We start from the raw sequence: 54985 nt of genomic DNA, 5'->3' as shown, positions 1-54985 counted from the left end.
GGACCACGTGGTGGCCGCGGTGGGAGAAGTAGTAGAGGAGGTCCTGCGCGAGCAGCATCAGCGGGACGGTCCACCACAGCACGGGCACGCGCGCGGGGGTCAGTTCGTACAGCGCCGTGTAGAGGGCAACGACCGGGATCTTCCACAGGAAGTCGAAGAAGAGGCTGCCGAGCCCCATGCCGAGGCTGGTCGCGGCGTCCTTGGCCTCGTAGCCCTCGGCGTCCTCGTCGGGGCGGAGCCGGCAGCTCACGGCCTCGACCGCGGTGAGCAGCAGGAAGGCCGGGATCGACCACAGCACGACGTCGGGCAGGTTCGGCATGCAAGCACCGTAGGGGTGCCGTACGTCCGGGACCAGACGTCGTCACCGACAAGTATCGCGGGCGGTACGCGCTTGCTTCTTGGTGATCTCCACCAAGATTCTTCCGGACAAAGCACCCATATACTCCCGGAGGGTTGTGGGTGTGCGACCGGGCGGGGCGCGGCTGACCGTCGATCAGACGTACGCCCCGCGAACGGACGGTTGGCGTCCGCCGCCTGAGGGGGCGTCGGAACGGCCGGGCCGGCGCACCTGGCGGACGGCGGTGTCAGTCGCGGCCCGTATCCTCGTGAACCATGCTCGAAGACCTGACGACCGCCATGTTCTCCGCCACGGCGTGGCCGGCCGCGTATCCCCGTGGATACGCGGTCGTTGACGTGGAGACCACGGGCCTGGCCCGGGACGACCGCATCATCTCCGCGGCCGTCTACCGGCTGGACGCCCGCGGCGAGGTCGAGGACCACTGGTACACGACGGTCAACCCCGAGCGCGATCCCGGTCCTGTCTGGATCCACGGCCTCACGAGCGAGGCACTGGAGGGCGCTCCCCTCTTCGCGGACATCGCCGAGGAGTTCACGGCCCGCCTGACGGGGCGGGTGCTCGTCGCGCACAACGCCGTCTTCGACTGGCAGATGATCGCCCGGGAGTACGCGCGCGCCGAGCGCGAGGCCCCGGTGAGCAAGCGGCTGTGCACCATCGCCCTGTCCAAAGAACTGGGCCTGCCGCTGCCCAACCACAAGCTGGAGTCGCTCGCCGCGCACTTCGGCGTCGTCCAGCAGCGGGCGCACCACGCGCTGGACGACGCGCGGGTGCTGGCGGAGGCGTTCCGCCCCAGTCTGCTCGCCGCCGCAGCGCGGAACGTCCGGCTGCCGCTGCACGAGTGCAGGCCGCTCACCGAGTGGACGGACCGGCCCGTCACGCCCCGCATCGGGCAGCAAGCCGGCTACGGCGGCCGGCGGCAGGGCGGCTGGCGCCCCTCCCGCAAGCGCCCCGCCTGCCCCTACCCCAACCCCGGGCGCTACGAGCCGGGCGGCCGGCTCAAGCAGGGCATGCGGATCGCCTTCTCCGGCGACACCTCCACCGAGCGGGAGCTGCTGGAGGACCGCGCGACCGAGGCGGGGCTGCACGTGGCGACGAGCCTGTCCCGGCTCACCAGCCTGCTCGTCACCAACGACCCGGACTCGGGCACGTCCAAGGTGGTCAAGGCGCGGCAGTTCGGTACGCCGGTCGTGGACGAGGCGGCCTTCGGGCAGCTCCTCGCCGACGTCGAGCCGGCGGCGCGGGAGTGAGCGCGCCCGCCTGCCGGGCCGACCGTACGGACGGGTGATTGCCGGGCGACTCGCCCGCCCGCCGCTCGCCCGCACGGGGGTGACGGCTCACCCTGTGGCGCATGGCGACCTGTGAGGTTTGTGGCAATCACTACGGAATGACCTTCGAGGTGCACGCGCAGGGCGCGGTGCACGTCTTCGACTGCTTCGCCTGTGCGATCCACCGCATGGCCCCCATCTGCGAGCACTGCCGGGTGCAGATCATCGGCCAGGGCGTCGACGTCGACGGCACCTGGTACTGCGGTGCCCACTGCGCCCGGGCGGAGGGAAAGGTGGGAATTGTCGACAAGGTGTGAACCGGTACCCGCCTGATTGCACCCCACGACCGAGTTGTACGGTCGTGGGGTGTACCGCTTCCTGATGTCCCGGCAGTGGGTGATCCTCGTGCTGGTCGCCCTGCTCCTCATCCCCACGATGATCCGGCTGGGCATATGGCAGATGCACCGCTACGAGGAGCGGACCGCACGCAACCAGCTGGTCTCCGACGCGCTGGCGGCGAAGCCGGTGCCCGTGGAGTCCCTCACCGGGCCGGGCCACACCGTCACCAGCGCCGAGCGCTACCGCACGGTGACCGCCACGGGCCGTTTCGACGCCGAGGACGAGGTCGTGGTGCGCCGCCGCACCAACGCCGACGACGAGGTCGGCTACCACGTGCTCACCCCGTTCGTCCTCGACGACGGGAAGGTGCTGCTGGTCAACCGGGGCTGGATCCCGGGCGACCGCAAGAGCCAGACCACGTACCCGAAGGTGCCGGCACCGCCGGGCGGTGAGCTGACCGTGCGGGGGCGGCTGATGCCGAGCGAGACGACCGAGGCGAGCGGGATCAAGAACCTCGAGGGCCTGCCGGACCGGCAGATCATGCTGATCAACAGCGAGCAGCAGGCCCGGCGCCTGAAGGCCGAGGTGCTCGGCGGGTACATCGCGCAGACGGCGCCCGAGCCCCGGGGCGACACCCCCGAGCTGCTGGGCAATCCGGGCAAGGAGGACGCCGCGCTGAACTACGCGTACGCCGTCCAGTGGTGGCTGTTCGCCGCCGCCGTCCCGGTCGGCCTGGTCGTCCTGGCCCGCCGCGAGGCCCGCGACCGGCAGCAGGCGGGTTCGCAGCGGACGGCGTCCGGCGAGAAGGAACCGGCGGCGGTCTGACCTTCCCCGGCCCCTCCCGGCGACTTGCCCCCGGCCGCCGGGGACATGTCACCCTCGCGGGCCTCGGCCCTGATTGCGGCGCCGACTTGCCGGGAACCCGCACTGCGTGCACCCCCGAATCGAGGACTACGCGCTCATCGGCGACGAGCAGACGGCGGCCCTGGTCTCCACGGACGGATCCGTGGACTGGTTGTGCCTGCCCCGCTTCGACTCCGCCGCCTGCTTCGCCAAGCTGCTCGGCGACGAGGACAACGGCCACTGGCGCATCGCCCCCGTCGGGGCCGGCCGCTGCACCCGGCGCGCCTACCGCCACGACACCCTCGTCCTGGACACCGAGTGGGAGGTCGAGCAGGGCGCGGTGCGGGTCACCGACCTGATGCCGCAGCGCGACCAGGCGCCCGACCTCGTCCGGATCGTCGAGGGCCTCGACGGCGAGGTGACTCTGCACAGCGTCCTGAAGCTGCGCTTCGACTACGGCTCGATCGTCCCGTGGGTGCGCCGGTCCGACGGCCACCGCGTGGCCGTCGCCGGGCCCGACTCGGCCTGGCTGCGCAGCGAGCCGGAGGTCCCCAGCTGGGGCGAGGACTTCGCCACGCACGCCGAGTTCACGGTCAAGAAGGGCGAGAAGGTGGCGTTCGTCCTGACCTGGCACCCCTCCCACGAGCCGCGCCCGGCGCTGGTCGACCCCTTCGAGTCCCTGCGCCACAGCGTCGAGGACTGGCGCGCCTGGGTGGCGCACTGCCGCTACGACGGGCCGTACCGCGACGAGGTGGTGCGCTCCCTGATCACCCTCAAGGCGCTCACGTACGCCCCGACCGGCGGTATCGTCGCCGCGGCCACGACCTCCCTGCCCGAGGAGCCGGGCGGGGTGCGCAACTGGGACTACCGCTACTGCTGGCTGCGTGACGCCACCCTCACCCTCAACGCCCTGCTCGCCGCGGGCTACCAGGAGGAGGCCGAGGCCTGGCGGAACTGGCTGCTGCGCGCGGTCGCGGGCGACCCGGCCGACCTGCAGATCATGTACGGCGTGGCGGGCGAGCGGCGGCTGCCCGAGTTCGAGCTGCCCTGGCTGTCCGGCTTCGAAGGGTCCGCGCCGGTGCGCATCGGCAACGACGCCGTGAACCAGCTCCAGCTGGACGTCTACGGCGAGGTCATGGACTCCCTGTCGCTGGCCCGCGAGTCGGGCCTGTCGCCGCAGCCCGACGTGTGGGCGCTGCAGCGGGCCCTGATGGACTTCCTGAGCACCCACTGGCGGCAGCCGGACGAAGGGCTGTGGGAGGTGCGCGGCGGCAGGCGCCAGTTCGTGCACTCGAAGGTCATGGTGTGGGTGGCCGCCGACCGGGCCGTGCGCACCCTCCAGGCGCATCCGGAGCTGGACGGCGACCTGGACGGCTGGCGGGCGCTGCGCGAGGAGGTGCACCGCGAGGTCTGCGAGAAGGGCTACGACCCCGAGCGCAACACGTTCACGCAGTCCTACGGCTCGCGGGAGCTGGACGCCGCCCTGCTGCTCATCCCGCGCGTCGGCTTCCTGCCGCCGGACGACCCGCGGGTGATCGGCACCATCGACGCGGTCCGCGAGGAGCTGGAGCACGGCGGCCTGCTGCGCCGCTACAGCACCACGTCGTCGCAGCTCACGGAGGTCGACGGGCTTCCGGGCAGCGAGGGCACCTTCCTGGTGTGCTCCTTCTGGCTCGCCGACGCCCTGCACATGACGGGCCGCACGAAGGAGGCCCGGGAGCTGTTCGAGCGGCTGGCGGCACTGGCCAACGACGTCGGCCTGCTGTCCGAGGAGTACGACCCGGTGGCCGGCCGGCAGCTCGGCAACGTCCCGCAGGCGTTCAGCCACATCGGCCTGGTGCACACCGCCCTCGCCCTGTTCGGGGAGAACGGGGCAGGATAGGGGCCATGGATCTTGGACTGAAGGACCGGGTGTTCGTCGTCACCGGGGCCACGCGCGGCCTGGGTCACGCCTGCGCGCGCGAGCTGGTCGCGGACGGGGCGAAGGTGGTCGTCTCGGGACGCGAGGAGGAGAACGTCGCCGCGGCGGCGGCCGCGCTGGGACCCGACGCGGTGGGGGTGGCCGTCGACAACGCCGACCCGCAGGCGGCGGAGCGGCTGATCCGGGCGGCACGCGAGCGCTTCGGCCGTTTCGACGGCGTACTGGTCAGCGTCGGCGGGCCGCCGGCCGGTTTCGTCGCGGACAACACCGACGAGCAGTGGCAGGCGGCGTTCGAGTCGGTGTTCCTCGGCGCGGTGCGGCTGGCCCGCGCCGCGGCGGCGGAGCTGGACGCCGGGGGTGTCATCGGGTTCGTGCTGTCGGGGTCGGTGTACGAGCCGATCCCGGGCCTGACCATCTCCAACGGGCTGCGCCCCGGGCTGGCCGGGTTCGCCAAGGCGCTGTCCGACGAGCTCGGGCCCCGCGGCATCCGGGTGGTGGGGGTGCTGCCCGGGCGGATCGACACGGACCGGGTGCGTGAGCTGGACGCCCTGTCGGCCGACCCGGAGGCCACCCGGGCCGCCTCGGAGTCGCGGATCCCGCTGCGGCGGTACGGAAGGCCCGAGGAGTTCGGCCGGGTGGCCGCGTTCCTGCTGTCCCCGGCGGCGTCCTACCTGACGGGGATCATGGTTCCCGTCGACGGCGGCGCGCGGCACGGGTTCTGAGCGCACCGCCGGCCGGGCCCGGCCTCAGCTGACCCGCTCCGCCCCGTGCTTGACGCCCTTCAGGCGGACCTCGGCGGGCAGCGACTCCAGGCCGGCCGAGGCCCTGGCGTGGGTCAGAGGTCCGGCGGTGAAGTCGTGCAGCGCCGTCCCGGGGTCCACGTGCGGCTCCAGAGCGAGACGCACCCGGGCCTCGGGGGCGCTGCGACGGCCCGTCAGACGGGCCTTGGCCCGGCCCACTCCGTCGATGTGGGCGGACTCCTGGGTGAGGGCGTCCTCCACGGCCCGGCCGCGCACCAGGGCGCCCTCGCCGTCGCCGGTGTCGACGAGGACCTCGGCGAGGCGCCGCCTGCGCAGCACCGCGACCAGCCACCACAGGGCGAGCAGCAGCAGCACGGCCAGGGCGGCGATGACGACGGGCCACCACCAGCTCTCGTCCTGCCAGCGGGTGCGCTCGGCGTCGCTCAGCAGCACGTCGTGCTCGTCGTCGTGGATCCACCACGAGGGCACGGGCGCGCCGAGGCCGACGGCCAGGACGGAGCCGCCCAGCACCAGGAGCACCAGGCCCACCAGTGCGAGGAACACGCGGTCGACGATCCTGAGCACCGCTCTCACCCCTTCCGGCCGGGCCGCCGCACGCGCACCTTCAGCGCGGGCGGGTGGGCCAGTCCCAGTCCGCCGACGGCGTCGGTGAGCACGTCGTCCAGGTCGGTTCGTACGTCGTCCAGTTCACGGAAGTGCGACTCGGCGCGCACGCCCGCCCGGCGCCGGCGCACCTTGACCCGGGCCGACTGCACGCCGGGCACCTCCATGGCGCGGTCGCGCAGGGCGGTCGCCGCGGCGTCCCGGTCCAGCCCCGCGCGTACGTCGGGGTGGGTGCGCCGCATCGGGAGCACGGAACGCAGGCCGGGGGTGCAGGCGAGGAACAGCAGCCACAGCCCGAGGGCGGCGGCCACCCCGGCCCCGACCAGCACCCAGGTGTCGTCCAGGGGCCGTTCGGCGAGCTGGTCGGCCAGTTCGCGGCGCCAGTACATGCCCGGCCGCCCGGCGCGCACGGAGACGATGTCGTAGAGGAACAGTCCGGCCAGGCCCAGCAGGAGCAGGGCGACGATGCCGGCGGGGACGCGGCGCGCCGACCAGAAGCGGCCCGCGCGGCCGGCCGTCCCCGCGGGGGCGGGCTGCTGCGGCTCGTCGCCGGGCTGCGCCTCGTCCGGTCCGGTGCCGGGCTCCGGCTGCTCGACGACGGGCAGGCGTTGCGTGCCGTCCTGCGGCGGTTCGGTGCCGCGGGGTTCGCTCATCGCGTCCTCCCCTGTGCGGCGCCGAGGGCGGGGGCCGGGTGCAGTTTCTCGACGTGGACGACGACCTCGGGTACCTCCATGCCCACCAGAGTGCCCACCCGGTCGACGACCTGCCCGCGTACACGGCGGCAGCGGTCGCCGATGTCGCACGGGTAGTCGAGTTCGACGTGCACCCGGACGTGGGCGACGTCGTGGTGCACCTCCACGGTGGCGGAGGGCGCCCCGGCGGACGGCGGCAGCGTCCCGACGGCCTCGCGGGCCGCCTGGGAGGCGACCTTGGCGACGACCCGGTCGGCGATGCGGGTCGCGCCGCGCTCCGCCGCCGGGACGACGGCCGGGGACAGTCCGAGTTCACCGGCCCCCGCGCTCACCTGTGTCACCGCCGCCGTTCACGGGTGCGGAAGAAGTCGCCGATCTCCATGTCCCCCTCCAGGAACCGGCCGACGACGAAGCCGACGGCGCCCAGTGCCGCCACCAGCAGGAAGGCCCCGAATCCACCGAAATATCCGGCGAACGCCAGCGCCATGCCGGCGATCATGCCGGCCACGGCCATGCTCATGCGCTCCTCAGCTCCTCAGCCTCTGTGGGTTCTCCGCGGACCGGTGCCTACTGGATCCGGCGTTCCGGCTCTTCTTCCTCCTCGTCGGGCAGCTTCACGTCGCTCACCGCGATGTTGACCTCGACGACCTCCAGGCCCGTCATCCGCTCGACGGCGGTGATGACGTTCTCCCGCACGTCGCGGGCGACATCGGCGATGGACACGCCGTAGTCCACGACGATCTCCAGGTCGAGGGCCGCCTGCACCTCGCCGACCTCGGCCTTGACGCCGCGCGTCACGCCCGCCTTCTGCCCTCCGGGCACGCGGTCGCGCACGGCGCCGAAGGTGCGCGACAGGCCGCTGCCCATGGCGTGCACGCCGTCCACGTCCCGGGCGGCGAGACCCGCGATCTTCTCCACGACGCCGTCGGCGATGGTGGTCCGGCCCCGGGAACCCGGGTCGCCACCGCCGCGCTTGGTCAGCGGGCTCCTGCGCGCCGCCGCCGTCTCGCTCTCCCCGCCCCGGTTGTCCGTCATGTCAGTCATCGCCGTACGTCCTTTTCGGTCGTCGTCCTGGGACCCACGGTAAGCACGGTTGCGCGGAAGCGCGCCTCTGATGCGGCAGGCTGGAGGAATGACGGCGGATCGCTGGACGCAGGCAGTGAGACATCAGCTGGGCATCGGCAGGCTGCTGCCCCTGGGTGACGCGCGGGACGGTGCGTGGATCGCCCAACGGGCGGCCGAGGCGGTGCTGGCGGGCGCGGCACGGGAGGTCCCGGAGGTGCGCCTGGGCACACTTCGGATCGCACTGGCCCACCCCGAGGACACCGAGGAGCCGGCGGTACCGGCTCCGCCGAGCGCACTGCCCTATGGACCCTTGCGGGTGACGGCGGAGTTCGCGGCCACGGCGTCGCGGCCGCTGCCGGCGACGGCGGCGCTGCTGCGCGAGGCGCTGGCCACCGCGGCGGCGCAGCGGCTCGGCCTCGTCGTGTCGGACGTGGACCTGCGGGTGACGGGACTGCTGGAGGAGGACGCCGGGGAGCCGGCCGGCGAGGAGCCCGGACTGCCGCCCGAGGCGCGGGCCGAGGACGGCGACGCGGGCGTCGCGGCCGACGCCGCGCGGGCGGTCGCGGGGGTGCTGCGGCTGACCGGCACGCTGGGCCGGCCGGTGCACGTGGACGAGGTGCCGGGCGAGGCCGCGATGGCGCACCGCCACGTCCGGCTGGAGGTGGCGGTAGCCGCGGACCACCGCAGCCGGGACGTGGCGCGCGCGGTCCGCGAGGCGGTCGGCGCGGCCCTGCCGGACCGGCCGACGGTCGCGGTCGTGGTGAGCGCGGTCGGCTGAACGCCCTTCAGGCCGCGCCGCGCTTCAGGCCGGACCGCCCTTCAGGCCGGACCGCGCTCCCGGCCGGCCGAGGTCTCAGTCGCCGACGCCCGCGAGGTCCCGCAGCCGGCGCGCCTGGGCCTGGCGCTCGGCGCCGCGCTGCTCCTCGTAGGTGCGCTCCTGGGCGCCGCGCAGCAGGGCCTTGGTCTCGATGACGGCGTCGCGGGGCGCGGCGAGGAGGGCCGCGGTCAGGTCACGCACGGTGTCGTCGAGCTGGCCCGCGGGCACGGCGACATTGGCCAGCCCGGTGCTGACGGCCTCGTCGGCCGTGACGAAGCGCCCGGTCACGCAGATCTCCAGCGCGCGGGCGTATCCGACGAGGCTCACCAGCGGGTGGGTGCCCGTCAGGTCGGGCACGAGTCCGAGGCTGGTCTCGCGCATGGCGAACTGCACGTCGTCGGCGACGACGCGCAGGTCACAGGCGAGGGCGAGTTGGAAGCCCGCCCCGATGGCGTGCCCCTGGACCGCGGCGACGGAGACGATGTCGCTGCGCCGCCACCAGGTGAACGCCTCCTGGTACTCGGCGATGGTCGCGTCCAGCTCGGCGTCGGAGCCGCGCGCGAGGTCGATGAACGACGGCTCGCCGTCGAAGCCCTCGGGCGTGAACGCCTGCCGGTCGAGCCCGGCCGAGAAGGACTTGCCCTCGGCCCGCAGCAGCACGACGCGGACGGAGCCCGGCAGCTGCCGGCCGGCCTCGGTCAGCGCCCGCCACAGAGCGGGGCTCTGCGCGTTGCGCTTGTCCGGGTTGGTCAGCGTCACCGTGGCGATCGCGTCGTCCACGGTGAGCCGTACGCCGTCCTTGTCGAGTACGGGAACGAGGTCCTGGTCGGGCGAAGCCATGGGACGCCTCCGATGTGTGCGGTCGCCTTCCGTGCCGCCCGACGGTTGTCCGCCGAGGTGCGGCACGCTCAAGTGACTGCACAGTAACCACCCGGTCGGTCAGTGGGACGACCGGGTGGCCACCATCGAAGCCGTGGGGCCACCCGGGGTCAGGCCGTGGCCTTCTTGCCCCGGGTCGCCCCGCCGCGCCCACGCAGCGTGACGCCCGACTCACTGAGCATGCGGTGCACAAAGCCATACGAGCGGCCGGTCTCCTCGGCCAACGCCCGGATGCTCGCACCGGCGTCGTACTTCTTCTTCAGGTCTGCCGCGAGCTTGTCGCGCGCGGCGCCGGTCACCCGGCTGCCCTTCTTCAGAGTCTCGGCCACCCGTGCCTCCTCAAGGAAGTGCGCTCTGGTCTCCTCATGATCACCCCTCCGGGCCCCGATGGCCACCCATTCGGCAAGGTCCGTGAGACAAGGTTGTGACGACGGGAGCGTGTCCCCACATCCGGAATTGACCGTTCCGAAGGGTGCCGTCCGGGCGGCCGCCCCCATCGCGGCGGGAAAGGCCAGGTCAGAAAGGCGGCGCGGCCGAGCCCCGCAGGATCCGGGACTCGGCCGCGAAATCGATGTAGGACACACCTCGGTACGAGGAGATCTCACACAGATGATGGATCACGGTTGGGCCGAATGATCCCTACGCCGTTGATCACGCCTTCGGCGGGGCGGCCCGGCAGGTCAGGCCAGGGCGACGAGATCCGCGTAGTCGGCACCCCAGAGGTCCTCGACACCGTCCGGCAGCAGGATGATGCGCTCCGGCTGGAGCGCCTCGACGGCGCCCTCGTCGTGCGTGACCAGGACGACGGCGCCCTTGTAGGTGCGCAGCGCCCCGAGGATCTCCTCGCGGCTGGCGGGGTCGAGGTTGTTGGTCGGCTCGTCGAGCAGCAGCACGTTCGCCGAGGACACCACCAGGGTGGCGAGGGCGAGGCGGGTCTTCTCCCCGCCGGAGAGGACCCCGGCCGGCTTGTCGACGTCGTCGCCGGAGAACAGGAACGAGCCGAGCACCTTGCGGACCTCGACCAGGTCCATGTCGGGCGCGGCGGAGCGCATGTTCTCCAGGACCGTGCGCTCCGGGTCGAGGGTCTCGTGCTCCTGGGCGTAGTACCCGAGCTTCAGGCCGTGGCCGGGGACGACCATGCCCGTGTCGGGCTGCTCGACACCGCCGAGCAGCCGCAGCAGGGTGGTCTTGCCGGCGCCGTTGAGGCCGAGGATGACCACGCGGCTGCCCTTGTCGATGGCCAGGTCGACGTCGGTGAAGATCTCCAGCGAGCCGTACGACTTCGACAGGCCCTCGGCCATCAGCGGGGTCTTGCCGCAGGGCGCGGGCTCGGGGAAGCGGAGCTTGGCGACCTTGTCGGACTGGCGCACCGCCTCCAGGCCGGAGAGCAGCTTGTCGGCGCGGCGGGCCATGTTCTGCGCGGCGACCGTCTTGGTGGCCTTGGCGCGCATCTTGTCGGCCTGCGAGTGCAGGGCGGCGGCCTTCTTCTCGGCGTTGGCGCGCTCGCGCTTGCGGCGCTTCTCGTCGGCCTCGCGCTGCTGCTGGTAGAGCTTCCAGCCCATGTTGTAGACGTCGATCTGGGCGCGGTTGGCGTCCAGGTAGAACACCTTGTTGACGACCGTCTCGACCAGGTCGACGTCGTGGGAGATCACGATGAAGCCGCCGCGGTAGGTCTTGAGGTAGTCGCGCAGCCAGACGATCGAGTCGGCGTCGAGGTGGTTGGTCGGCTCGTCGAGCAGCAGGGTGTCGGCGTCGGAGAACAGGATGCGGGCCAGCTCGATGCGGCGGCGCTGACCGCCGGAGAGCGTGTGCAGGGGCTGGCCGAGCACGCGGTCGGGCAGGTTCAGCGCGGCGGCGATGGTGGCGGCCTCGGCCTCGGCGGCGTACCCGCCCTTGGTGAGGAACTCCGTCTCCTGGCGCTCGTACTGCTTCATCGCCTTCTCGCGGGTGGCGCCCTTGCCGTTGGCGATGCGCTCTTCGTTGTCGCGCATCTTGCGGATCAGGACGTCGAGGCCGCGGGCCGACAGGATGCGGTCGCGGGCCAGGATGTCGAGGTCGCCGGTGCGCGGGTCCTGCGGCAGGTAGCCGACCTCGCCGGAGCGGGTGATGGTGCCCCCGGCGGGCATACCCTCGCCCGCGAGGCACTTGGTGAGGGTGGTCTTGCCCGCGCCGTTGCGGCCGACGAGGCCGATGCGGTCGCCCTTGGCGACACGGAACGTGGCGTTCTCGATGAGGACACGGGCACCGGCGCGCAGCTCGATACCGGAGGCGGAGATCACGGACAGACTCCAGGGCGGATACGGGGGCGGGATGGGCGGCTGAGGACGTTCCCGCCGTCTAATGCGCGAGGAGAAAGGCCATGACGACAGTCTAACGGGGCGGTGCAACCACTTTTTCTGCGTGCGGGTGTTCGGTTCGTCTCGCCGCGTCGGCGCCGGCCGGCGGTGCCAGACTGGGCAGCGGGTCCGGATCAGCGGGGGTCGCGGCGCCCGCGCACGAGGGAGTGATCGGTATGGCAGGCACGTCCGCAGGGCGCCCGAGCATCTTCCCGACGCTGCTGTACGGGGACGCGAAGGCGGCGATCCGCCAGCTCACGGAGGCCCTCGGCTTCACCGAGCTGTCCGTCTACGAGGGCGAGGACGGCTCGGTCCTGCACGCCGAGCTGGTGCAGGGCAACGGCGCGGTGATGATCGGCACCCGCGGCACCGGCAGCGTCTTCGACCGGGCCATGAAGGGCGCCGGCACCACGGGCGTCTACGTGGTGGTGGACGACGTGGACGCGCACCACCGCCGCGCCCTGGAGCACGGCGTGGAGATCCTCATGCCCCCGACGGACCAGGACTACGGCTCCCGGGACTACATGGCCCGGGACGTCGAGGGCAACGTGTGGAGCTTCGGCACCTACGCGCCGGAGACGGGGGGCTAGGGCCTGTCGTTTGGATCTTGCCGCAGGGCATCGGCAGCACCTGTGAACGCCGGTGAGCGGGGCCTGGTGCGTGCAGCTGCAAGGCGGAGGAGGGAGTCGATGCGGAGCATCGGCGAGTGACGACGACGCGGCAGATGCGCGTGCCGGGCCCCGCGTCTGCGTCATGATCCAAACGACAGGCCCTAGCGCAGTCTGCGCCGTCCTCCGAACGACGGGCCCTAGCTGCCGCCGGTGTGCACCTGGAACGCGGCCCGGCGCACGGCCTTGGCCAGGGCCGGGTCGGGGTGGGCCGCGGCCAGGGCGACGAGCACCTGCACGGTGCGCGGGTGCCCCACGGCGCGGACCTCGTCCAGCAGCATCGGGACGGTCGGCTGCACGGCGGACTCCAGGTGGCGCACCAGCAGCGGGGCCTCCCCGTGGTCGGCGACGGCGGCGGCGGTGTCCACCCACAGCCAGGTCGCCTCCTCCCGGGTCAGGACCTCGTGGGCGTCCTCCGGGTCGGCGCCGTCGTGCTCGGCCAGCCACAGCAGCGCGTACGGCCGGAGCGTGGGCTCGTCCAGCACGGCGCGGACGTCCGGCTCGGCGGGGGCGCCGACGACGCGCAGCGCCTCGAAGGCCAGGCCGCGCAGCAGGGCGTCCTCGCCCCGGGCGGCGGCCAGCAGCTCGGTGACGGCGCCGCCGACGGTCCGGGCCGCGAGCCAGGCGCGGTACTCGGCGCGGGCCGCGTTGGGGCGCAGCTGGGCGCAGCCGCGGAGCATGTCCTCGGCGGACTGCTCGATGTTCCCGGCGGGGCTCTGCGCGGCGACGCAGATCTGCTCCAGCTTGACCCAGACCGCCCAGCTGCCGAGGGGGGTGAGCGTGGCCTGGCCGTCGCCGTACGTGAGGGCGCCGACGGAGGCGAGGGCGCGCAGGGCCCAGTCGAGCAGGGGGGCGAGCGGGGCGTCGGTGGGCGCGGGCTCGGCCGGCGGCTCGGGACGGGGGCCGTAGGGGATCTCGCAGCGGGCGGTGCGCAGCTCGGTGACGCGCTGCTCCAGCAGGTCGAGGAGCTGCTCCACGGGGACCGGGCCGGCGGACAGCTGGAGGAAGGTCAGCGTCTGCGGGATGGCGGAGACGACCTCGGCGACGGCGGCGGGCTCGTGGCCCTCGGGCTCCGGGTAGGCGAGCGACCAGGCGTCGAAGAGGGCGACCCAGCCGCGCAGCACGGCGCTGTCGTCGCGGTCCCAGGCGCGCAGCCGCCAGCCGGGGCGGGCGCTGTCGCCGTGGACCTCGACGAGTCCGGCGAGGCGGGCGGTGTCCCAGTCGGCCCGGACCTGATCGGGGGTCAGGCCGAGGTCGCGGGCGGCGCGTTCGGCGGTCGCGTCGGAGAGGGTGGCCTTGCCGTCGGCGGTGGCGCCGTCGCGGCCGGGGCCGAGCGCGGCGTCGGCCCAGCGGGCGACGCGGGCCGCGTCGGCCAGGCCGAGGCGTGCCATTCCGGCCAGCTCCGCCGGGGCCGGGGTGCCCTCCGGGGGGCGCGGTGCGGGTCGGCGCGAGCGCCGCTGGTTCATCGCTCGGGGGGCGGCGGCCAGGGGTCGCGGGCGGACGAGTCGAAGCCTGGAGTCGCGCGGGATACGGGACGTCACGGGTGCAGTCTTCCGGTTGACGGTCCGAAAACCCAAACGGAATGTCACCGCGGGCGACGAGGACGGCCAGGGCACCGGCTCCCCGGGGTGCTCGCGGGCCGGGAACCGGCCAGTGGTACGGCGCTAAACGGAATCCTTACGACCGGTCGGCGGGCAGGGGAACGGGAGCCGGTTGCGGCCGGGTGAGGGGACGGTGCACGCGAGGGGCCCGGGCACCCGCCGCGGGCAGCGGGCGGGGCGGCTCACATGAGCGGGGTCAGGAAGCGCCGCAGGGCCTCCTCGTAGCCCTTGGGGTCGGCGTTCCACATGGCTCCGTGGGGCGCGCGGGCGACCGTGTGGAGGGCGACGGTGTCGGGGCGGGACTCCGCGAGCCGGCGGGAGAGTCGCCAGGGGGCCACGGTGTCGTCCGGCCCGTGCAGCAGGAGCGTCGGGACGCGCAGCGCGTCGGACGGGGGCGCGTCCGCGACGCGGTCGCCGTAGAGGCCGGTGCGGCCCTGTGCGGCGCGGACCGCCAGGGGCAGCAGCACGCTCGGGGTGCGGCGGGCCGAGGCCAGGGCGCGCAGGGTGGCCTCCCAGTCGAGCACCGGGGAGTCCAGGACGAGCCCGGAGATGTAGTCGCGCAGCCCCGAGCGCTCGGAGGCGCGCAGGGCCATGGTGGCGCCGGTGGACCAGCCGTGCAGGACGACCTGCCGGGCCCCCTCGCGCACGGCGTGCCGGACGACCGCGTCCAGGTCGCGCCACTCGGTCTCGCCCAGGTGGCTCAGGCCGTCGGGCGAGCGGGGCGCGCCGACGTCGCCGCGGTAGGCCGGGGCGAGCACCGGGAAGTGGTGGCGGTTGAGGAACTCCATGACGTTCAGGGCGAGTTCCCGGGTGGTGCCCAGTCCGTGCACGGTGATCACCCAGGTGTCCCGCGCGCCGGGCACGAACCAGGCGGGCAGGGGGCCGAGTTCGCCGATGATGTCGACGTCCTCGTGGGCCAGGCCCAGGGCGGTGCGGGGGTCGCCGACGTACACGTTGGGGGTCAGCCAGGCCTTGTCGCCGCGCTGGAAGGTGCCGTGGGTGACGGCCTCCAGGCGGCGCACGACGGTGTCGGCGGTGGGCGAGGCGCCCTCCAGCACGGGGCCGACGACCGCGTGGGAGCCGTCTCCGGCCAGGCCGTAGCGGCCGGGCCGCAGGGCGGCGAGGTCCCGGGTGAGGCTGATCTGCCCGGCCGCCGTGCCGTGCACGGTGAGCCGGGGCTCGGTGGGCAGGGGCCGGCCCGGTGGTGCCTTCAGTGCGGCGTCGCTGGCGAACCGGCCGGCGGCCACCGCGGCGGCACCGGCACCCAGGACGGCGGTGACGGCAGCGGCCGTAGCTTTGACAGTGCGCACCGCTCCAGTGTCCTGGCCCGGCCGCCGCGCGACCAGTGGGAGGGGGCCGGGGGGTGACGCGCGCGGTGCGGGTCAGCGCTGGCCGTACCCGCGCAGGCGCTCTTCCACCTCGGTGACCTGCTGCCGGGACAGCAGGCTCGGGCTCAGGCCGGGCACGGAGGCGGCGGTGAGCCAGACGCGGCACATCCACTCCAGCTGGGCCGTGCGGTCGTAGGCCTGGGTGAGGGTGGTGCCGTAGGTGAGGGTGCCGTGGTTCTGCAGGAGGCAGCCGGAGCGGCCGTCGAGGGCGCGGAGCACGTGCGCGGCGAGCTCGTCGGTGCCGTAGGCGGCGTAGGGGGCGACCCGGACGGGTCCGCCGAGTGCGGCGGCCATGTAGTGGACCAGCGGGAGCTCGGGGACGAGCGTGGAGACGGCTGTGGCGTGGACGGCGTGGGTGTGGACGACGGCCCGGGCTCCGGTGGAGCGGTACACCGCGAGGTGCATGGGCAGTTCGCTGGTCGGGACGAGCGTGCCGAGGACCTGCCGCCCGTCGAGGGTGACACCGGTCACATCCTCGGGGGCGAGCCGGTCGTAGGGGACGCCGGAGGGGGTGACCAGGACGGTGTCGTCGACGCGCACCGAGACGTTCCCCGAGGTGCCCACGACGAGCCCTTCGGTCACCGTCCGGCGGGCCGTGGCGACGAGCTCCTCCCAGGCGCGCGCCTCCTCGGAGGTCGCACTCCTGCGCCGCTCCTCCCCCTCCCCCGCGCGCCGCCCGCCGCCCGGCGTGACGTCCCGTCCGCCGTCCCGTCCGCCGTCCCGTGTGCCGTCCCGCTGCTCAGCCATGCGGCGATCCTGCCAGGCGGGGGCGCGGCACGCGGGGGTGCGGGGGCGGGTTCCGGCCCGGTCGCGCGGCGGTGCGGGGACGGGTTCCGGCCGGGTGCGGGCGGCGCACTTCGCCCGTATACGGCCCCTGCCGCCCGGAGGTCGGGCGGCAGGGGTCCCCGTCCCGTGCCGCCGGTGCCGGTCACCCCTCGTGGATCGCCCGTCACCCCACGTCGGACGCGGTGCCCGTGGGCTGCCCGCGGTCACTCGATCGGCTGAAGCGGAGGGTGCGAGGGATCCGGGCACCGGGGGGCGGGGACCCTGACAGAGGGCGGAACGGCAACCCTCGTGCGTGGACACTCCCACGCCCCTCCCAGTTCATCTTCCGTTCACTCGGGTTACCTACGTTCGTCCAGCCAATGACCTCGAACGATTGCCTGGGTAAATGGAAAGCTTCTCGCTGATCCTCGCGATTGTGGTGGTAACCGCACTCGCGTTCGATTTCACGAACGGTTTCCACGACACCGCGAACGCCATGGCCACGACCATTTCCACGGGCGCCATGAAGCCCAAGGTCGCCGTGGCCATGTCCGCTGTCCTCAACCTGGTCGGCGCCTTCCTGTCCGTGGAAGTCGCCAACACGATCTCCAAAGGCCTCGTCGACGAGGCCGGCATCCGGCCCGAGGTCATCTTCGCCGCCCTGGTCGGCGCGATCCTCTGGAACCTGCTGACGTGGCTGGTCGGTCTGCCCTCCAGCTCCTCGCACGCCCTCATGGGCGGTCTGATCGGCGCCACCATCGCCTCGGCGGGCGTGGGCGCGGTGCACGGCGACGTGCTGGTCACCAAGGTGCTGATCCCGGCGATCGCCGCCCCGCTGGTCGCGGGCATCGCGGCGATGCTCGGCGCACGGCTGACCTACAAGCTGGGCAAGCGGGCCGAGGACACGGAGTCCGCCAAGAAGGGCTACCGGGCCGGCCAGATCGCCTCGGCGGGCCTGGTCTCCCTGGCGCACGGCACCAACGACGCGCAGAAGACCATGGGCATCATCACCCTCGCCCTGGTCGCCGGCGGCACTCTCGCCCCGGACTCCGACCCGCCCATGTGGGTCATCCTCTCCGCGGGCGTCGCGATCGCCCTGGGCACCTACCTCGGCGGCTGGCGCATCATCCGGACCATGGGCAAGGGCCTGACCGACCTCCAGCCGCAGCAGGGCTTCGCCGCCCAGACCAGCGCGGCCACGGTCATCCTGGCCTCCTCGCACCTCGGCTTCTCCCTGTCCACCACCCACTCCGTCTCCGGCGCCGTGATGGGCGCGGGCCTCGGCCGCAAGGGCGGCGTGGTGCGCTGGTCGACGGCGACGCGGATGTTCGTCGCGTGGGGCCTGACGCTGCCGGCCGCGGCCCTGGTGGGCGCGCTCGCCGAGTACGTCACGGGCTTCGGCGACTGGGGCACCGCCGTGGTGGCCGTCTTCCTGGTCGGCTCCAGCGCGGCCATCTGGAAGATCTCCCGGCGTGAGGTCGTCGACCACACCAACGTCAACGACACCGGGGAGGCGGAGCCGGCCGGCGTGGTGACCACGGCGATGGCCGCGGTGACGCCGCCGCCGGCGGGGCAGATCGTCGAGGAGCCGGTCACCGCGTTCCCCGCGCAGGCCACCTCCGAGCGGACCCCCTCCACGACCACCACGGTCTGATCCGGCCACCGGAAGCAAGGAAGAGTCACCGATATGAAGATCGACTGGGCGGCCCTCGGTTCCGTCTTCGGCGTCAGCCTCGTGGTCACCGTGGCCCTGGTGGGCCTGTTCACCCTCGGCATCACCGGCCTGTCCCGCCGTGAGCGGGCGGCCGCCGAGGGCGGCTCCGCGGGCCTCGCCGTCACCGGCGCCTACGCCTGCTTCGCCGCGTGCGCGGCGGCGGTGGGCTACGGCATCTACCTGATCATGGCCTGACGGCCGCATCGTACGAGCGCGACCGCCGGGCGGCACGGGACGTGAGGTCCCGTGCCGCCCGGCACGTGTGTGACCGGGGGGATGTGGGCTTCTCCACACTCTCCCCCCGCAGGTCAACGGCAAGTTGACGGTTGTTCGCGGCCGTGGTGGACTGCCGGGGCCAATACGGCGGCAGGAGAGGAAGCCGGTGCGAGTCCGGCGCGGTCCCGCCACTGTCACCGGGGCGGACGCCCCGGGAGCCAGGAACTCTCACCGCCGGTCTCTTCGAACCAGGGCGTGGACACCCTGAGTGAGGACACATCGCCATGCGCGGCTGCCGACCGAGGCCCACCACCCCGTCTGCGACCTTCCCTCCGGCCGGCTGAGCCGATGGGTGCCGGTCGCGTCTTCGCGTACGGCGCCGCCGCCGGCCTGATCGGCGACCTGCTGCTCGGCGATCCCCGCCGGGGGCATCCGGTCGCCGCGTTCGGGCGGGCCGCGGGCGCCGTGGAACAGGTGCTGTGGCGGGACCACCGCGGGTGGGGCGCGCTGCACACCGCCGTGTGCGCCGGCGGAGCCGTCGCGCTCGGGGCCGTCGCCGCGCGCGCCGTACGGCATTCCGCCGCCGCCTCCACCGTCCTGACGGGCGCCGCCACCTGGGCCGTGGTCGGGGGGACGTCGCTGGCGCGGGAGGCCGCAGCCGTCGGGCAGGCCCTGGAGGCCGGGGACCTCGAGGCCGCCCGGGCCAGGCTGCCGCACCTGTGCGGACGGGACCCGCAGGCCCTCGACGCCGACGGCATCGCCCGGGCCGTGGTCGAGTCCGTCGCCGAGAACACCTCCGACGCGGTGGTGGGGGCGCTGGTGTGGGGAGCGGTCGGCGGGGTGCCGGGACTGCTCGGGTTCCGGGCCGTCAACACCCTGGACGCCATGGTCGGGCACAAGTCGCCCCGCCATCGGCGCTACGGCTGGGCCTCGGCCCGGCTGGACGACCTCGCGGGATGGCCGGGCGCCCGCCTGACCGCCGCGCTGGCGGCCCTGGCCGGACCCGATCCGCGCGGGGCCGTACGGGCCTGGCGCGCGGACGCCGGACTGCATCCGAGCCCCAACGCCGGTCCCGTGGAGGCCTCCTTCGCCGGGGCGCTCGGGGTGCGGCTGGGCGGGACGCTCTCCTACGGCGGGCGGGTCGAGCACCGGCCCGTGCTGAACTCCGAAGGGCGTGCCGTCGTCACGGACGACGTGGAACGGGCCGTGCGGCTGTCGCGGCGGGTGACCTGGCTCGCGCTCGGGGTGTGCGCCGGGGCCCGGCTGCTGACCGGCGCGCGGCGAGCGAAAAGGGGGAAGTGGGCATGAGCGGTGGGCTTCTCGTGGCCGGCACCACCTCCGACGCCGGCAAGAGCGTCGTGACGGCGGGCATCTGCCGGTGGCTGGTGCGCCAGGGCGTCGCGGTCGCGCCCTTCAAGGCGCAGAACATGTCGCTCAACTCCTTCGTGACCCGGGAGGGCGCGGAGATCGGGCGGGCCCAGGCCATGCAGGCGCAGGCCTGCCGGATCGAGCCGGCCGCCCTGATGAACCCGGTGCTGCTCAAGCCCGGCGGCGAACAGAGCAGCCAGGTCGTGCTGCTGGGCAAGCCGGTCGGGGAGATGAGCGCGCGCGGGTACCACGGCGGGCGGCAGCAGCGGCTGCTCGGGACGGTGCTGGACTGCCTGGAGCAGTTGCGGGGCACGTATGACGCGGTGATCTGCGAGGGGGCCGGTTCGCCCGCCGAGATCAACCTGCGGCGGACCGACATCGTCAACATGGGCATCGCGCGCAACGCCGGGCTGCCCGTGCTCGTCGTCGGCGACATCGACCGGGGCGGCGTCTTCGCCTCGTTCTTCGGGACGGTGGCGCTGCTGTCCCCCGAGGACCAGGAGTGCGTCGCCGGATACCTCGTCAACAAGTTCCGCGGGGACGTCTCCCTGCTGGAGCCCGGGCTGGAGATGCTGGAGGGCCTCACCGGGCGGCGGACGTACGGCGTGCTGCCGTTCCGGCACGGGCTGGGCATCGACGAGGAGGACGGGCTGCGGGTCTCGCTGCGCGGGACCGTGCGGGAGTCGGCCGTCGCGCCGCCCGTCGGCGAGGACGTGCTGCGCGTCGCGGTGTGCGCCGTGCCGCTGATGTCCAACTTCACCGACGTCGACGCGCTGGCCGCCGAACCGGGCGTCGTGGTGCGGTTCGTGGACCGGCCCGAGGAACTGGCCGACGCCGACCTGGTCGTCGTGCCCGGCACCCGCGGGACGGTCCGCGCGCTGGAGTGGCTGCGTGAGCGGGGGCTGGCCGGGGCGCTGGCCCGCAGGGCCGCCGAACAGCGGCCCGTCCTCGGCATCTGCGGCGGTTTCCAGATCCTCGGCGAGCACATCGAGGACGACGTGGAGAGCCGGCGCGGCCACGTCGACGGGCTCGGACTGCTGCCCGTGCGCGTGCGGTTCGCCCGCGAGAAGACCCTCACCCGGCCGGCCGGCGAGGCCCTCGGGGAGCACGTCGAGGGCTACGAGATCCACCACGGAATCGCCGACGTCCTGGGCGGCACCCCCTTCCTGGACGGCTGCCGGGTCGGTCAGACGTGGGGCACGCACTGGCACGGCTCCCTGGAGTCGGACGGCTTCCGCCGGGCCTTCCTGCGGGAGGTGGCCGCCGCCGCGGGCCGGCGCTTCGTGCCGGCGCCGGACACCTCGTTCGCCGCGCTGCGCGAGGAGCAGCTCGACCGGCTCGGCGACCTGATCGAACAGCACGCGGACACCGACGCGTTGTGGCGGCTCATCGAGTCCGGCCCGCCGAAGGGCCTGCCCTTCGTGCCGCCGGGAGCACCCGCGTGAGCGCCGTGCCCCCGCCCCGGCGGGCCGGCCACCCCGAACGCACAGGCATCTTGGAGGGCGACGACCAGTGACCACCCCGTTTCCGTTCACCGCCGTGGTCGGCCAGGACGATCTGCGGCTCGCGCTGCTGCTGAACGCCGTGTCACCGGCGGTCGGCGGTGTGCTGGTGCGCGGCGAGAAGGGCACCGCCAAGTCGACGGCCGTGCGGGCGCTGTCGGCGCTCGTGCCGCAGGTCGACGTCGTCCCCGGGTGCCGCTTCTCCTGCGACCCCGCCTCCCCCGACCCCGGCTGCCCGGACGGGCCGCACGCGCCGGGGGCGGGCGGCCAGTACCGCCCGGCCCGCATGGTCGAACTGCCCGTCGGCGCCTCCGAGGACCGGCTGGTGGGCGCGCTCGACATCGAACGGGCGCTGTCGGAGGGCGTGAAGGCCTTCGAGCCCGGCCTGCTCGCCGACGCGCACCGCGGGATCCTCTACGTCGACGAGGTCAACCTCCTGCACGACCACCTGGTCGACCTGCTGCTGGACGCCGCGGCGATGGGCGCCTCGTACGTGGAGCGCGAGGGCGTCTCCGTGCGGCACGCGGCCCGGTTCCTGCTGGTGGGCACCATGAACCCCGAAGAGGGCGAACTGCGGCCGCAGTTGCTCGATCGGTTCGGTCTGACCGTGGAGGTCGCCGCCTCCCGCGAACCCGACCAGCGGGTGGAGGTCGTACGGCGCCGGCTGGCCTACGACGACGACCCGGCCGCCTTCGCCGCGCGCTGGGCCGACGAGGAGGCCGAGGTGCGGGCGCGGATCGTCGCCGCGCGGGAGCTGCTGCCGTCGGTGCGGCTGGGCGACGGGGCGCTGCGGCAGATCGCGGCGACCTGCGCCGCCTTCGAGGTGGACGGCATGCGCGCCGACATCGTCATGGCCCGGACGGCCACCGCGCTGGCCGCCTGGGCGGGCCGTACGGACGTGCTCGCCGAGGACGTCCGGCAGGCGGCGCTGCTGGCGCTGCCGCACCGGCGCCGGCGCAACCCCTTCGACGCGCCGGGTCTGGACGAGGACAAGCTGGACGAGACCCTGGAGCAGTTCGCCGACGACGACCCGGACCCCGACCCCGGGCCGGACGGCCCGGACGGCGGCCCCGGCGGCCCGGACGGCGGCGGATCCGACGGCCCCGACGGCCCGGACGGGGGCGGCCCGGACGGGGGCGGCGGCCGGCCGGAGGCCGGGGACGAGGCCCCGCGGCAGGGCGAGGACCCCGCGGCCTCCCCCGCCTCCGAGGAGGACGGGCGGCCGCAGCGTCCCGGGGCCGGCGAGCAGCAGGCCGTGCGGGCCGGCGAACCCTTCCGCACCAAGGTGCTGAGCGTGCCGGGACTGGGCGAAGGAGCCGCCGGCCGGCGCTCGCGGGCGCGGACCGAGCACGGGCGCACGACCGGGGCGCGCCGGCCGCGCGGCACGCTGACCAAGCTGCACTTGGCGGCGACGGTGCAGGCCGCGGCGCCGCACCAGCGCTCCCGCGGCAGGTCGGGGCCGGGCCTGGTGGTGCGCCGGGACGATCTGCGGCAGGCCACCCGCGAGGGCCGCGAGGGCAATCTCGTGCTGTTCGTCGTGGACGCCTCCGGGTCGATGGCGGCCCGCAAGCGCATGGGCGCGGTGAAGGGGGCCGTGCTGTCGCTGCTGCTGGACGCCTACCAGCGGCGGGACAAGGTGGGCCTGGTGACCTTCCGGGGTTCGGGCGCCGACGTCGCGCTGCCGCCGACCTCGTCGGTGGACGCGGCGGCGGCCCGGCTGGAGACGCTGCCGACCGGCGGCCGCACCCCGCTGGCCGCCGGGTTGCTGCGCGCGCACGAGGTGCTGCGGGTGGAGCGGCTGCGGGATCCGGCGCGCCGGCCGCTGGTCGTGGTGGTGACGGACGGCCGGGCGACCGGCGGCCCGGAACCGGTCGCACTGGCGGGCCGGGCGGCCCGGCTGTTCGCGGCCGGGGGCCTGGCGTCCGTGGTCGTGGACTGCGAGCAGGGCCCGGTGCGGCTGGGGCTCGCCGGCCGGCTGGCCGGTGAACTGGGCGGCGCCGCCGTGACGTTGGACGAGCTGCGGGCCGACTCGATCGCCGGGCTGGTCAGGGATGTGCAGGGGACTTCGAGGAGGGCCGCGTAATGCCGCAGGGACAGCCGAGTGTCATTCCGGACGACGGTCTGACGACCCGTCAGCGACGCAACCGGCCGCTGGTGATGGTCCACACCGGCGTCGGCAAGGGCAAGTCCACCGCCGCCTTCGGGCTCGCGCTGCGGGCCTGGAACCAGGGGTGGCCCGTCGGGGTGTTCCAGTTCGTCAAGTCGGCGAAGTGGAAGGTCGGCGAGGAGAACGCGCTGAAGGTGCTCGGCGCCTCGGGCGAGGGCGGCTCGGTGGCCTGGCACAAGATGGGCGAGGGCTGGTCCTGGGTGCAGCGCGACCTCCAGGGCGACAATGTGAGCAACGAGGTCAAGGCCCGGGAGGGCTGGGAGCAGGTCAAGCGGGACCTGGCGGCGCAGACGTACCGGCTGTACGTGCTGGACGAGTTCGCCTACCCGCTGCACTGGGGCTGGATCGACACGGCCGAGGTCGTCGACGTGCTGCGGCACCGGCCCGGGACCCAGCACGTGGTGATCACCGGGCGGAACGCGCCCGCCGAGCTCGTCGACTTCGCGGATCTCGTGACCGACATGTCGAAGGTCAAGCACCCGATGGACGCCGGGCAGAAAGGGCAGAGGGGCATCGAGTGGTGACGTCGTCCTCGTCCGTCCCCCGGCTGGTCGTCGCCGCGCCCTCCTCCCGGAGCGGCAAGACCACGGTGGCCACGGGGCTGATGGCCGCGTTCGCCGCGCGGGGGCTCGCCGTGTCCCCGCACAAGGTCGGCCCCGACTACATCGACCCCGGCTACCACGCGCTCGCGACCGGGCGGGTGGGGCGCAACCTCGACGCGTACCTGTGCGGTCCCGACCTGGTCGGTCCGCTCTTCCGGCACGGGGCCCGCGGGTGCGACATCGCCGTCGTCGAGGGCGTCATGGGGCTGTACGACGGGGCGGCGGGGCAGGGCGAGCTGGCCTCGACGGCGCATGTGGCGAAGCTGCTGCGGGCGCCGGTGGTGCTGGTCGTGGACGCGTCGTCGCAGTCGCGGTCGGTGGCGGCGCTGGTGCACGGGTTCGTGTCCTGGGACCCGGAGGTGCGGGTCGGGGGCGTCATCCTGAACAAGGTCGCCACGGACCGGCACGAGGAGCTGCTGCGGGAGGCGCTGGAGCACGTGGGGGTGCCCGTGCTCGGGGTGCTGCGGCGGGCCCCGCAGGTGGACACGCCGTCCCGGCACCTGGGCCTGGTGCCGGTCGCCGAGCGGCGCGCGGAGGCCCTGGCGGCCGTCGCCGCGATGGCCGGGCAGGTGGCGGCCGGGTGCGACCTCGACGCGCTGGCGGCGCTGGCGCGCACGGCGGGCCCCCTGACCTGCGCCGCGTGGGACGCGGCCGAGGCCATCGCCGGAACGTTGCCCGACGGGACGACCGGGACGCGGTCGGACCCCGGGGGGCGGCTCGACGCCGGGGGGCGGTCCGGCGCAGGGACACCGGAGCGTGGCGTGCCGCGGATCGCCGTCGCCGGCGGGCCCGCGTTCACCTTCTCCTACGCCGAGCACGCCGAGCTGCTGGCGGCCGCCGGTGCCGAGGTCGTGCCGTTCGACCCGCTGCGGGACGGCGAACTGCCGGACGGGGCAAGCGGATTGGTGATCGGCGGCGGCTTCCCCGAGATGTACGCCTCGGAGCTGTCGGCCAACGAGCCGCTGCGCAAGGCCGTCGCCGTCCTGGCGGACAGCGGGGCGCCGGTGGCCGCCGAGTGCGCGGGGCTGCTCTACCTGTGCCGGGAGCTGGACGGCCTGCCGATGTGCGGGGTGCTGGACGCCGGGGCGCGGATGACGGAGCGGCTCACGCTCGGGTACCGGGAGGCGGTGGCCGTGGGCGACAGCGTCCTCGCGGCGGCGGGGACCCGGTTGCGCGGGCACGAGTTCCACCGGACCGCCGTCGACCCCGGCTCGGGACCGGAGCCCGCCTGGGGGCTGCCGGGTGCCGCGCGGCGGGTCGAGGGGTTCGTGCAGGGCGGGGTGCACGCCAGCTATCTGCACACGCATTGGGCGGCCGCGCCGGGGGTCGCCCGCCGGTTCGTGGAACGGTGCCGCGCCTCATGAGCGGCGGACCCTCTCCGGTCGAGCCGCCGGACGGGCGGGCCCGGGTGGTCGTCGGGGTCGGCGCCTCGAAGGGCGTCCCGGTGGAGGAGGTGCTCGCGCTGGTCGAGGCGGCCCTGCGCGAGGCCGGGCTGCCCGCCGCGGCCGTCGCGGAGCTCGCCACGGCCGACGCGAAGGCCGGGGAGCCGGGGATCGTGGCGGCGGCGCGGCAGCTCGGGGTGCCGCTGGTGACGTACCCGGCCGGGGACCTGGCCCGGGTCGGCGTGCCCCACCCGTCCAAGGCGGCGCGCGCCGCCGTGGGCACGCCCTCCGTCGCGGAGGCCGCGGCCCTGCTGCGCGGCGGTGCGCTCCTCGTTCCCAAGCGCAGGTCCGGGCGGGCGACCTGTGCCGTGGCGCGGCTCGGGGGTGCGGACGCCGGCCGGAGCGGCGCGGCACCCACCGGTTCCGTCCTGGCCCGCCGGACCACCGAAGGCCACCACCAGCGAGGGCACGGACACACCCATGCGCACTGAGAGCGGGCACGACCTGCGACATCACGGGGACGCGGAGGTACGGGACGACGGCGGTGCGCTCGTCGACCTCGCGGTCAACGTCCGCGCGGACACGCCGCCCGCGTGGCTGCTGGAGCACGTCACCGCCTCGCTCACCGGTCTGGCCGCCTACCCGGACGGGCGGGCCGCCCGGGCCGCGGTGGCGCGGCGGCACGGCCTGCCGGCGGAGCGGGTGCTGCTGACGGCCGGCGCTGCGGAGGCGTTCGTGCTGCTGGCCCGGGCGCTGAAGGTGCGGCGGCCGGTGGTGGTGCACCCCCAGTTCACGGAGCCGGAGGCGGCGCTGCGGGACGCGGGGCACACCGTCGGGCGGGTGCTGCTGCGCGAGGAGGACGGCTTCCGGCTGGACCCGGCGGCCGTCCCGGAGGACGCGGACCTGGTCGTGATCGGCAACCCGACGAACCCGACCTCGGTGCTGCACCCGGCGGGCACGATCGCCGCCCTCGCCCGGCCCGGCCGGGTGCTGGTGGTGGACGAGGCGTTCATGGACGCGGTCCCGGGCGAACGGGAGGCGCTGGCCGGGCGGGCCGACGTGCCCGGTCTGGTGGTGCTGCGCAGCCTGACCAAGACGTGGGGCCTGGCCGGGCTGCGGATCGGCTACGTGCTGGCGGCGCCGGAGATCGTGGAGGAGCTGGAGCGGGCGCAGCCGCTGTGGCCGGTGTCCACGCCCGCGCTGGCGGCCGCCGAGGCGTGTGTGGGGCCCCGGGCGCTGGCGGAGGCGGCCCACGCCGCGCACCGCATCGCCGCGGACCGCGCCCACCTCGTGGCGGGCCTCACCGGGCTCGCCCCGGCGGGCCTGCGGGTGGCCGGCCCGGCCGAGGCCCCGTTCGTGCTGATCCGCCTCCCCCGGGCGGCCGCCGTGCGCCGCCGCCTGCGCGACCTCGGCTACGCCGTCCGCCGCGGCGACACGTTCCCCGGCCTGGACGAACGCTGGCTCCGCCTGGCGGTCCGCGACCGCGTCACGACGGACACCTTCCTGACGGCCCTGAAGAGGGCGCTGACGGACTGACGCCGCCGGTCCCGCCGCAGCGGGGCGGGCGCCCGGCACCCGCCCCGCGCGGTCCTCGCTCCCGGCGCCCGATCAGCCCCGGCGGCGGGCGAGGGCCACTGCCGCTGCCCCTGCCGTCAGGAGGGCGAGGGCGCCTGCTGCCACGTACGGGGTCGTCGAACTGCCGCCCGTTTCCGCCAGGTTCTGCTGCGCGGGGGCTCCCTGCGGCTCGACGGCGGCCGGTGGGGCGGCGGACGCCGACGGGGGCTGCTCCGCCGCCGCGGGACGGGGTGTCGTGCAGGTCGCCTCGGCCAGGGTGAGGGTGCCGTCGACCTCGGCGACGTTCAGCTTCAGCGGGTTGACGGAGATCTTGAGCCGCAGGGCCGTGGCGGCCGCCGAGCGGGCCGTCGTGCGGGTGGCGGCCGGATCGAGCCGGACCTCCCCGACCCCGGGCACCTCGACGTTCGTGGGACCGCCGGCGGTGAGGTTCACGCGCTTGCCGAGCACGGTCACCGAGCCGGGCAGACGGGTCGTGGCGACCGGCTTCTTCCCGACCTCGCAGGTGGCTCTGGCGCTGACCTGGTCGACCTCGACGACCGACAGCAGCGGCAGACCGGGGACGTGCAGGCGGGCATGGGCCAGCGTGGTGGACGCCTCGGCCTTCCCGGCGCCGGTGGTGGCCGTCGCCCGGGCCGCCTCGGCCCGCAGCACGCTGAACGGCCTGCCGCCGTCCACCGCGTCGAGGCTGGCCGTCAGCGCGCTCTTCTCCGCGCTCCGCGGGGCCCGCACCTCGTTGAGGGACACGGCGAGCGGGACGTTCACCGACTTGTTCAGCAGGGAGACGTCCAGGCCCGTGCGCAGGACGGCGGCGCTCGCGCGGCCGTGGTCGCCGGTGGCGTGCGCCGGGCTCACGCCGGTCAGTACCAGGGGCCCGGCGGCGAGCGCCGTGGCCGTCGCGAGGGTCGCCAGCCGGCGTGCGGGCATGCGGAAGGAAGGGCTGTTCACGTGGGGACTCCTGGAAGGACAGGCTCGGGACCCGGAAAGAATCGCCCCCGCGCGCGGGCGGCGTCAGCGATCCGCCACCGCTTCACTCCAACGTGGCCAGACCGTGGAAGTTTTCGAATCTCCCGGCACAGGCGTTCCCCGCCGTCACCCGGGTGGCCGAGGACCCTCAGCCCACCACGCGCCCGTTCAGCACCACCCGGCGCGGGGCCGCCAGGACGCGCACGTCGGCCCGCGGGTCCTCGTCGTAGACCACGAGGTCGGCCGGGGCTCCCTCCTCCAGGCCGGGGCGTCCGAGCCAGGAGCGGGCCGTCCAGGTGCCCGCCGCCAGCGCGTCGACGGGCGGGATGCCCGCCGTGACCAGTTCGGCGACCTCGGCCGCCGCGAGGCCGTGGGCGAGCGCGCCCCCGGCGTCGGTGCCGACGAAGACGGGGATGCCGGCGTCCCAGGCGCCCCGCACGGTGTCGTACCGGCGTGCGTGGAGCCGGCGCATGTGGGCGGACCAGCGCGGGAACTTGCCCTCGCCGCCGTCGGCGAGCTGCGGGAACGTCGCGATGTTCACCAGCGTCGGCACGATGGCCACGCCCCGCTCGGCGAACAGCGGGACGAGGTCGTCGGTCAGGCCCGTGGCGTGCTCGATGCAGTCGATACCGGCCTCGACGAGGTCCCGCAGGGAGTCCTCCGCGAAGCAGTGGGCGGTCACGCGGGCGCCCAGCCGGTGGGCCTCGGCGATGGCCGCCTCGACGGCCCCGCGGGGCCAGCAGGCGGACAGGTCGCCCAGGTCGCGGTCGATCCAGTCGCCGACCAGCTTCACCCAGCCGTCGCCGCGCCGGGCCTCCTGGGCGACGTACGCGACCAGGTCCTCGGGCTCGATCTCCCAGGCGTAGTTGCGGATGTAGCGGCGGGTGCGGGCGATGTGCCGCCCGGCGCGGACGATCTTCGGCAGGTCCTCGCGGTCGTCGATCCAGCGGGTGTCGGAGGGCGAGCCGGCGTCGCGGATCAGCAGCGTGCCCGCGTCCCGGTCGGTGAGCGCCTGCTTCTCGGCGACGTCCGCGGGCACGGGGCCGTGCCGGTCGAGTCCGACGTGGCAGTGGGCGTCCACCAGGCCGGGCAGGGCCCAGCCCCGCACGGTGCGCACGTCCCGGGCCCCGGCCGGGGGGTCGTAGGTGATGCGGCCGTCGACCACCCACAGCTCGTCCCGGACGTCCTCGGGCCCGACGAGCACCCGTCCCCTCACGTGCAGCACCGCGCGTTCGCTCATGCCCCGCACCTTAGTGAGGCGTCCGGCCCGCCCCGAAGGGGGCCGGTGCCCGGCTCGCCGCGCAGGGGAGCCGCGGCCGCCGGTTACGCTCGTTGCCGTCGAACCTGTGAGTGAAGAGAGCATTGCCGTGACGCATCCGTTTCTGGACCTGGCCCCGCTCACCGCGGACCGCTTCGCCGCGATCGAGGACCGCGTGGCCCGGCTGCTGAGCACCGAGCAGGACGTCGTGATCACGCAGGGCGAGGCGCTGCTGCCGCTGGAGGGCGCGATCCGCGCCACGGCCGGCCCGGGCACCACCGCGCTGAACGTCATCACGGGACCGTACGGGCAGACCTTCGGCGACTGGCTGCGCGACTGCGGCGCGAGGGTGATCGACCTCGCGGTGCCCTTCCACACGGCGGTCACGGCCGAGCAGATCCGGCAGGCCCTCGCCGAGCACCCGGAGACCGACTTCGTCTCCCTCGTGCACGCGGAGGCCGCCACCGGCAACACCAACCCGGTCGCGGAGATCGGCGAGGTGGTCCGGGCGCACGGGGCCCTGTTCTACCTGGACGCGGTCGCCTCCGTCGGCGCCGAGCCGGTGCTGCCGGACGCCTGGGGCGTGGACCTGTGCGTGATCGGCGCGCAGAAGGCGATGGGCGGCCCGGCCGGTGTGTCGGCGGTGTCGGTGAGCGCCCGCGCCTGGGCCCGGATGGCGGCCAACCCGCGGGCTCCGCGCCGGTCGTACCTGTCGCTCCTCGACTGGAAGGAGCGGTGGATCGACGGCGGGCGCAAGGCCCTGCTGCACGCCCCGGCACAGCTGGAGATGCTGGCGCTGGAAGCCTGCGTGGAGCGGATCGAGGCCGCGGGGCTCGACACGGTGATGGCCCGGCACGCCTCGGCCGCGGCGGCGACCCGGGCCGGGGCGCTCGCGCTCGGGGGCGGGCTGGAGCCGTACGTGCACGACGCCCGGGACGCCGCGCCGGTCGCGACGACCCTGCGGGCCCCGGCGGACACGGTGGCCACCGAGCTGGTGGGGCGGGCGCTGTCGGCCGACCCGGCGGTGCCGCTGGCCGCGGGCGGGGGTGCGCTGGCGAAGGAGATGATCCGGGTCAACCACTACGGCGCGGACGCGACGCCGGGCGCCGTGCGGTCGAGCCTGGCCGCCCTGGGCGGGGCACTGGCCGAGTCGGGGCTGCAGGTCGACGTGGAGGGCGCACTCCGGGCGGCGGAAAAGGCGTGGCAGTAGCCACGGGCTGAGCCCCTCCCGGCCCGTGGCGCGGCGGGGGGCTCACCGCGCCGGGCCCCCGTCCGTCCGTCGGGGAGCACGCGCGGTACGGCGGCCACGCGGATATCCCGTATCCCGCGCGAGGGTATCGGCAGGGTGGCCTGCGAACGAATTCCGAACGACTGCCGGCTCATCAAATGCGTGTAAGCTGGCGCACATAATTCAGAATTCTTCCGGGGAGAGCCGACCATGAGCTTCTGCCCGCTTTCCCCGGTCCTAAACACGTAGATTTCGAGGACGTTTCGCGAGGCAATTCCGGTGCTTCGCGTGGGGGCCACATGGTTGTGACGCGTTACACAACCTCACCGATTTGCCCCATATTTTCCGTGCGAACCCGGACAAAGAGTCACCACCGCGTGTCGATCTTCGCGCCCGCGTGATAACACAAGCGCGGCCCATACGTAAGCCCGTCCCCCGATGCATTTTTGAATTCGGCTGGGTAAGTTCGATTCGCATGACCGCCGTACAAGCTGACCCGCAAATCGACCGCCCGACGGTGGCTGACGGAGCCGCACTGTGGCGGATGGCAAAGGACTCGAAGGTTCTCGACGTGAACTCGTCCTACAGCTATCTGCTGTGGTGCCGCGACTTCGCCGCCACGTCGGCCGTGGCCCGTGACGAGCACGGAGAGCCGATCGGTTTCATCACCGGGTACGTGCGGCCGGACAGCCCGCGCACCCTGCTGGTCTGGCAGGTGGCGGTGGACGAGGCCCACCGCGGACGCGGACTGGCGGCCGCGCTGCTCGACGGACTGGTCGCGCGCACCGCGGCCGAGCACGGGGTGACGACGGTGGAGACGACCATCACCCCGGGCAACACCGCCTCCGAGCGCCTTTTCACGTCCTTCGCCGAGCGCAGCGGCGCGGGACTGCAGCGCGAGGTGCTGTTCGACACGGGGCTGTTCCCCGACGGGCCGCACGACGCCGAGGTCCTGTACCGCATCGGCCCGCTGCCCCACTGACTTCTCCCCCCGACTCCCGCCCAGACTTCCCCCACGCACCGAGGAGCGATTCGTCGTGACCATCATCCAGCCCGACCTGAGCGTCTTCGAGACCCTGGAGTCCGAGGTACGCAGCTACTGCCGCGGCTGGCCGACCGTCTTCGACCGTGCGGTGGGCAGCCGCATGTACGACGAGGACGGCCACGAGTACCTCGACTTCTTCGCCGGAGCGGGGTCGCTGAACTACGGGCACAACAACCCCGTCCTCAAACGCGCGCTGATCGACTACCTGGAGCGGGACGGCGTCACGCACGGGCTCGACATGTCGACCACCGCCAAGCGCCGCTTCCTGGAGACCTTCCAGAACCTGCTGCTGCGCCCGCGCGACCTGCCGTACAAGGTCATGTTCCCGGGCCCGACCGGCACCAACGCCGTGGAGTCCGCGCTGAAGCTGGCGCGGAAGGTGAAGGGCCGCGAGGCGATCGTGTCGTTCACCAACGCCTTCCACGGCATGTCGCTCGGCTCGCTGGCCGTGACCGGCAACGCGTTCAAGCGGGCCGGCGCCGGCATCCCGCTGGTGCACGGCACCCCGATGCCGTTCGACAACTACTTCGACGGCCAGGTCCCGGACTTCCTGTGGTTCGAGCGGCTCCTGGAGGACCAGGGCTCCGGCCTGAACAAGCCGGCCGCCGTGATCGTCGAGACCGTGCAGGGCGAGGGCGGCATCAACGTGGCCCGGCCCGAGTGGCTGCGCGCGCTCGCCGACCTGTGCGAGCGGCAGGACATGCTGCTGATCGTCGACGACATCCAGATGGGCTGCGGCCGCACCGGTGCGTTCTTCTCCTTCGAGGAGGCCGGCATCACGCCGGACATCGTCACCGTCTCCAAGTCGATCAGCGGCTACGGCCTGCCGATGTCGCTGTGCCTGTTCAAGCCCGAGCTCGACATCTGGGAGCCCGGCGAGCACAACGGCACCTTCCGCGGCAACAACCCCGCCTTCGTCACGGCCACCGCGGCCCTGGAGGCGTACTGGGCCGACGGCTCGGCGATGGAGAAGCAGACCCGCACGCGCGGCGAGCAGGTCGAGCAGGCGCTCATCTCCATCACCGAGGAGAACCTCGCCGACGTGAAGGAGTACCGGGGCCGCGGCCTGGTGTGGGGCCTGGAGTTCCACGACAAGGCCCGCGCCGGCGAGGTCGCCCGGCGCGCCTTCGAGCTCGGACTGCTCATCGAGACGTCCGGCCCGGAGAGCGAGGTCGTCAAGCTGCTCCCGGCGCTGACGATCACCCCTGAGGAACTGGACGAGGGCCTCACCACCCTGGCCCGCGCCGTCCGCGAGACCGCCTGACCCACGAGCACCACCGCACCACCGCACCACCCACCTAGGAGGCATCGCAGCACCGTGATTGTCCGTTCGTTCAAGGAGATCGAAGGCACCGACCGGCACGTGAAAGCGGCGTCCGGCACGTGGGAGAGCAAGCGCATCGTCCTCGCCAAGGAGAAGGTCGGCTTCTCCCTGCACGAGACGATCCTGTACGCGGGCACGGAGACGTCGATGTGGTACGCGAACCACATCGAGGCCGTCGTCTGCGTGGAGGGCGAGGCCGAGCTGACCGACCACGAGACCGGGCTGACCCACACGATCACGCCCGGCACGATGTACCTCCTGGACGGCCACGAGAGGCACACGCTGAAGGTCAAGGAGGACTTCCGCTGCCTCTGCGTCTTCAACCCACCCGTGACCGGACGGGAGGACCACGACGAGAACGGCGTCTACCCGCTGCTCACCGAGGAGGTGTGACGTTTCCATGACCGCCACCACCGACACGACCACCACCACCGGTACCCCCGACCTGTACCCGACGCGCGGCGCCTCCGAGGTGCTCACGCCCCGGCAGGACCCGGTCGTCTGGGGCGCACCCGACGCCCCGGGACCGGTCGCGCCGGCCGATCTGCTGTCGTTCGAGCGCGACGGCTTCCTCGCCATCGACGAGCTCATCGGCGAGGACGAGGTCGCCGTCTACCGCAACGAGCTGAACCGGCTGGTCAACGACGCGGACATCCGTGCCGACGAGCGGTCGGTCGTCGAGCCGGCGTCGCAGGAGATCCGCTCGGTCTTCGAGGTCCACAAGATCAGCGAGGTGTTCGCACGGCTGGTCCGCGACGAGCGGGTCGTCGGCCGGGCGCGGCAGATCCTCGGCTCGGACGTCTACGTCCACCAGTCGCGGATCAACGTCAAGCCGGGGTTCGGGGCGAGTGGCTTCTACTGGCACTCGGACTTCGAGACCTGGCACGCGGAGGACGGGCTGCCGCGGATGCGCACGGTGTCGGTCTCGATCGCGCTGACCGAGAACTACGACACCAACGGCGGGCTCATGATCATGCCGGGGTCGCACAAGACGTTCCTCGGCTGCGCGGGGGAGACACCGAAGGACAACTACAAGAAGTCGCTGCAGATGCAGGACGCGGGGACGCCCTCGGACGAGGCGCTGACCCGGTTCGCCACCGAGCACGGCATCAAGCTGTTCACGGGCAAGGCCGGCTCGGCGACGTGGTTCGACTGCAACTGCCTGCACGGCTCCGGCGACAACATCACGCCGTTCCCGCGCAGCAACGTGTTCATCGTCTTCAACAGCGTCGAGAACACGGCGGAAGAACCCTTCGCAGCCCCGGTCCGCCGCCCGGAGTTCATCGGGGCGCGGGACTTCACACCGGTGCGGTGACCCGCTTCCCGGCCGGGGGTCCGGGGGTCGCCCCCGGGAAGACACAGCATCGGGCGCGGGACTTCACACCGGTGCGGTGATCACCGGGTGAGTCGACTGCCGGGTGGGGCCTCCTCGTGGGACGGGAGGCCCCACCCGGTTTTCGCGTGCCGTCACGCCGTGAGGGCGGCCAGCAGCCGGTCCACGTCCGCCGCGGTGTTGTACAGGTGGAACGCGGCCCGCAGGTTGCCCGCCCGGTCGGAGACCTCGATGCCGGCCCGGCTCAGCTCGCCCTGGCGGTGGCCGAGCCCGGGCACGGACACGATCGCCGAGCCCGGCGCGTCGACCGGCGCGTGGCCCAGTTCGGCGAGTCCGGCGCGGAAGCGGTCCGCGAGGGCGGTGTCGTGTGCGTGCACGGTGTCCACGCCGATCTCCTCGATCAGCTCCAGCGAGGCGCGCAGCCCGGCGTAGCTGAAGAGGGACGGGCTGATGTCGAACCGCCGCGCGGAGCGGGCCGGTTCCCCGACGGGGCCGTAGCAGCTCTCCCAGGGGATCTCGCCGGCGACCCAGCCCGCGAGCAGCGGGGTGAGGCCGCCGAAGCCGGACGGGACGACGAGGAACGCGACGCCGTGGGGTCCGAGGAGCCACTTGAACGCGACGGTGGCCACGAAGTCGTCGGCGTCGCCGTCCAGGGGCAGCCAGCCGGCCGACTGGGAGGCGTCGACGTAGGTGCGGGCCCCGTGCCGCCGGGCCGCCTCGCGCACGGCGGGCAGGTCGGCGAGCCGCCCGTCGGCGGACTGGACGGTGCTGACGGCGACCAGCGCGGTGCCCGGCCGGACGGATTCCGCGAGCCGCTCCAGCGGCACGGCCCGCACCTTCAGGTCGCCGCGGGCGTGGAAGGGGTTCACCAGGGACGCGAAGTCGCCTTCGGCGGTGAGGACCTCGGCCCCGGCGGGCAGCGAGGCGGCGATCAGCCCGCCGTACTCGGCGACCGAGGCGCCCGTCGCGACGCGCTCCACCGGCACGCCGGCCAGCCGGGCGAAGGACGCGCGGGCGGCCTCCACGTGCTCGTACAGGGGACCCAGGGGCGTGCCCTCGGCGCGCATCCGCACGGCCTGCTGCAGGGCGCTGACGGCACGGGCGGGCAGCAGGCCGTTGCTCGCGGTGTTGAGGAAGGTGTGCTTCGGGGTGAACTCGGCACGGACGAGGCTCTCGAAGGTCTCCATGGGACCACTCTGCGTCCCGCCGGTCTCCCCGTCCATTGCCGATTTCTGCGTGACTTTCCCAAGGAGCGCTTATGCATGGGCTCCGAGCTGGGCGTTCACCGCTGCGGCACCGCGCACCCGTCGGGGCCGCAGGCGTCCGCGCTCCCGGTGTCCGGGTTCGCCGCGTCCCCGCCGGCGACGACGGTCAGCGGGGCGCGTTCGCCGTACGCCTGGGTCAGGGCCCGGGTGAAGACCTCCACGGGCTGGGCGCCGGAGACGCCGTACCTGCGGTCGAGGACGAAGAACGGCACCCCGTTCGCCCCGAGCTGCGCGGCCTCGCGCTCGTCGGCGCGCACCTCGTCGGCGTAGGCGTCCGGGTCGGCGAGCACCGCGCGCACGGCGTCCGCCTCCAGGCCGGCGGCGACGGCCAGCTCCACCAGCCGCTCGTCGTCGGCGAAGACGGACCGCTCCTCGGCGAAGTTGGCCCGGTACAGCAGGTCCAGCAGCTGCTCCTGCCGTCCGTGCTCCTTGGCGAGGTGGAGCAGCCGGTGCATGTCGAAGGTGCTGCCGTGGTCGCGGCCGCGGGTGCGGTAGTCGAGCCCCTCGGCGGCGGCCTGGGCGCCCAGGTTGTCCTCGCCGGCCTCGGCCTGCGCCGGGCTCATGCCGTACTTCCTGGTGAGCATCGTGATCACGGGCTGCACGTCGTCCTTGGCGCGGCCCGGGTCCAGCTCGAAGGAGCGGTGCACCACCTCGACGTCGTCGCGGTGCGGGAAGGCCCGCAGCGCCTTCTCGAAGCGGGCCTTGCCCACGTAGCACCAGGGGCAGGCGATGTCGCTCCAGATCTCGACGCGCATGTCTCGGCTCTCTCCAGGTCGTGCGGTACGGAGACTCCCTCCGCCGGGTGGATGAACGTTCAAGCAGCGCCGTTCATTCCCCGGCCGGCTCACACACCGGGCAGGGCGAGCCGCATCCGCAGGTGGTGCTCCCCCGGCCCGGCCGGCTCCGGCACCCAGCCCTGGCGGCGGTAGAACGCCTGCGCCCGCAGGTTCTCGACGTGCACGTCGAGAACCGCCGTCCGCCGGGCGTCGGCACGCCACTCCTCCAGGCAGGCGGCGTGCAGCGCGGTGCCGGTACCGCGACGCCAGTGGCCGGGGTCGACGTGGAACTGGAAGAGGGTGACCTCGTCCGCGGGGGCGCCCTCGGCCGTCCGGAAGGACGCCAGGCCGGTCATGCGCCCCGCCTCGACGACGCACAGCACCCGTCCGTCCGGCCGGGTGACCGCCGACCGCCAGGCCGCGTGCCAGTCGGTGCCGTCCTGCGGGATGCCGTCGGGGTAGTAGGTCGCCCGGGCCCGCGCGTGCAGCGCGACGACGTCCGCCAACTCGGCGGGCAGGACGGTCCGGATCACCCGGTGCGGGGCCACTCGGTCATCGATCATGGAACCGAGGACGTGCGCGCGGCGGGCGGCGGTTCCCGCGGTCAGCTGCCGTCCCGCAGGTCGTCGGGCCACTGCGGGCGGAAGGCGAGGTGGTCGTAGGTCACCACGCAGCCCTCCCCCATCGGCGACTGGGTCATGAACCCGACGAGGGCCGCGCCGGTCTCCTTCTCGTCGCCGAGGGTGAACAGGCGGACGAAGGTCCAGCGTTCGCCGTCCCGGGAGGCGTGGAAGGCGAAGGCCCGGCCGGTGCGGCTGACCCGCAGCCAGACGGAACTGCCCTCCACGGTGAAGGAGTTGGCGTCGTCGGAGTGGCCCCGGGTGATGACGGTGCAGACGGTGGGGACGTCCGGGGAGTACTCCAGGCACAGTTTGGCCCACGCCCGCTCGCCGACGTGCACGTACAGCACGCCGGCGTCGAAGGCGGCCCCGAAACCGACCGTGACCCGGGCGATCAGCTGGAAGTCCCCCTCGGGGGCCCCCAGCAGCCGGGGCGCGTCCGAGGCGGGGTCCAGCCCCTCCCCGGTGGGTGGCACGAACCGGTCCTGCCGCGCCCCGGCCCACCCGGTGAGCACACCGTCCTCGTAGGACCAGTGGCCGTCGGGCCCGTACGTGCGCAGGGGGAAAGGGAGTTCGGGGAGTCGCGGATCCATTCGGCTCACTCTTCCAGACGAGCTCCGCGGGGGCACGGGGAACGGCGCGAGCGGCCGCGACGCACCGGCAGCCCGTGAGCCGCCCGCACCCCCGCCCCGCCTACCGCTCCAGACGCCCGTCGAACCGCCGGGGCAGCCCCAGCGGGTTGTCGTCCCGCAGCTCCGGCGGCAGCAGCGCCTCGGGCGCGTTCTGATAGGCGACCGGGCGCAGCCAGCGCTCGATCGCCGTTCCGCCCACCGAGGTGGACGTCGATGTCGTGGCCGGGTAGGGCCCGCCGTGGTGCTGCGCGGGCGCGACGGCGACTCCCGTCGGCCACCCGTTGACCAGCACGCGTCCGGCCAGCGGTGTCAGCTCCCGGAGGAGCTCGGCGCCCCGGCCCTGTCCGGCCGCCTCCTCCTGCGACAGCTGCACGGTCGCGGTCAGGTTGCCCGGCAGCCGGGACAGCACCGCCTCGACCTCGGTGTCGTCCTCGTAGCGGGCCACCACGGTGACCGGCCCGAAGCACTCCTCCAGCAGCAGGTCGTGCTCGCCCTCGCGGGCCAGCCTGCTCGCCGGGACGGTGAGGAAGCCGGCGCTGACCGTGTGCTCGCCGCCCGCGCCGGGCGTGACCGGGGAGTCGACGTCGGGCAGTGCGGTGCGCTCGGCGACACCGGCGACGAAGTTGTCCCGCATGCGGTGGTCGAGCAGGACCCCGGCGTCGGTGTCGCTGACGGCGTCGGTCAGGGACTTCAGCAGGGCGTCCCCGGCGGCGCCGGACGGGGCGAGGACGAGGCCGGGCTTCACGCAGAACTGGCCGACGCCCAGGGTCATGGAGCCGGCCAGGCCCGCGCCGATCTCCTCGGCGCGCTCGGCGGCCGCGGCCTCGGTGACGACCACGGGGTTCAGGGAGCCCAGCTCGCCGTGGAAGGGGATCGGCACGGGACGGGCGGCCGCCGCGTCGAACAGCGCGCGTCCGCCGCGCACGGACCCGGTGAACCCGGCGGCCGCGACCAGCGGGTGCTTGACCAGCTCGACGCCCGCCTCGAAGCCGTGCACCAGGCCGACGACGCCCGCGGGGACGTCGTGCCGGGCGGCGGCGCGGCGCAGCACCTTGGCCACGTACTCGGACAGGCCCGGGTGGTCGGGGTGGGCCTTGACGACGACGGGGCAGCCGGCCGCCAGGGCGCTGGCGGTGTCGCCGCCGGGCACGGAGAAGGCGAAGGGGAAGTTCGACGCGGAGTAGACGGCGACCACGCCGAGGGGCACCTTGTAGCGGCGCAGGTCCGGGATCGGCGGGGTCGCGGTGTCGTCGGGGTGGTTGATGACGACGTCGAGGAAGGCGCCCTCGTCGACGATGTCCGCGAAGGCCCGCAACTGGTAGCAGGTGCGGGCGAGTTCACCGGTCAGCCGGACGGGGCCGAGCGCGGTCTCGGCGTCGGCGGTCTCGACGAGTCCGTCCCTGGCCGCTTCCAGTTCGTCCGCCGCGGTGCGCAGGAAGGCGGCGCGGACGGTGCGGTCGGCCAGGGCCTCCCGCGCCTCGTGCGCGGCCCGGACGGCGGCGTCCACCTCCTGGGCTGTGGCCTCCACCGCAACCTGCTCGCGCTGCTTCCCGGTTCGGGGGTCGACACTCCAGACTGGTGCTGCTGCCACCGCGGGTCCCTCCACACATGTCATGCCGCAGTTCCGGGTCATCCACCAGGGATGTTCGATATACTGAACGCTGTCTCTGATGATGAATACGGTGGGGAGACTATTTCCCGTCGAACGAAGGGGTCAAGGGCGATGTCGGCTGGCGAGACGGGCGGCGGGGCGCAGGTCAAGTCCGCGGTGAGAACGGTGGAACTGCTCGAGTACTTCGCCGGGCGGCCCGGCATGCACTCCCTCGCGGCGGTCCAGGAGGCCGTCGGGTATCCGAAGTCCAGCCTCTACATGCTGCTGCGCACCCTGGTCGAGCTGGGCTGGGTCGAGACCGACGCGACGGGCACCCGCTACGGCATCGGCGTGCGGGCGCTGCTGGTGGGCACCTCGTACATCGACGGCGACGAGGTCGTGGCGGCGGCGCGCCCGACCCTGGACCGGCTCTCGGACGACACCACCGAGACGATCCACCTGGCCCGCCTGGACGGCACGAACGTGGTCTACCTCGCCACCCGCCAGTCGCAGCACTACCTGCGGCCCTTCACCCGGGTCGGGCGGCGGCTGCCGGCCCACTCGACCTCCCTCGGCAAGGCGCTGCTGAGCACGTACTCGGACGAGCAGGTGCGCAAGATGCTCCCCGAGACGCTGCCGGCGCTGACCGAGAACACCCTCACCGACCGGGAGAAGCTCATCGAGGAGCTGCACCAGGTGCGGGAGCAGGGCTTCGCCGTGGACCGCGAGGAGAACACGCTGGGGCTGCGCTGCTTCGGCGTGGCCATCCCGTACCGGACGCCCGCGCGGGACGCGATCAGCTGCTCGGTGCCGGTGGCCCGGCTGACCCCGGCGCACGAACAGCTCGTGAAGGACGCGCTGTTCGACGCACGGGACCGGCTGACCCTGGCGACCCGGAGGCTGTGAACCGTGGACATCGCGCTCCGTCCCGTCCACGACAGCGATCTGCCCGTCTTCTTCCGGCAGCTGAACGACCCCGAGTCGCTGCACATGGCGGCCTTCACCCCCGAGGACCCCGCCGACCGGGCCGCCTTCGACGCCCACTGGGCGAGGCTCCGCGCCTCGGGCGACGTGCTGCGCACCGTCCTGGCCGACGGCGACGTGGTCGGCAGCACCGCGGTGTACGGGGATCCGGGCGAGCGGGAGGTGACGTACTGGATCGACCGCGCCCACTGGGGCAAGGGCATCGCCACGGCGGCGCTGCGGGCGCTGCTGGCCGAGGTCCCCGAACGCCCCCTGTACGCCAGGGCCGCCACGGACAACGCCGGGTCGCTGCGGGTGCTGGCCAAGTGCGGGTTCCGCGCGGTGGCCTCGGCCCGGGGCTTCGCGCGCGCCCGGGGCGCCGAGATCGACGAGACGGTGCTGGTGCTGGGGGGCTGAGGCCGTCGTCCCGGGGCGGTGACCATGCCTGCGGGGCCGGCTTCCTGAACGGCGGATGAGAAAACCGGGCCTCCGGATGAGAAAACGGGATGGACGGGAACGATCCGCCCGGCGCGGCTCGTCTTTCCGGTCGCCATGAACAAGACGATCAGGCGCGCCTCGGCCTTCACCCTGCTGCTCGTCCTGGCCCTGCTGGTCAGGGCCACCTGGGTGCAGTTCTACGAGGGCCGGGCGCTGGCAGACGACAAGGACAACCGGCGGAACGCGATCGAGACGTACTCGGCGCCGCTGGGCAACATCATCGTGGGCGGCCGGTCGGTCACGGGCTCGGCGCGGACGACGACGGGCGACCTGGAGTACAAGCGGACCTACACGGACGGCAGGCTGTACGCGGCGGTGACGGGTTACGCGTCGCAGGCGTACGCGCCGACGCAGCTGGAGGGCATCTACACCGACCTGCTCAACGGCACGGACAGCCGGCTGCGGTCGGTGATGGACACCCTCACCGGCCGGCGGGCCGACCCGGGCAACGTGATCACGACGATCGACCCGGACGTGCAGAGGGCGGCGTTCGACGCGCTCGGCAACAAGAAGGGCGGGGCCGTCGCCGTCGACCCGAAGACCGGCAGGATCCTGGCGGCGGTGTCGACCCCCTCGTACGACCCCTCCTCGCTGACGGACGCCGGCACCGCGGGGGCGGCCTGGAAGAAGCTCACGACGGACCCGGACAAGCCGCTGGTCAACCGGGCCCTGCGGCAGCCGCTGCCGCCCGGCTCGACGTTCAAGCTGGTCGTGGCCGCGGCGGCGCTGGAGGACGGGCTGTACACGTCGGTCGACCAGCGCACCGACAGCCCCGACCCGTACACCCTGCCGGGCACGAACCGCGTGCTGACCAACGAGGACCCCGACGCGCCCTGCACGAACGCCACCATCCGCACGGCGCTGCAGTACTCGTGCAACAACGTCTTCGCGAAGATGGCCGTCACGCTCGGTCAGGACAAGGTGAAGGCGATGGCGGAGAAGTTCGGCTTCAACGACGACGAGCTGGACGTGCCGGTGCGGGCGTACACCAGCGTGTACCCCTCGGACATGTACCCGTCGCAGACGGCCCTGACCGGTATCGGCCAGTTCGACGTCACCGCGACCCCCCTGCAGATGGCCCTGGTGTCGGCGGCCATCGCCAATGGCGGCAAGCTGGTCGCGCCGCACATGGTCGACCGGGTCACCGACAGCGGCGGTGACGTACTGCGGGACCACGGCGACGCGGACTCCCGGGAGATCATGTCGTCCTCGACCGCCGAGCAGCTGCGGTCGGCGATGCGGACCGTCGTGGAGAAGGGCACCGGCACCAACGCCCGGGTCCCGGGCGCGACCGTCGGCGGCAAGACGGGCACGGCCCAGCACGGCGAGAACAACAGCCAGGTGCCGTACGCCTGGTTCACCTCGTACGGCACGTCCGACTCCACCGGCAAGGAGGTCGCCGTGGCGGTCGTCGTCGAGCAGTCCGACGCGGCGCGCTCGGAGGTCAGCGGCAACGGCCTGGCGGCCCCGGTGGCCCAGGCGATGATGCGAGCGGCGCTGGAGGACTGAACCCGCGCCCCCCGGACAGCGTCTTCACGGACGAGACGGGCCGCCCCCCTCCCCCCCGGGGGCGGCCCGTCTCGCGCTGCGGCAGGGACCCGGGCATCCGGTGCGCCACACACCGTTCGAAGGCCCGTACGAAATGATCGAACATCACTGCTACGCTTCCGGATCGCGTCGGGGTGCACCCGCCCCGCCGAGTCCCCGGCCGGCCCCGGTCCCCCCTGGGGCCCGCCGGTCGCCGGGGCGTCCGGCCCCCCAGCCGGCGCCACGGCCACCACGACCCTCCGGAGCCCCCCTCCGGACGGTCGGCGCAGTACCGTCCGGGCCCCCTCGGCCGGTCTGCCGGACGCCCCCGCCGGTTCGCACCCGGCGGGGGCGTCGTCGTCCTACGGCTCGGGGGTCCACCCCGGGTCCCGGCCGCTCAGCCCCACCGCCCGCTCCAGCGCGGACGCCTCGGGCGCGACCGGGACGACGGGCCCGAAGATCCGGCCCCGGCCGGGGTCGTCCACGCCGGCGGCGAGGAAGTCGTGGCAGACCCGGAGCGCGGCCGGGTCGGGGGCGTAGTCCTGGCCGGTGGCGCGGGCCAGGTCCCAGCCGTGGACGACCAGTTCGTCGGTGGCCACCAGGCCCGCGACGTCGCCGGGCAGGTCGACGCCCCCGGCCCGGGTCGCGCCGGTCCAGGCGGCCGGGTCGCGCCAGGCGTCGGCCAGTTCGGCCAGGGCCTTGGGCAGGTCCTCGCGCCAGCCGGGGGTGACGTCCGGGAGCGCGGAGCCGGGGCTGGTGTCGGTGGTGACGCCGAGGTCCTTGCGGCCGGCGTCGCGGAAGGCGACGGTCAGTCCCAGCAGGTGGCCGAGCAGGTGGCGCACCGCGTAGTCGGGGCAGGGCGTGGGTCCGGCGAGCTGTTCGTCGGCGACGCCGGCCGCCAGCCGTGCCAGGACCTCCGCCTGGGGTCCGAGGTCGAGGACCGGGCCGGTCGTGCCCGTGGTGCCGTCGGTCATGGGGTGCTCCTTCACGAGTGGTCGTGAGGGCAGACCGCCTCCGGCCGCGGAACTCATCGCCCGCGCGGCGCGTTCCGCCCACCGCCGGCGTTTCTGAGGAACCTGCCCGATCCCAGCCCCGGGGCCTCAGCGCCACGATGAGCGGGCATGACGACCCTGACGACCTGGCCCCTGGCGCGCGTGCTGCGCGACCGCGCCGCGGGGCTGTATCTGTGCGCGGTGGTGGTGTCCGGCTTCGGCACCTCGGCGCTGTGGCTGGCCTCCGGGGTGTGGGTGAAGGACCTCACCGGCTCGGACGGACTTGCGGCCCTGTGCATGCTCGCCCTGTGGCTGCCGACCCTCGCGGGCCCACTGCTGGGCACCGTCGCCGACCGGGTCCGCCGCATCCCGCTGCTGATCGGCACCCATGTGTTCCTGGGCGTCCTGGTGGTCGCCCTGGTCGGCGTCACCGCCCCGGGCGACCTGTGGCTGCTGTACGCGGTGCTGTGCGTGTACGGAGCCGCGGGCGTCGTGCACGACGCCGCCGAGTCGGCCCTGGTGGCGTCGGCGGTCCCCCGGTCCCTGCTGGGCGACTTCAACGGTCTGCGCACGACCGCCACCGAGGGCGTGAAGCTCCTGGCCCCGCTGGCGGGTGCGGGCCTGTACACGGCGTGGGGCGGGGTGGGCGTCGCCCTGCTGGACGCGGCGACGTTCCTGCTGGCCGCGGGCCTGTACGCGCTGGTGCGGCGGCGGGAGGACCGGCCCGCCCCGGCGGGCGGCGGCCACCGGCGCGGCGCGGCCGAGGGCGTCCGCCACCTGTGGGCGCATCCCGCTCTGCGTCCCCTGGTGCTGGCGGGCGGCACCACCATGCTCTGCGCGGGCCTGAACGGGGCGATGGTCCACGCCGTCGTCGAGGGCCTGGGCCGCTCCCCCGCCTACGCGGGCGTGCTGTACGCGGTGCAGGGCGCCGGGTCGGTGGCCGTCGGCCTGTTCTCGGGCGCGGCCCTGCGCCACTGGGGCGGGCGGCGCTTCGCCGCGTACGGCATCGCCGTGCTGGCCCTCGCGGTGGCCCTGCGGGCGGTGCCGTCCGAGGCGGTGGCGCTCGGGTGCAGCGCGGCGATCGGCGCGGGCCTGCCCGCGGTGCTGATCGCCGGGCTGACCGCGGTGCAGCGCGAGACGCCCGGCCCGCTGCTGGGCCGGGTCACCGCCACGGCCCACACCCTGGTGTACGCGCCGAACGTGGCCGGGCTGGCCGCCGGAGCGGTGCTGGTGGAACTGGTGGGCCACCGGCCGGTGCTGGCGGCCCTCGGCGTGGCCCTGCTGGGGACGGCGGTGGCGTCGGTTCAGCGCCCGGTGAGGGCGCGACGCACCGCTTCCAGGTCGCCGTCGGACGCCAACCCGGCGTGATAGAGCCGCAGTTCGGTGGCGCCCCGGCGGCGCGCCGCGGCAGCGTCCGCGGCGAGGGTGCCGGGGCTGCCGCCCATGCCGGAGACGACGGTGAAGTTGGCGGCGACGACGGTGTCCTCGCGGCGGTGCTCGGCGAAGGGCGCCAGGAGGCCGGTGCCGCCGGCGCAGGGCACGACCACGCCGTCCGCGACGGACAGGATGTGCGCCGGATCGACACCGGCGTCGGCGCCCACGTGGTAGGAGACGGGGTCGGCGTGCAGCAGCACCCGGAAGCCGTCGGGCGCCGCCGCCCGGACCGCCGCGACCGCGTCCTGCTGCAGGGTGCGGGCGGTGTCGTCGCGGTACGCGCGCGTGATGTCCGCGAGCCGTTCGCCGAGCAGTCTCCCGACGCCCGCCCAGCCGCCGTCGGAGGGCGCTCCCCGCCAGACCGGTGCCAGCGCGTCCCGTACGGCGGCGGCCAGGTCGCCGGCGTCCGCTCCGCGGCGGCCGTAGCCGTCCCGGCAGGCGGGGCAGAAGCACAGCGCCATGAGGTACTGCCCGGCGTCGCCGAGTCCGACGCCGCCGGTCTTGTCGTGGGCGTGCAGGTGCTGCAGGCCGTACCAGCCGAGGGACTCCAGTTCGGTGCCGTGCGCCCCGGGCCGCACGGCCGCCTCGGCCGCCAGGTCGACGAGGTACGCGCGTGTGGCGGGCTGCGCGATGCAGGGGGCCCAGGGGTAGCGGTCGCCGTAGGCGTTGACGACCGAGGTGTCCGGATGCTCCGCGCCGAGGCGGGAGTTGTGGGCGAGGACGACCCAGGTGTGCACCTCCAGGCCGGCGCCGGCGAGGGCGGCGGCGGCCTCGCCGAAGGCGTCCCCGGGCGCCCAGTCCCCGGCCGCGTACGGGCGCAGGGCGCGGCCGTGCCAGAGGTCGCCCGCCGGGTACAGCACGGCGGCGTGCTCGGCGGTGACGACTCGGTGGCGGGGGTGGCGCGGGGTGAGGGCGCGCGTGGAGTGGTAGGCGGCGGCGAGCGTCACCTGCTCGACGCCGAGCGCGGCGATGCGACCGGGTGCCTCCGGGTCGCCGTTGACGTCCCAGGGGTAGACGAACGCCGACGCCCTCACTCGGACCCCTCCAGCAGCGCGTAGCCGCGGTCGATCACTTCGGCGAGCCGCTTGACGTGGTCGGCGGCCGGTTCCTGCAGCGGGGGCCGCACCTCGCCCACGTCCGGTCCGCGCAGCCGCACCCCCGCCTTGACGAGCGCGACGGCGTACCCGCGGCCCCGGGCGCGCAGTTCGGCGAACGGCCGGTAGAAGCCGTCCAGCAGGGCATGTGCGGTGCTGTCGTCGCCGTCGCGCAGGGCGCGGTGGAAGGCGAGGGCGATCTCGGGTGCGAAGCAGAAGACGGCCGAGGAGTACAGGGTGATGCCGAGGGCGCGGTAGGCGAGCTGGGTCTGCTCGGCGGTCGGCAGGCCGTTGAAGTACAGGAAGTCCCCGGGGACCTCGCTGCGCACGGCGCTGACGATGCGCTGCATCAGGTCGAGGTCGCCCAGTCCGTCCTTCAGGCCGATGATGCCGTCCGTGCGGGCGAGTCCGACGACGGTGTCCGGGGTGAAGACCGCGTTGTCCCGCTGGTAGACCACGACCGGCAGGGAGGTCGCGGCGGCCAGCTCCCGGTAGTGCCGCAGCAGCCCCTCCTGCCCGGCGGTGACGAGGTAGGGCGGCATGGCGAGCAGCCCGTCCGCCCCGGCGGCCTCGGCGAGGCGGGCGTAGCGCACGGCGAGCGCGGTGCCGTAGCCGGTGCCGGCGACGACGGGCACCCGCCCCGCGGCGGTCTCGACCGCGGCCCGTACGCACGCGTCGTACTCCTCGGGCGTGAGGGCGTGGAACTCGCCGGTGCCGCAGCAGGCGAAGACGGCCGCGGCCCCGGCCTCCACTCCGCGGCGGACGTGCGTGCGACAGGTGTCGAGGTCCAGGGAGCCGTCGGGTGCGAAGGCGGTGACCGGGAAGAACAGCGGCCCGCTGGGGATGTCGAGTCGAGCGGCGAGAGGGGCTGACGTCACGAGCTCTCCCGGTTCCATCAATAGTTCCACATACTGATTGGCGTCTACATCTCTGAACAATGCCACGCTAAGGCGCCCCGGCGGGGCCGGTCAAGCGCGCGCACCCGCGACACACCTGCGGATTCGCCCACCCGGGCGGCCTCTTGACGGGTTCGGCCCCGGCTCCCTAGCGTGTCCATGCATATGAATGCCGTGCACTCATCTGCACGACCGGCGAGTCGAGGAGACCCGAGGATGCCCGCTGTCCGCACCGTCCTGCTCACCGGCGCCGCCGGCGGCCTCGGAACGCTGATGCGCGACCTGCTCCCGGACCACGGCTACGACCTGCGGCTGCTGGACATGCGGCCGGTCGAGGGCGCGCCCGACGCGATCACCGCCGACCTCGCCGACCGGGACGCCCTGCGCGAGGCCGTCCGGGGCGTCGACGCGATCCTCCACCTCGCGGGCATCTCCCTGGAAGCCCCCTTCGAGAAGATCCTCAAGGCCAACATCGAGGGCACCTACCACCTGTACGAGGCCGCCCGCGAGGAGGGCGTCCGCCGGATCGTCTTCGCCTCCTCCAACCACGCCGTCGGCTACACCCCGCGCCCGCAGGGCGGCGACCCCCTGATCCCCGTCGGCACCCCGCGCCGCCCGGACACCTTCTACGGCCTGTCCAAGTGCTTCGGCGAGGACCTCGCACAGCTCTACTGGGACAAGCACGGGCTGGAGACGGTCTCGGTGCGCATCGGCTCCTGCTTCCCCGAGCCGACCAGCGTGCGCATGCTCTCGCTGTGGATGAGCCCCGCCGACGGCGCACGCCTCTTCCACGCGGCCCTGACCGCCGAGGGCGTCGGCCACACCGTCGTCCACGGCTCCTCCGCCAACACCCGGCTGTGGTGGGACCTTTCGGGCGCCCGCGCACTCGGCTACGAGCCGCAGGACGACTCCGAGCCCTGGGCGCGGCAGCTCATCGCCGAGCAGGGCGAGCTGGACCCGGACGACCCGGCGCACGCCCGCCTGGGCGGCCACTTCGTGACCGACCCCCCGATCTGGCCGCACTGACCGGAAAGAGCCGCCGCACCGGCCCGGGCGGGCAGCAAACGGGCCTGCCCGTACGGGCATTCGGGCACGGTCATGATCCGATCGGGCATCACCTCCCCGGCAGCCGGATACAGTCTGATCAGCCAGGACCTGTCCGCGGACGGCTCCGCTCCACCCGCCGCGGCCCGGGCGCACCGACGACCGAACGGGCACACCCGGGCACGATCGCCGTCGCGACAGACCTGGTCCGGGCAGCGCGACCCGCTGTAGAACTTCCTGCGAGGCCCCACTCGGGCCCGAACGGGCAAGGCACGGGAGGAAGGCGGGTGACGGCCGTGAACAAGACGGCGGAGGAGCGCCAGCGCGAGATCGTGCTGGCCGCACGGCGCGACGGCGCGGTCGACGTCACGGCCCTCGCGAGCGAACTGGGCGTGGCCAAGGAGACCGTCCGCCGGGATCTGCGCGTCCTGGAGGACCACGGGCTGCTGCGCCGCACGCACGGCGGCGCCTACCCGGTGGAGAGCGCCGGCTTCGAGACGACCCTCGCCTTCCGGGCCACCAGCCACGTCCCCGAGAAGCGCCGGATCGCGGCCGCCGCGGCCCAGTTGCTCGGGGACGCCGAGACCGTCTTCATCGACGAGGGCTTCACCCCGCAGCTCATCGCCGAGGCGCTGCCCAGGGACCGGCCGCTGACCGTGGTCACCGCGTCCCTGCCGGTCGCGGGCGCGCTCGCCGGGACCGACACCGTGTCCGTGCTGCTGCTCGGCGGCCGGGTGCGCTCCGGCACACTCGCCACCGTCGACCACTGGACGACGAAGATGCTGTCCGGCTTCGTCGTCGACCTGGCCTACATCGGCGCCAACGGCATCTCCCGCGAGCACGGCCTCACCACCCCGGACCCGGCCGTGAGCGAGGTCAAGGCACAGGCGCTCCGGGCCGCCCGGCGCACGGTCTTCGTCGGCGTGCACACCAAGTTCGGCGCGGTCAGCTTCTGCCGGTTCGCCGAGGTCGGCGCGCTGGAGACGATCGTGACGAGCACCCTGCTGCCGTCCTCCGAGGCCCACCGGTACTCCCTGCTCGGGCCGCACGTCATCCGCGTCTGAGACGACCGCACTCGTACACGCCGGGGCGCCCGCCGCCGCGGCGCGCCCCAGCACACCCTTGATGTCCCCATACCTCCAGGAGCGATCCATGCGAACCCAGAGCCGACGACGGCCACCGCGAGCCCCGCTCGCCCTGGCCGCCGCAGGGACGCTGCTCGCCCCGCTGCTCTCCGGCTGCTGGGTCGGCGCGGGCGGGGCCGGATCCGGCGGCGACGCCATCAACGTCCTGATGGTCAACAACCCGCAGATGGTCGAACTGCAGAAGCTGACCCGCGAGCACTTCACCGAAGAGACCGGCATCCAGGTCAACTTCACCGTCCTGCCCGAGAACGACGTCCGCGACAAGATCAGCCAGGACTTCGCCAACCAGGCCGGCCAGTACGACGTCGCCACCCTGTCCAACTACGAGATCCCGATCTACGCCCGCAACGGCTGGCTGCACGAGATGAACGGCTACGTGGCGAAGGACCCGGCCTACGACGAGCAGGACGTGCTCGAGCCGATGCGCCAGTCCCTCACCGCCGACGACGGCAAGCTCTACGGCCAGCCCTTCTACGGCGAGTCGTCGTTCCTGATGTACCGCAAGGACGTGTTCGACAAGAAGGGCCTGACGATGCCGGCCCGCCCCACCTGGCGGCAGGTGGCGGACCTCGCGGCGAAGGCCGACGGCGCCGAACCCGGCATGAAGGGCATCTGCCTGCGCGGACTGCCCGGCTGGGGCGAGGTCATGGCACCGCTGACGACGGTCGTGAACACCTTCGGCGGCACCTGGTTCGACCAGGACTGGAAGGCCCGCCTGGACTCCCCCGCCTTCGAGAAGGCCACCAAGTTCTACGTGGACCTGGTGCGCGAGCACGGCGAATCCGGCGCGGCCCAGGCCGGGTTCGCCGAGTGCCTCAACAACATGACCCAGGGCAAGGTCGCCATGTGGTACGACGCCACCTCCGCGGCCGGTTCCCTGGAGGCGGCCGGGTCCCCGGTCAAGGGCAAGGTGGGCTACGCCCCCGCCCCCGTGGAGCGGACGGAGTCCTCCGGCTGGCTCTACACCTGGGCCTGGGGCATCCAGAAGGCCTCCCGCAACCCGGACAACGCCTGGAAGTTCGTCTCGTGGGCCTCCGGCAAGGAGTACGAGCAGCTGGTCGGCGACGAGGTCGGCTGGTCCGACGTCCCGGCCGGCAAGCGGGCGTCCACCTACGCCAACCCCGCGTACCGCAAGGAGGCCGCCGCCTTCCAGGAGATGACCAAGGAGGCCATCGAGCAGGCGCGGCCGACCGATCCGGGCGTGCAGCCGCGGCCCGCGCCCGGCATCCAGTTCGTCGGCATCCCCGAGTTCACCGACCTGGGCACCAAGGTCTCCCAGGAGATCAGCGCGGCCATCGCCGGACGCCAGTCCGTCGAGTCGGCCCTGAGGAAGTCCCAGGCGCTCGCCGAGAAGATCTCCGAGGAGTACGAGGGACGATGACCGCCACCACCACGGCCCCCGTGGCCGCCCCCGGCACGCACACCCCGGTCCGCCGGCCCTCCGCCCGCCTGCGCGCCTGGGCCACCCGCGCCCCGCTGCTGCCCGCCCTCGTCTTCATGATCGCCGTCACCCAGCTGCCGTTCGTGGCCACACTGGTGATCTCCTTCTTCGACTGGAACTCCCTCTACCCGCAGGCCCGTCACTTCGCCGGTCTCGACAACTACCAGGAGGTCCTCACCGACCCGGACCTGCGCCGCTCGGTGTGGACGACCGTCCTGCTGACGGTGGCGGTGGTGCTGGCCAGCCTGGTGCTGGGCCTGGTCCTGGCGCTGCTGCTGGACCGCAGGTTCCGCGGCCGCGGACTCGTCCGCACGCTGCTGATCGCGCCCTTCCTGGTGGTGCCGGTCGCGGCGGCCCTGCTCTGGAAGCACGTGCTCTACAACCCCGAATACGGCCTGCTCAACGGGCTGTTGCACTACGTGGGCGGCCCGCAGCCCGACTGGATCTCCAGCACCCCGCTGCCGGCCGTCGAGGCCGCACTCGTCTGGCAGTGGACGCCGTTCATGATGCTGATCCTGCTCGCCGGCCTGCAGAGCCGCGACCACGAGCAGGTCGAGGCGGCCCGCGTCGACGGGGCGAGCGACTGGCAGATCTTCGTCCACCTGACGCTGCCGCATCTGCGCCGCTACCTCGAACTCGGCGCCCTGCTGGGCTCGATCTACATCGTGCAGAACTTCGACGCGGTCTTCACGATCACGTCCGGCGGCCTCGGCACCGCCAACCTCCCCTACACCGTCTACCAGACCTTCTACCAGGCCCACGAGAACGGCCTCGCCTCGGCCGCGGGCGTCCTGGTGGTCATCGGCTCGATCGTCATCGCGACCTTCGCCCTGCGCGTGGTGTCGTCCCTGTTCCGCGAGGAGGTGTCCCGCGCATGAGCACCGTCGCCCCGCGTGCCCGCCGTGTCCGAGGCAAGGGTGCGGGCCTGGGCCTGCTGGCCTGGCTGCTCGGCATCGCGTTCTTCCTGCCCGTCGCGTGGATGGCGCTGACGTCCTTGCACTCGGAGACGGACGCGGCGACCAACCCGCCGTCCTTCGCGGCCGCCCTGACCCTGGACGGCTACCGCGAGTTCTTCGGCGCCGGGGGCGGCGCGAGCCCTTGGCCTGCGCTGATCAACTCCACGGTCGCGTCCGTCGCGTCGACGCTGCTGGTCCTGCTGCTGGCCTTCCCCGCGGCCTACGCCCTGTCGATCAACCGGGTCCGCAAGTGGACGGACGTGCTGTTCTTCTTCCTGTCCACCAAGATGCTGCCGGTCGTGGCGGGCCTGCTGCCGATCTACCTGTTCGCCAAGAACGCCGGGATGCTCGACAACATCTGGCTGCTCGTCATCCTCTACACCTCCATGAACCTGCCGATCGCGGTGTGGATGATGCAGTCGTTCCTCGCCGAGATCCCGGTCGCGGTGATCGAGGCGGCCCGGGTGGACGGGGCCCGGCTGCCCACCGTCCTGGGCCGCGTCGTCGCCCCCATCGCCCTGCCGGGCATCGCCGCCACCGCGCTGATCTGCTTCATCTTCAGCTGGAACGAGCTGCTGTTCGCCCGCGTGCTGACCGGCGTGGTCGCCGAGACCGCCCCCGTGTTCCTGACCGGCTTCATCACCAGCCAGGGCCTGTTCCTGGCGAAGGTGTGCGCCGCGTCGCTCGTCATCTCCCTGCCGGTGCTCGCCGCGGGGTTCGCCGCCCAGGACAAGCTGGTCCAGGGTCTGTCGTTGGGAGCCGTGAAATGAAGGCCGCCGTCATCGAGTCCGTGGGCCGGGCCGTCGTCACCGAGGTCCCGGACCCGTCGCCGGGGCCGCGCGAGGTCGTCGTCGAGGTCGCGGCCTGCGGGCTGTGCGGCACGGACCTGCACATCCTCCAGGGCGAGTTCGCCCCGAAGCTGCCGATCGTGCCCGGGCACGAGTTCGCGGGCGAGGTCGTCGGCGTCGGCACCCAGGTCACGGAGGTGGCCGTGGGCGACCGGGTCGCCGTCGACCCGTCGCTCTACTGCCACGAGTGCCGCTACTGCCGTACCGGCCGCAACAACCTCTGCGAACGCTGGGCGGCGATCGGCGTGACCACCGCCGGGGGCGCGGCGCAGTACGCCGTCGCGCCGGTGGCCAACTGCGTGAAGCTCCCGGACCACGTCCGCACCGAGGACGCGGCCCTGGTGGAGCCGCTGTCCTGCGCGGTGCGCGGCTACGACGTCCTGCGGTCCCGCCTCGGCGCGCACGTGCTGATCTACGGCTCCGGCACGATGGGCCTGATGATGCTGGAGCTGGCCAAGCGCACCGGCGCGGCGAGCGTGGACGTCGTCGACGTGAACCCGGCCCGGCTGGAGACGGCCCGCCGACTCGGCGTCTCGGGATCGGCGGCGAACCCGGACGAACTCGACCGTCCGCAGGGCTGGGACCTGGTCGTCGACGCCACCGGCAACGCGGCGGCGATCCAGGACGGCCTGGACCGGGTGGCGAAGGCCGGCACGTTCCTGCAGTTCGGCGTGGCCGACTACGCGACGCGTGTGACGATCGACCCGTACCGGATCTACAACCAGGAGATCACCATCACCGGCTCGATGGCTGTGCTGCACAGCTTCGAACGGGCCGCGGAGCTCTTCGCGAACGGCGTCCTCGACCCCGAGGTCTTCATCAGCGACCGGATCCCGCTGGAGCGGTACCCCGAGGCGCTGGAGCAGTTCGCGGCGGGGGTCGGCCGCAAGATCGTGGTCGTGCCGTAGGACCCCGGGGACCGCCGCGTGAGGGCGGGGCGGGCGGAAATCCGGTGGGCCGCTCCGCCCCGTCCCCGTACCCTCACGGCATGCCACGACCGCACGGATTCACCTACGAGCAGCACACCGGCGGAACCGTCCGCATCAGCCACCACGGCCGCCCCGCCACCACCCTGAACGGGTCGCGGGCCGCGCGGTTCCTCGCCGAGGTCGAGACCTCGGACCCCCAGCTCGTCATGGCCCGCTGGACCGGCAACTACAAGCGCGGCAACGAACGCACCGGCCGCGACCACCCGCGCAACCGCCGCTGACCCGAATGGCAGCAAGGTAAGGGAACGGCAAAACCGCCTCGCTCGTTCACCCGGCATGACAGCTATGACCCCCGGCTCGAACATCCCCCTGTCCGCCGCCCGCGTGACGGTGGACGTCGCCGCTCCGGTGCGGCTCGACGTATCGGGCCTGCTGCTCACCGCCGACGGCAAGGTGCGCTCCGACGACGACTTCATCTTCTACAACCAGCCGTCCGGCCCCGGCGTGACGTACCGCTCGGGCGGCGGCTCCGCCCCCGACGCGATCACCGTCGACACGGCCGCGCTCCCCCCGGGCATCGAGAAGATCGTCGTCACGGCCAGCCCGGACGCCGCGGGCCAGACCTTCCAGGGCGTCGAACCGACGGCCACCCTCCGCAACGCGGACGACGGCTCGGTCCTGGCCACGTTCACGCCCCCGCAGCTCGGCAGCGAGACGGCCCTGGTGATCGTCGAGGTCTACCTGCGCAACGGCCAGTGGAAGGCGCGCGCGGTCGGCCAGGGCTACGCCAACGGCCTGGCGGGCATCGCCACGGACTTCGGCGTGACGGTCGAGGAGCCCGCCGCGGCCGCCCCGGCCCAGCCGGTGGCGCCGCCGGCCCCGGTGCAGCCGCCTGCCCCGCCCGTCACCGCGCCCGCGGCCGCCCCGGCCGCCCCGGCGACGCCCCCGCCGCCCGCGCCCGGCGCCGGGAAGATCAACCTCGACAAGGGCCGCGTCAGCCTCCAGAAGAACCAGACCGTCTCCCTCATCAAGGGCGGCCGCCCCCTGCTGTCCCAGGTCAAGATGGGCCTCGGCTGGGAGCCCGCCTACCGCGGCAAGGACATCGACCTCGACGCCTCGGTCATCGCCTACGGACCGCAGCGCAACCACATCGACAGCTGCTACTTCGGCAAGCTGCAGATCGTGGGCGGCGCGATCCGCCACTCCGGCGACAACCTCACCGGTGAGGGCGGCGGCGACGACGAGGTCATCACGGTCGACCTCGGCCGCCTGCCCCAGGAGGTCACCGGCCTGGTCTTCACGGTCAACTCCTTCTCCGGCCAGAAGTTCACGGAGGTCGCCAAGGCGTACTGCCGCCTGCTGGACGCCTCCTCCGGCGAGGAGCTGGTCCGCTTCGACCTGACCAGCGCCGAGGCCCAGACGGGCGTGATGATGGCCAAGCTGATCCGCCAGTTCTCCGGCGAGTGGGAGATGACGGCGATGGGCGACTTCGTGAAGTCGCGCACGGTGCGGGGGATGGTGAAGCCGGCCGCACAGGCCCTGTGACACCCGGCCGCACGGGCCCTGCGACGCCCCGCGGCCGCCCCCGGACGCCGTGCGGGCCGCGCCCCGGACGCCCTTCCGAGGGCGTCCGGCGGGGCCCTGCCGGCGCGAGCGTCCCACCGGCGCGAGCGCCCCGTCAGCCCTCGCGCGGGCGCAGTCCCTCCGTCAGGAGGGTCAGGTAGCGCCGCAGGTGACCGCACTCCCCGTCCGCCAGTTCGGACGCCGTCGCCACACCGTGGGCCAGGCGCAGGACGTCCTCCGCTGCCACGTCCCGGCGCAGCGTGCCCTCGTCCTGCGCGGCCCGCACCAGCCGCCGCGCCGCGTCGCGCACCGAGTCGCCGCAGGCCGTGGCCACGGCGGGCGCCGCGCCGGTGACGGCCGGGCCGAGCAGCGTCCGCAGCCCGCGCATCCGGATCAGCCCGGCGCCCACCTCGTACAGCCACTCCGCCAGCGCCTCGCCCGGTGCCAGCGCGGCGGCGAGTGCGTCGGCCCGGGCGGCCATCGCCTCGATGCGGTCCAGGTACACCGCCTCCAGCAGCGCCTGGCGGGTCGGGAAGTGCCGGTACAGCGTGCCGGAGCCGACACCGGCCCGCTTGGCGATGTCGTCCAGGGACGCGTTCTCCCCGTGGGCGGCGAACGCCTCCACGGCCACGTCCAGCAGCCGCTCGCGGTTGCGCCGGGCATCCGCCCGCATGGGCCTGACCTGCACCACGCCCTCCTCACGACCGGCCGGAACCCTTTTCGGGCACCTTAGCGGCACCGGCCCGCCGCACCGTCCGCGCCGGTCGGCCCGCGGGGCTCAGGCGGAGGCGCG

General features: G+C 73.8%; 56 protein-coding genes, 1 pseudogene and 1 riboswitch (2 of these 58 only partly in view). Of the genes and pseudogenes, 33 read left to right on the top strand and 24 right to left on the bottom strand.

Going from position 1 to position 54985, the window contains the following annotated elements:
- Positions 1–319 carry the start of a sterol desaturase family protein gene (locus tag ACFYWG_RS32095; RefSeq protein WP_383508350.1) on the bottom strand. It extends 659 nt beyond the left edge of the window, so the window shows 319 of its 978 coding nt (coding positions 1–319); it begins with the start codon at positions 317–319; its stop codon lies beyond the left edge, outside the window.
- A 293-nt stretch (positions 320–612) separates the two neighbouring features.
- On the opposite strand from ACFYWG_RS32095, the gene ACFYWG_RS32090 reads away from it, so the two are divergent.
- The 5 genes from ACFYWG_RS32090 (at position 613) to ACFYWG_RS32070 (ending at position 5448) form a co-directional block, all read left to right on the top strand.
- Positions 613–1605 (top strand): DEDDh family exonuclease, encoded by a 993-nt coding sequence (locus tag ACFYWG_RS32090; protein ID WP_389204385.1) that lies wholly within the window; start codon positions 613–615, stop codon positions 1603–1605.
- 101 nt (positions 1606–1706) lie between these two features.
- The gene (locus ACFYWG_RS32085; protein WP_383508356.1) at positions 1707–1940 is read left to right on the top strand and encodes a hypothetical protein; all 234 of its coding nucleotides are present in this window, start codon (positions 1707–1709) and stop codon (positions 1938–1940) included.
- 49 nt (positions 1941–1989) lie between these two features.
- A complete protein-coding gene (locus tag ACFYWG_RS32080) occupies positions 1990–2787 on the top strand; it encodes an SURF1 family protein (RefSeq protein ID WP_376333150.1) in 798 nt (265 codons plus the stop codon).
- A gap of 106 nt (positions 2788–2893) precedes the next feature.
- Positions 2894–4687, top strand: a complete 1794-nt coding sequence (locus ACFYWG_RS32075; protein ID WP_385419309.1) for a glycoside hydrolase family 15 protein — start codon at positions 2894–2896, stop codon at positions 4685–4687.
- A 5-nt stretch (positions 4688–4692) separates the two neighbouring features.
- Positions 4693–5448 carry an SDR family oxidoreductase gene (locus tag ACFYWG_RS32070; RefSeq protein WP_376333146.1) on the top strand — a complete coding sequence of 252 codons (756 nt, stop codon included), beginning with the start codon at positions 4693–4695 and terminating at the stop codon, positions 5446–5448.
- A 24-nt stretch (positions 5449–5472) separates the two neighbouring features.
- On the opposite strand, the gene amaP is transcribed toward ACFYWG_RS32070, so the two are convergent.
- Genes amaP through ACFYWG_RS32045 form a run of 5 tightly spaced genes read right to left on the bottom strand, consistent with a single transcriptional unit; the run spans position 5473 to position 7826 of the window.
- Positions 5473–6060 carry an alkaline shock response membrane anchor protein AmaP gene (gene amaP / locus ACFYWG_RS32065; RefSeq protein ID WP_383508365.1) on the bottom strand — a complete coding sequence of 196 codons (588 nt, stop codon included), beginning with the start codon at positions 6058–6060 and terminating at the stop codon, positions 5473–5475.
- Positions 6057–6743, bottom strand: a complete 687-nt coding sequence (locus ACFYWG_RS32060; protein ID WP_389204384.1) for a DUF6286 domain-containing protein — start codon at positions 6741–6743, stop codon at positions 6057–6059. The genes amaP and ACFYWG_RS32060 overlap by 4 nt, the downstream gene beginning before the upstream one ends.
- Positions 6740–7123 carry a hypothetical protein gene (locus tag ACFYWG_RS32055; protein ID WP_383508371.1) on the bottom strand — a complete coding sequence of 128 codons (384 nt, stop codon included), beginning with the start codon at positions 7121–7123 and terminating at the stop codon, positions 6740–6742. Before ACFYWG_RS32055 ends, ACFYWG_RS32060 begins: the two co-directional genes overlap by 4 nt.
- The gene (locus ACFYWG_RS32050; protein WP_376333138.1) at positions 7120–7302 is read right to left on the bottom strand and encodes a hypothetical protein; all 183 of its coding nucleotides are present in this window, start codon (positions 7300–7302) and stop codon (positions 7120–7122) included. Before ACFYWG_RS32050 ends, ACFYWG_RS32055 begins: the two co-directional genes overlap by 4 nt.
- 47 nt (positions 7303–7349) lie before the next feature.
- Entirely contained in the window at positions 7350–7826 is a 477-nt protein-coding gene (locus ACFYWG_RS32045) for an Asp23/Gls24 family envelope stress response protein (protein ID WP_383508374.1), read from the bottom strand.
- An 88-nt stretch (positions 7827–7914) separates the two neighbouring features.
- Here ACFYWG_RS32045 and ACFYWG_RS32040 point away from each other — a divergent pair, with 88 nt between their 5' ends.
- Positions 7915–8625 (top strand): nucleopolyhedrovirus P10 family protein, encoded by a 711-nt coding sequence (locus ACFYWG_RS32040; RefSeq protein WP_385419323.1) that lies wholly within the window; start codon positions 7915–7917, stop codon positions 8623–8625.
- 75 nt (positions 8626–8700) lie between these two features.
- On the opposite strand, the gene ACFYWG_RS32035 is transcribed toward ACFYWG_RS32040, so the two are convergent.
- From ACFYWG_RS32035 to ACFYWG_RS32025, 3 genes are all read right to left on the bottom strand, one after another.
- The gene (locus ACFYWG_RS32035; protein ID WP_385419326.1) at positions 8701–9504 is read right to left on the bottom strand and encodes an enoyl-CoA hydratase/isomerase family protein; all 804 of its coding nucleotides are present in this window, start codon (positions 9502–9504) and stop codon (positions 8701–8703) included.
- Positions 9505–9653: 149 nt separating this feature from the next.
- Entirely contained in the window at positions 9654–9872 is a 219-nt protein-coding gene (locus ACFYWG_RS32030; RefSeq protein WP_010037790.1) for a helix-turn-helix domain-containing protein, read from the bottom strand.
- Between the two features lie 351 nt (positions 9873–10223).
- The gene (locus ACFYWG_RS32025; RefSeq protein ID WP_376333128.1) at positions 10224–11822 is read right to left on the bottom strand and encodes an ABC-F family ATP-binding cassette domain-containing protein; all 1599 of its coding nucleotides are present in this window, start codon (positions 11820–11822) and stop codon (positions 10224–10226) included.
- 233 nt (positions 11823–12055) lie between these two features.
- On the opposite strand from ACFYWG_RS32025, the gene ACFYWG_RS32020 reads away from it, so the two are divergent.
- Positions 12056–12469 carry a VOC family protein gene (locus ACFYWG_RS32020; protein WP_376333126.1) on the top strand — a complete coding sequence of 138 codons (414 nt, stop codon included), beginning with the start codon at positions 12056–12058 and terminating at the stop codon, positions 12467–12469.
- Between the two features lie 218 nt (positions 12470–12687).
- On the opposite strand, the gene ACFYWG_RS32015 is transcribed toward ACFYWG_RS32020, so the two are convergent.
- From ACFYWG_RS32015 to ACFYWG_RS32005, 3 genes are all read right to left on the bottom strand, one after another.
- A complete protein-coding gene (locus ACFYWG_RS32015) occupies positions 12688–14088 on the bottom strand; it encodes a hypothetical protein (protein WP_383508383.1) in 1401 nt (466 codons plus the stop codon).
- Between the two features lie 242 nt (positions 14089–14330).
- A complete protein-coding gene (locus tag ACFYWG_RS32010) occupies positions 14331–15458 on the bottom strand; it encodes an alpha/beta hydrolase family protein (RefSeq protein ID WP_383508386.1) in 1128 nt (375 codons plus the stop codon).
- Positions 15459–15530: 72 nt separating this feature from the next.
- On the bottom strand, positions 15531–16283 hold the full coding sequence (locus tag ACFYWG_RS32005; RefSeq protein ID WP_389204383.1) for a class II aldolase/adducin family protein: 753 nt from the start codon (positions 16281–16283) through the stop codon (positions 15531–15533).
- A 424-nt stretch (positions 16284–16707) separates the two neighbouring features.
- Between ACFYWG_RS32005 and ACFYWG_RS32000 the strand changes: the two genes are divergently transcribed.
- The 9 genes and pseudogenes from ACFYWG_RS32000 to cobC all read left to right on the top strand — a co-directional run bounded on the left by ACFYWG_RS32000 (position 16708) and on the right by cobC (position 26788).
- Positions 16708–17955: an anion permease gene (locus ACFYWG_RS32000; RefSeq protein WP_385419337.1), complete on the top strand. Its 1248-nt coding sequence runs from the start codon at positions 16708–16710 to the stop codon at positions 17953–17955.
- Between the two features lie 33 nt (positions 17956–17988).
- The gene (locus ACFYWG_RS31995) at positions 17989–18210 is read left to right on the top strand and encodes a hypothetical protein (RefSeq protein ID WP_369197704.1); all 222 of its coding nucleotides are present in this window, start codon (positions 17989–17991) and stop codon (positions 18208–18210) included.
- A gap of 130 nt (positions 18211–18340) precedes the next feature.
- Positions 18341–18479: riboswitch (cobalamin riboswitch) on the top strand.
- A 100-nt stretch (positions 18480–18579) separates the two neighbouring features.
- Positions 18580–19539 carry a cobalamin biosynthesis protein gene (locus ACFYWG_RS31990; protein WP_389204382.1) on the top strand — a complete coding sequence of 320 codons (960 nt, stop codon included), beginning with the start codon at positions 18580–18582 and terminating at the stop codon, positions 19537–19539.
- Positions 19536–21044, top strand: a complete 1509-nt coding sequence (locus tag ACFYWG_RS31985; RefSeq protein ID WP_389204381.1) for a cobyric acid synthase — start codon at positions 19536–19538, stop codon at positions 21042–21044. The genes ACFYWG_RS31990 and ACFYWG_RS31985 overlap by 4 nt, the downstream gene beginning before the upstream one ends.
- A 67-nt stretch (positions 21045–21111) precedes the next feature.
- Positions 21112–23184, top strand: coding sequence for a putative cobaltochelatase (locus ACFYWG_RS31980; RefSeq protein ID WP_384321802.1), 2073 nt, complete (start codon positions 21112–21114; stop codon positions 23182–23184).
- Positions 23184–23792, top strand: coding sequence for a cob(I)yrinic acid a,c-diamide adenosyltransferase (cobO, locus tag ACFYWG_RS31975; RefSeq protein ID WP_376333924.1), 609 nt, complete (start codon positions 23184–23186; stop codon positions 23790–23792). Before ACFYWG_RS31980 ends, cobO begins: the two co-directional genes overlap by 1 nt.
- Entirely contained in the window at positions 23789–25234 is a 1446-nt protein-coding gene (locus ACFYWG_RS31970; protein ID WP_389204380.1) for a cobyrinate a,c-diamide synthase, read from the top strand. Before cobO ends, ACFYWG_RS31970 begins: the two co-directional genes overlap by 4 nt.
- A gap of 44 nt (positions 25235–25278) precedes the next feature.
- Positions 25279–25638: pseudogene (locus ACFYWG_RS31965) on the top strand (cobalamin biosynthesis protein); the annotation flags it as partial.
- Between the two features lie 94 nt (positions 25639–25732).
- Positions 25733–26788, top strand: a complete 1056-nt coding sequence (cobC, locus tag ACFYWG_RS31960) for an Rv2231c family pyridoxal phosphate-dependent protein CobC (protein ID WP_383504114.1) — start codon at positions 25733–25735, stop codon at positions 26786–26788.
- Positions 26789–26860: 72 nt separating this feature from the next.
- Here cobC and ACFYWG_RS31955 read toward each other — a convergent pair whose 3' ends face one another.
- Together ACFYWG_RS31955 and ACFYWG_RS31950 are read right to left on the bottom strand one after the other, a co-directional pair.
- Positions 26861–27772 carry an SCO1860 family LAETG-anchored protein gene (locus ACFYWG_RS31955; protein ID WP_383504113.1) on the bottom strand — a complete coding sequence of 304 codons (912 nt, stop codon included), beginning with the start codon at positions 27770–27772 and terminating at the stop codon, positions 26861–26863.
- Positions 27773–27938: 166 nt separating this feature from the next.
- Entirely contained in the window at positions 27939–29030 is a 1092-nt protein-coding gene (locus tag ACFYWG_RS31950; RefSeq protein ID WP_385419351.1) for an amidohydrolase family protein, read from the bottom strand.
- A gap of 127 nt (positions 29031–29157) precedes the next feature.
- Between ACFYWG_RS31950 and ACFYWG_RS31945 the strand changes: the two genes are divergently transcribed.
- The 5 genes from ACFYWG_RS31945 (at position 29158) to thpD (ending at position 33960) form a co-directional block, all read left to right on the top strand.
- Entirely contained in the window at positions 29158–30258 is a 1101-nt protein-coding gene (locus ACFYWG_RS31945) for a pyridoxal-phosphate-dependent aminotransferase family protein (protein WP_389204379.1), read from the top strand.
- A gap of 493 nt (positions 30259–30751) precedes the next feature.
- Positions 30752–31258 (top strand): diaminobutyrate acetyltransferase, encoded by a 507-nt coding sequence (gene ectA / locus ACFYWG_RS31940; protein WP_376333935.1) that lies wholly within the window; start codon positions 30752–30754, stop codon positions 31256–31258.
- A 55-nt stretch (positions 31259–31313) separates the two neighbouring features.
- Positions 31314–32585: a diaminobutyrate--2-oxoglutarate transaminase gene (ectB, locus tag ACFYWG_RS31935; RefSeq protein WP_389204378.1), complete on the top strand. Its 1272-nt coding sequence runs from the start codon at positions 31314–31316 to the stop codon at positions 32583–32585.
- Between the two features lie 54 nt (positions 32586–32639).
- Entirely contained in the window at positions 32640–33038 is a 399-nt protein-coding gene (locus ACFYWG_RS31930) for an ectoine synthase (protein ID WP_383504109.1), read from the top strand.
- Between the two features lie 7 nt (positions 33039–33045).
- Positions 33046–33960: an ectoine hydroxylase gene (gene thpD, locus ACFYWG_RS31925; protein ID WP_383504108.1), complete on the top strand. Its 915-nt coding sequence runs from the start codon at positions 33046–33048 to the stop codon at positions 33958–33960.
- A gap of 152 nt (positions 33961–34112) precedes the next feature.
- On the opposite strand, the gene ACFYWG_RS31920 is transcribed toward thpD, so the two are convergent.
- The 5 genes from ACFYWG_RS31920 to ACFYWG_RS31900 form a co-directional block, all read right to left on the bottom strand.
- On the bottom strand, positions 34113–35165 hold the full coding sequence (locus ACFYWG_RS31920; RefSeq protein WP_389204377.1) for an aminotransferase class V-fold PLP-dependent enzyme: 1053 nt from the start codon (positions 35163–35165) through the stop codon (positions 34113–34115).
- Positions 35166–35260: 95 nt separating this feature from the next.
- Entirely contained in the window at positions 35261–35998 is a 738-nt protein-coding gene (locus tag ACFYWG_RS31915; RefSeq protein WP_385419362.1) for a DsbA family oxidoreductase, read from the bottom strand.
- An 89-nt stretch (positions 35999–36087) separates the two neighbouring features.
- A complete protein-coding gene (locus ACFYWG_RS31910; protein WP_389204376.1) occupies positions 36088–36582 on the bottom strand; it encodes a GNAT family N-acetyltransferase in 495 nt (164 codons plus the stop codon).
- Between the two features lie 41 nt (positions 36583–36623).
- Entirely contained in the window at positions 36624–37232 is a 609-nt protein-coding gene (locus ACFYWG_RS31905; RefSeq protein ID WP_389204375.1) for a DUF1349 domain-containing protein, read from the bottom strand.
- Positions 37233–37332: 100 nt separating this feature from the next.
- Positions 37333–38862 carry an aldehyde dehydrogenase (NADP(+)) gene (locus ACFYWG_RS31900; RefSeq protein WP_389204374.1) on the bottom strand — a complete coding sequence of 510 codons (1530 nt, stop codon included), beginning with the start codon at positions 38860–38862 and terminating at the stop codon, positions 37333–37335.
- Positions 38863–38994: 132 nt separating this feature from the next.
- On the opposite strand from ACFYWG_RS31900, the gene ACFYWG_RS31895 reads away from it, so the two are divergent.
- The 3 genes from ACFYWG_RS31895 to ACFYWG_RS31885 all read left to right on the top strand — a co-directional run bounded on the left by ACFYWG_RS31895 (position 38995) and on the right by ACFYWG_RS31885 (position 41832).
- Positions 38995–39768, top strand: a complete 774-nt coding sequence (locus tag ACFYWG_RS31895) for an IclR family transcriptional regulator (RefSeq protein ID WP_383504104.1) — start codon at positions 38995–38997, stop codon at positions 39766–39768.
- Between the two features lie 3 nt (positions 39769–39771).
- The gene (locus ACFYWG_RS31890) at positions 39772–40242 is read left to right on the top strand and encodes a GNAT family N-acetyltransferase (RefSeq protein WP_383504103.1); all 471 of its coding nucleotides are present in this window, start codon (positions 39772–39774) and stop codon (positions 40240–40242) included.
- A 135-nt stretch (positions 40243–40377) separates the two neighbouring features.
- Positions 40378–41832, top strand: a complete 1455-nt coding sequence (locus ACFYWG_RS31885; protein ID WP_389204373.1) for a peptidoglycan D,D-transpeptidase FtsI family protein — start codon at positions 40378–40380, stop codon at positions 41830–41832.
- 380 nt (positions 41833–42212) lie between these two features.
- Here the strand turns inward: ACFYWG_RS31885 and ACFYWG_RS31880 are convergent, their stop codons facing one another.
- On the bottom strand, positions 42213–42824 hold the full coding sequence (locus ACFYWG_RS31880) for a TIGR03086 family metal-binding protein (protein ID WP_389204372.1): 612 nt from the start codon (positions 42822–42824) through the stop codon (positions 42213–42215).
- Positions 42825–42971: 147 nt separating this feature from the next.
- On the opposite strand from ACFYWG_RS31880, the gene ACFYWG_RS31875 reads away from it, so the two are divergent.
- Entirely contained in the window at positions 42972–44210 is a 1239-nt protein-coding gene (locus ACFYWG_RS31875) for an MFS transporter (protein WP_389204371.1), read from the top strand.
- On the opposite strand, the gene ACFYWG_RS31870 is transcribed toward ACFYWG_RS31875, so the two are convergent.
- A complete protein-coding gene (locus ACFYWG_RS31870) occupies positions 44147–45310 on the bottom strand; it encodes a hypothetical protein (RefSeq protein WP_383504099.1) in 1164 nt (387 codons plus the stop codon). The genes ACFYWG_RS31875 and ACFYWG_RS31870 overlap by 64 nt on opposite strands.
- Positions 45307–46248, bottom strand: a complete 942-nt coding sequence (locus ACFYWG_RS31865; protein ID WP_389204370.1) for a 5-dehydro-4-deoxyglucarate dehydratase — start codon at positions 46246–46248, stop codon at positions 45307–45309. The genes ACFYWG_RS31870 and ACFYWG_RS31865 overlap by 4 nt, the downstream gene beginning before the upstream one ends.
- Before the next feature lie 234 nt (positions 46249–46482).
- Here ACFYWG_RS31865 and ACFYWG_RS31860 point away from each other — a divergent pair, with 234 nt between their 5' ends.
- From ACFYWG_RS31860 to ACFYWG_RS31825, 8 genes are all read left to right on the top strand, one after another.
- Positions 46483–47292, top strand: a complete 810-nt coding sequence (locus ACFYWG_RS31860; protein ID WP_383504097.1) for an NAD-dependent epimerase/dehydratase family protein — start codon at positions 46483–46485, stop codon at positions 47290–47292.
- A gap of 305 nt (positions 47293–47597) precedes the next feature.
- On the top strand, positions 47598–48374 hold the full coding sequence (locus ACFYWG_RS31855; protein ID WP_376333966.1) for a DeoR/GlpR family DNA-binding transcription regulator: 777 nt from the start codon (positions 47598–47600) through the stop codon (positions 48372–48374).
- A gap of 88 nt (positions 48375–48462) precedes the next feature.
- Positions 48463–49836 (top strand): ABC transporter substrate-binding protein, encoded by a 1374-nt coding sequence (locus tag ACFYWG_RS31850; protein ID WP_383504096.1) that lies wholly within the window; start codon positions 48463–48465, stop codon positions 49834–49836.
- Positions 49833–50774 (top strand): carbohydrate ABC transporter permease, encoded by a 942-nt coding sequence (locus tag ACFYWG_RS31845; protein WP_383504095.1) that lies wholly within the window; start codon positions 49833–49835, stop codon positions 50772–50774. The genes ACFYWG_RS31850 and ACFYWG_RS31845 overlap by 4 nt, the downstream gene beginning before the upstream one ends.
- The gene (locus tag ACFYWG_RS31840; protein ID WP_383504094.1) at positions 50771–51622 is read left to right on the top strand and encodes a carbohydrate ABC transporter permease; all 852 of its coding nucleotides are present in this window, start codon (positions 50771–50773) and stop codon (positions 51620–51622) included. Before ACFYWG_RS31845 ends, ACFYWG_RS31840 begins: the two co-directional genes overlap by 4 nt.
- On the top strand, positions 51619–52608 hold the full coding sequence (locus tag ACFYWG_RS31835; protein ID WP_389204369.1) for a zinc-dependent alcohol dehydrogenase family protein: 990 nt from the start codon (positions 51619–51621) through the stop codon (positions 52606–52608). Before ACFYWG_RS31840 ends, ACFYWG_RS31835 begins: the two co-directional genes overlap by 4 nt.
- Before the next feature lie 80 nt (positions 52609–52688).
- The gene (locus tag ACFYWG_RS31830) at positions 52689–52910 is read left to right on the top strand and encodes a hypothetical protein (RefSeq protein ID WP_389204368.1); all 222 of its coding nucleotides are present in this window, start codon (positions 52689–52691) and stop codon (positions 52908–52910) included.
- Between the two features lie 64 nt (positions 52911–52974).
- Entirely contained in the window at positions 52975–54174 is a 1200-nt protein-coding gene (locus tag ACFYWG_RS31825) for a TerD family protein (protein WP_389204397.1), read from the top strand.
- A gap of 133 nt (positions 54175–54307) precedes the next feature.
- Here the strand turns inward: ACFYWG_RS31825 and ACFYWG_RS31820 are convergent, their stop codons facing one another.
- The gene (locus ACFYWG_RS31820; RefSeq protein WP_383504091.1) at positions 54308–54883 is read right to left on the bottom strand and encodes a TetR/AcrR family transcriptional regulator; all 576 of its coding nucleotides are present in this window, start codon (positions 54881–54883) and stop codon (positions 54308–54310) included.
- Positions 54884–54970: 87 nt separating this feature from the next.
- Positions 54971–54985: the final stretch of a LacI family DNA-binding transcriptional regulator gene (locus tag ACFYWG_RS31815; protein WP_389204366.1), read on the bottom strand. 1023 nt of this gene lie beyond the right edge of the window; only the last 15 of its 1038 coding nucleotides appear in the window; the start codon falls outside the window, past its right edge; its stop codon occupies positions 54971–54973.

The sequence above is a fragment of the Streptomyces sp. NPDC003456 genome (assembly GCF_042878735.1).
In the GTDB taxonomy this organism is placed as follows: Bacteria; Actinomycetota; Actinomycetes; order Streptomycetales; family Streptomycetaceae; genus Streptomyces.
The sequence above is the reverse complement of the archived record's forward strand: the minus strand, read 5'-3'. Positions and strand labels throughout refer to the sequence as shown.

Excerpts from the sequence above, each read along its gene's own strand:
- ACFYWG_RS31920 (WP_389204377.1), bottom strand. The coding sequence starts at position 35,165 with ATGGAGACCTTCGAGAGCCTCGTCCGTGCCGAGTTCACCCCGAAGCAC.
- ACFYWG_RS31885 (WP_389204373.1), top strand. The coding sequence starts at position 40,378 with ATGAACAAGACGATCAGGCGCGCCTCGGCCTTCACCCTGCTGCTCGTC.
- ACFYWG_RS31950 (WP_385419351.1), bottom strand. The coding sequence starts at position 29,030 with ATGAGCGAACGCGCGGTGCTGCACGTGAGGGGACGGGTGCTCGTCGGG.
- ACFYWG_RS32085 (WP_383508356.1), top strand. The coding sequence starts at position 1,707 with ATGGCGACCTGTGAGGTTTGTGGCAATCACTACGGAATGACCTTCGAG.
- ACFYWG_RS31985 (WP_389204381.1), top strand. The coding sequence starts at position 19,536 with ATGAGCGGTGGGCTTCTCGTGGCCGGCACCACCTCCGACGCCGGCAAG.
- ACFYWG_RS32045 (WP_383508374.1), bottom strand. The coding sequence starts at position 7,826 with ATGACTGACATGACGGACAACCGGGGCGGGGAGAGCGAGACGGCGGCG.
- ACFYWG_RS31860 (WP_383504097.1), top strand. The coding sequence starts at position 46,483 with ATGCCCGCTGTCCGCACCGTCCTGCTCACCGGCGCCGCCGGCGGCCTC.
- ACFYWG_RS31905 (WP_389204375.1), bottom strand. The coding sequence starts at position 37,232 with ATGGATCCGCGACTCCCCGAACTCCCTTTCCCCCTGCGCACGTACGGG.
- ACFYWG_RS31915 (WP_385419362.1), bottom strand. The coding sequence starts at position 35,998 with ATGCGCGTCGAGATCTGGAGCGACATCGCCTGCCCCTGGTGCTACGTG.
- ACFYWG_RS32050 (WP_376333138.1), bottom strand. The coding sequence starts at position 7,302 with ATGAGCATGGCCGTGGCCGGCATGATCGCCGGCATGGCGCTGGCGTTC.
- ACFYWG_RS31875 (WP_389204371.1), top strand. The coding sequence starts at position 42,972 with ATGACGACCCTGACGACCTGGCCCCTGGCGCGCGTGCTGCGCGACCGC.
- ACFYWG_RS32060 (WP_389204384.1), bottom strand. The coding sequence starts at position 6,743 with ATGAGCGAACCCCGCGGCACCGAACCGCCGCAGGACGGCACGCAACGC.
- ACFYWG_RS32005 (WP_389204383.1), bottom strand. The coding sequence starts at position 16,283 with ATGGCTGAGCAGCGGGACGGCACACGGGACGGCGGACGGGACGGCGGA.
- ACFYWG_RS31910 (WP_389204376.1), bottom strand. The coding sequence starts at position 36,582 with ATGATCGATGACCGAGTGGCCCCGCACCGGGTGATCCGGACCGTCCTG.
- ACFYWG_RS31850 (WP_383504096.1), top strand. The coding sequence starts at position 48,463 with ATGCGAACCCAGAGCCGACGACGGCCACCGCGAGCCCCGCTCGCCCTG.
- ectA (WP_376333935.1), top strand. The coding sequence starts at position 30,752 with ATGACCGCCGTACAAGCTGACCCGCAAATCGACCGCCCGACGGTGGCT.
- thpD (WP_383504108.1), top strand. The coding sequence starts at position 33,046 with ATGACCGCCACCACCGACACGACCACCACCACCGGTACCCCCGACCTG.
- ACFYWG_RS31880 (WP_389204372.1), bottom strand. The coding sequence starts at position 42,824 with ATGACCGACGGCACCACGGGCACGACCGGCCCGGTCCTCGACCTCGGA.
- ACFYWG_RS31840 (WP_383504094.1), top strand. The coding sequence starts at position 50,771 with ATGAGCACCGTCGCCCCGCGTGCCCGCCGTGTCCGAGGCAAGGGTGCG.
- ACFYWG_RS32020 (WP_376333126.1), top strand. The coding sequence starts at position 12,056 with ATGGCAGGCACGTCCGCAGGGCGCCCGAGCATCTTCCCGACGCTGCTG.
- ACFYWG_RS32000 (WP_385419337.1), top strand. The coding sequence starts at position 16,708 with ATGGAAAGCTTCTCGCTGATCCTCGCGATTGTGGTGGTAACCGCACTC.
- ACFYWG_RS31895 (WP_383504104.1), top strand. The coding sequence starts at position 38,995 with ATGTCGGCTGGCGAGACGGGCGGCGGGGCGCAGGTCAAGTCCGCGGTG.
- ACFYWG_RS31845 (WP_383504095.1), top strand. The coding sequence starts at position 49,833 with ATGACCGCCACCACCACGGCCCCCGTGGCCGCCCCCGGCACGCACACC.
- ACFYWG_RS31825 (WP_389204397.1), top strand. The coding sequence starts at position 52,975 with ATGACCCCCGGCTCGAACATCCCCCTGTCCGCCGCCCGCGTGACGGTG.
- ACFYWG_RS31990 (WP_389204382.1), top strand. The coding sequence starts at position 18,580 with ATGGGTGCCGGTCGCGTCTTCGCGTACGGCGCCGCCGCCGGCCTGATC.
- ACFYWG_RS31835 (WP_389204369.1), top strand. The coding sequence starts at position 51,619 with ATGAAGGCCGCCGTCATCGAGTCCGTGGGCCGGGCCGTCGTCACCGAG.
- cobO (WP_376333924.1), top strand. The coding sequence starts at position 23,184 with ATGCCGCAGGGACAGCCGAGTGTCATTCCGGACGACGGTCTGACGACC.
- ACFYWG_RS32070 (WP_376333146.1), top strand. The coding sequence starts at position 4,693 with ATGGATCTTGGACTGAAGGACCGGGTGTTCGTCGTCACCGGGGCCACG.
- ACFYWG_RS31995 (WP_369197704.1), top strand. The coding sequence starts at position 17,989 with ATGAAGATCGACTGGGCGGCCCTCGGTTCCGTCTTCGGCGTCAGCCTC.
- ACFYWG_RS32040 (WP_385419323.1), top strand. The coding sequence starts at position 7,915 with ATGACGGCGGATCGCTGGACGCAGGCAGTGAGACATCAGCTGGGCATC.
- ACFYWG_RS32090 (WP_389204385.1), top strand. The coding sequence starts at position 613 with ATGCTCGAAGACCTGACGACCGCCATGTTCTCCGCCACGGCGTGGCCG.
- ACFYWG_RS31830 (WP_389204368.1), top strand. The coding sequence starts at position 52,689 with ATGCCACGACCGCACGGATTCACCTACGAGCAGCACACCGGCGGAACC.
- ACFYWG_RS32035 (WP_385419326.1), bottom strand. The coding sequence starts at position 9,504 with ATGGCTTCGCCCGACCAGGACCTCGTTCCCGTACTCGACAAGGACGGC.
- cobC (WP_383504114.1), top strand. The coding sequence starts at position 25,733 with ATGCGCACTGAGAGCGGGCACGACCTGCGACATCACGGGGACGCGGAG.